This is a genomic window from Paenarthrobacter sp. A20 (assembly GCF_024168825.1).
In the GTDB taxonomy this organism is placed as follows: Bacteria; Actinomycetota; Actinomycetes; order Actinomycetales; family Micrococcaceae; genus Arthrobacter.
Genome location: NZ_JALJWH010000001.1, coordinates 4,234,929 through 4,292,599 on the forward strand (window position 1 = coordinate 4,234,929; position 57,671 = coordinate 4,292,599).

Annotated in this window: 45 protein-coding genes (2 of these 45 cut by a window edge); 13 read left to right on the forward strand and 32 right to left on the reverse strand. The window is 61.1% G+C overall.

Annotated features, from left to right (window positions below; translation table 11 throughout):
- The 3 genes from J3D46_RS19680 to J3D46_RS19690 all read right to left on the reverse strand — a co-directional run.
- Nucleotides 1–1,037, reverse strand: partial view of a hypothetical protein gene (locus J3D46_RS19680; protein ID WP_231338219.1) — the 5' portion only. 310 nt of this gene lie to the left of the window's left edge; 1,037 of the gene's 1,347 nt are visible here — the first part of the coding sequence; its start codon is at nt 1,035–1,037; the stop codon falls past the left edge of the window.
- 213 nt (nt 1,038–1,250) lie between these two features.
- Nucleotides 1,251–1,787, reverse strand: a complete 537-nt coding sequence (locus J3D46_RS19685; RefSeq protein WP_231338211.1) for a hypothetical protein — start codon at nt 1,785–1,787, stop codon at nt 1,251–1,253.
- 86 nt (nt 1,788–1,873) lie between these two features.
- Nucleotides 1,874–2,650, reverse strand: coding sequence for a hypothetical protein (locus tag J3D46_RS19690; protein ID WP_231338201.1), 777 nt, complete (start codon nt 2,648–2,650; stop codon nt 1,874–1,876).
- Between the two features lie 227 nt (nt 2,651–2,877).
- On the opposite strand from J3D46_RS19690, the gene J3D46_RS19695 reads away from it, so the two are divergent.
- Nucleotides 2,878–6,321: a chitobiase/beta-hexosaminidase C-terminal domain-containing protein gene (locus J3D46_RS19695; RefSeq protein WP_231338181.1), complete on the forward strand. Its 3,444-nt coding sequence runs from the start codon at nt 2,878–2,880 to the stop codon at nt 6,319–6,321.
- Nucleotides 6,322–6,389: 68 nt separating this feature from the next.
- On the opposite strand, the gene J3D46_RS19700 is transcribed toward J3D46_RS19695, so the two are convergent.
- The 10 genes from J3D46_RS19700 to J3D46_RS19745 all read right to left on the reverse strand — a co-directional run bounded on the left by J3D46_RS19700 (nt 6,390) and on the right by J3D46_RS19745 (nt 17,667).
- Nucleotides 6,390–7,346 (reverse strand): glycosyltransferase family 2 protein, encoded by a 957-nt coding sequence (locus tag J3D46_RS19700; RefSeq protein ID WP_089595595.1) that lies wholly within the window; start codon nt 7,344–7,346, stop codon nt 6,390–6,392.
- Between the two features lie 3 nt (nt 7,347–7,349).
- Entirely contained in the window at nt 7,350–7,835 is a 486-nt protein-coding gene (locus J3D46_RS19705) for a GtrA family protein (RefSeq protein WP_231338155.1), read from the reverse strand.
- 2 nt (nt 7,836–7,837) lie between these two features.
- On the reverse strand, nt 7,838–9,946 hold the full coding sequence (locus tag J3D46_RS19710; RefSeq protein ID WP_231338128.1) for a DUF6541 family protein: 2,109 nt from the start codon (nt 9,944–9,946) through the stop codon (nt 7,838–7,840).
- Nucleotides 9,947–10,018: 72 nt separating this feature from the next.
- On the reverse strand, nt 10,019–10,750 hold the full coding sequence (locus J3D46_RS19715) for an ABC transporter ATP-binding protein (protein WP_231338098.1): 732 nt from the start codon (nt 10,748–10,750) through the stop codon (nt 10,019–10,021).
- The gene (locus tag J3D46_RS19720; protein ID WP_231338022.1) at nt 10,751–11,608 is read right to left on the reverse strand and encodes an ABC transporter permease; all 858 of its coding nucleotides are present in this window, start codon (nt 11,606–11,608) and stop codon (nt 10,751–10,753) included. It lies immediately after the preceding gene.
- A gap of 2 nt (nt 11,609–11,610) precedes the next feature.
- On the reverse strand, nt 11,611–13,608 hold the full coding sequence (locus J3D46_RS19725; RefSeq protein WP_231338020.1) for a glycosyltransferase: 1,998 nt from the start codon (nt 13,606–13,608) through the stop codon (nt 11,611–11,613).
- Nucleotides 13,605–14,789: a UDP-galactopyranose mutase gene (gene glf, locus J3D46_RS19730; RefSeq protein ID WP_231338018.1), complete on the reverse strand. Its 1,185-nt coding sequence runs from the start codon at nt 14,787–14,789 to the stop codon at nt 13,605–13,607. The genes J3D46_RS19725 and glf overlap by 4 nt, the downstream gene beginning before the upstream one ends.
- 186 nt (nt 14,790–14,975) lie before the next feature.
- Nucleotides 14,976–15,962, reverse strand: coding sequence for a Gfo/Idh/MocA family protein (locus J3D46_RS19735; RefSeq protein WP_231338016.1), 987 nt, complete (start codon nt 15,960–15,962; stop codon nt 14,976–14,978).
- Nucleotides 15,962–17,053, reverse strand: a complete 1,092-nt coding sequence (locus J3D46_RS19740; protein ID WP_231338014.1) for a DegT/DnrJ/EryC1/StrS aminotransferase family protein — start codon at nt 17,051–17,053, stop codon at nt 15,962–15,964. Before J3D46_RS19740 ends, J3D46_RS19735 begins: the two co-directional genes overlap by 1 nt.
- Nucleotides 17,050–17,667 carry an acyltransferase gene (locus J3D46_RS19745; protein ID WP_374110844.1) on the reverse strand — a complete coding sequence of 206 codons (618 nt, stop codon included), beginning with the start codon at nt 17,665–17,667 and terminating at the stop codon, nt 17,050–17,052. The genes J3D46_RS19740 and J3D46_RS19745 overlap by 4 nt, the downstream gene beginning before the upstream one ends.
- A gap of 195 nt (nt 17,668–17,862) precedes the next feature.
- Between J3D46_RS19745 and J3D46_RS19750 the strand changes: the two genes are divergently transcribed.
- Nucleotides 17,863–22,005 carry an FtsK/SpoIIIE domain-containing protein gene (locus J3D46_RS19750; RefSeq protein ID WP_253468562.1) on the forward strand — a complete coding sequence of 1,381 codons (4,143 nt, stop codon included), beginning with the start codon at nt 17,863–17,865 and terminating at the stop codon, nt 22,003–22,005.
- Nucleotides 22,006–22,023: 18 nt separating this feature from the next.
- Here the strand turns inward: J3D46_RS19750 and J3D46_RS19755 are convergent, their stop codons facing one another.
- Nucleotides 22,024–22,398, reverse strand: a complete 375-nt coding sequence (locus J3D46_RS19755; RefSeq protein ID WP_231338011.1) for a hypothetical protein — start codon at nt 22,396–22,398, stop codon at nt 22,024–22,026.
- A 364-nt stretch (nt 22,399–22,762) separates the two neighbouring features.
- Here J3D46_RS19755 and J3D46_RS19760 point away from each other — a divergent pair, with 364 nt between their 5' ends.
- A complete protein-coding gene (locus tag J3D46_RS19760; protein WP_003804966.1) occupies nt 22,763–23,011 on the forward strand; it encodes a WhiB family transcriptional regulator in 249 nt (82 codons plus the stop codon).
- A gap of 126 nt (nt 23,012–23,137) precedes the next feature.
- Here J3D46_RS19760 and J3D46_RS19765 read toward each other — a convergent pair whose 3' ends face one another.
- Genes J3D46_RS19765 through J3D46_RS19780 form a run of 4 tightly spaced genes read right to left on the reverse strand, consistent with a single transcriptional unit; the run spans nt 23,138 to nt 31,504 of the window.
- Nucleotides 23,138–24,607 carry a sensor histidine kinase gene (locus tag J3D46_RS19765; RefSeq protein WP_231338009.1) on the reverse strand — a complete coding sequence of 490 codons (1,470 nt, stop codon included), beginning with the start codon at nt 24,605–24,607 and terminating at the stop codon, nt 23,138–23,140.
- Between the two features lie 31 nt (nt 24,608–24,638).
- On the reverse strand, nt 24,639–29,495 hold the full coding sequence (locus J3D46_RS19770; RefSeq protein WP_253468565.1) for an NAD-glutamate dehydrogenase: 4,857 nt from the start codon (nt 29,493–29,495) through the stop codon (nt 24,639–24,641).
- Nucleotides 29,496–29,552: 57 nt separating this feature from the next.
- Nucleotides 29,553–30,863, reverse strand: coding sequence for a P-loop NTPase (locus J3D46_RS19775; RefSeq protein ID WP_231338006.1), 1,311 nt, complete (start codon nt 30,861–30,863; stop codon nt 29,553–29,555).
- A complete protein-coding gene (locus tag J3D46_RS19780) occupies nt 30,860–31,504 on the reverse strand; it encodes an SAF domain-containing protein (protein ID WP_231338004.1) in 645 nt (214 codons plus the stop codon). The genes J3D46_RS19775 and J3D46_RS19780 overlap by 4 nt, the downstream gene beginning before the upstream one ends.
- A gap of 155 nt (nt 31,505–31,659) precedes the next feature.
- Between J3D46_RS19780 and J3D46_RS19785 the strand changes: the two genes are divergently transcribed.
- Nucleotides 31,660–31,881, forward strand: a complete 222-nt coding sequence (locus J3D46_RS19785; RefSeq protein ID WP_231338003.1) for a helix-turn-helix domain-containing protein — start codon at nt 31,660–31,662, stop codon at nt 31,879–31,881.
- On the opposite strand, the gene J3D46_RS19790 is transcribed toward J3D46_RS19785, so the two are convergent.
- Entirely contained in the window at nt 31,878–32,465 is a 588-nt protein-coding gene (locus tag J3D46_RS19790) for a hypothetical protein (RefSeq protein ID WP_231338002.1), read from the reverse strand. The two genes, J3D46_RS19785 and J3D46_RS19790, sit on opposite strands and share 4 nt — an antisense overlap.
- A gap of 148 nt (nt 32,466–32,613) precedes the next feature.
- On the opposite strand from J3D46_RS19790, the gene J3D46_RS19795 reads away from it, so the two are divergent.
- Together J3D46_RS19795 and J3D46_RS19800 are read left to right on the forward strand one after the other, a co-directional pair.
- Nucleotides 32,614–33,387, forward strand: a complete 774-nt coding sequence (locus tag J3D46_RS19795) for a LysM peptidoglycan-binding domain-containing protein (RefSeq protein WP_253468567.1) — start codon at nt 32,614–32,616, stop codon at nt 33,385–33,387.
- A gap of 158 nt (nt 33,388–33,545) precedes the next feature.
- Complete coding sequence (locus tag J3D46_RS19800) at nt 33,546–33,968, forward strand: Rv3235 family protein (protein ID WP_231338000.1); 423 nt, start codon at nt 33,546–33,548, stop codon at nt 33,966–33,968.
- 110 nt (nt 33,969–34,078) lie between these two features.
- On the opposite strand, the gene secA is transcribed toward J3D46_RS19800, so the two are convergent.
- The 7 genes from secA to mtrA form a co-directional block, all read right to left on the reverse strand.
- Nucleotides 34,079–36,820 carry a preprotein translocase subunit SecA gene (gene secA / locus J3D46_RS19805; RefSeq protein WP_231337999.1) on the reverse strand — a complete coding sequence of 914 codons (2,742 nt, stop codon included), beginning with the start codon at nt 36,818–36,820 and terminating at the stop codon, nt 34,079–34,081.
- Between the two features lie 42 nt (nt 36,821–36,862).
- Nucleotides 36,863–38,152 (reverse strand): winged helix-turn-helix domain-containing protein, encoded by a 1,290-nt coding sequence (locus J3D46_RS19810; RefSeq protein WP_231337998.1) that lies wholly within the window; start codon nt 38,150–38,152, stop codon nt 36,863–36,865.
- Nucleotides 38,153–38,181: 29 nt separating this feature from the next.
- On the reverse strand, nt 38,182–38,910 hold the full coding sequence (gene hpf, locus J3D46_RS19815) for a ribosome hibernation-promoting factor, HPF/YfiA family (RefSeq protein ID WP_231337997.1): 729 nt from the start codon (nt 38,908–38,910) through the stop codon (nt 38,182–38,184).
- Nucleotides 38,911–39,053: 143 nt separating this feature from the next.
- Entirely contained in the window at nt 39,054–40,058 is a 1,005-nt protein-coding gene (locus J3D46_RS19820; RefSeq protein WP_231337996.1) for a ComF family protein, read from the reverse strand.
- An 85-nt stretch (nt 40,059–40,143) separates the two neighbouring features.
- Complete coding sequence (locus J3D46_RS19825) at nt 40,144–41,856, reverse strand: LpqB family beta-propeller domain-containing protein (protein ID WP_253468568.1); 1,713 nt, start codon at nt 41,854–41,856, stop codon at nt 40,144–40,146.
- Nucleotides 41,853–43,820 carry an MtrAB system histidine kinase MtrB gene (gene mtrB / locus J3D46_RS19830; protein WP_231337994.1) on the reverse strand — a complete coding sequence of 656 codons (1,968 nt, stop codon included), beginning with the start codon at nt 43,818–43,820 and terminating at the stop codon, nt 41,853–41,855. Before mtrB ends, J3D46_RS19825 begins: the two co-directional genes overlap by 4 nt.
- Entirely contained in the window at nt 43,792–44,466 is a 675-nt protein-coding gene (gene mtrA / locus J3D46_RS19835; RefSeq protein WP_014922244.1) for an MtrAB system response regulator MtrA, read from the reverse strand. The genes mtrB and mtrA overlap by 29 nt, the downstream gene beginning before the upstream one ends.
- 223 nt (nt 44,467–44,689) lie before the next feature.
- Here mtrA and J3D46_RS19840 point away from each other — a divergent pair, with 223 nt between their 5' ends.
- From J3D46_RS19840 to J3D46_RS19865, 6 genes are read left to right on the forward strand one after another with little or no spacing between them, the layout of a single operon-like run.
- A complete protein-coding gene (locus J3D46_RS19840) occupies nt 44,690–45,961 on the forward strand; it encodes a hypothetical protein (RefSeq protein ID WP_231337993.1) in 1,272 nt (423 codons plus the stop codon).
- A 50-nt stretch (nt 45,962–46,011) separates the two neighbouring features.
- A complete protein-coding gene (locus tag J3D46_RS19845) occupies nt 46,012–46,650 on the forward strand; it encodes a DUF4129 domain-containing protein (protein WP_231337992.1) in 639 nt (212 codons plus the stop codon).
- On the forward strand, nt 46,647–47,849 hold the full coding sequence (locus J3D46_RS19850; protein ID WP_231337991.1) for a DUF4350 domain-containing protein: 1,203 nt from the start codon (nt 46,647–46,649) through the stop codon (nt 47,847–47,849). The genes J3D46_RS19845 and J3D46_RS19850 overlap by 4 nt, the downstream gene beginning before the upstream one ends.
- Entirely contained in the window at nt 47,846–48,949 is a 1,104-nt protein-coding gene (locus tag J3D46_RS19855; RefSeq protein WP_231337990.1) for a MoxR family ATPase, read from the forward strand. The genes J3D46_RS19850 and J3D46_RS19855 overlap by 4 nt, the downstream gene beginning before the upstream one ends.
- 32 nt (nt 48,950–48,981) lie before the next feature.
- Nucleotides 48,982–50,274: a DUF58 domain-containing protein gene (locus tag J3D46_RS19860; protein WP_231337989.1), complete on the forward strand. Its 1,293-nt coding sequence runs from the start codon at nt 48,982–48,984 to the stop codon at nt 50,272–50,274.
- Between the two features lie 25 nt (nt 50,275–50,299).
- Nucleotides 50,300–51,025 carry a DUF4166 domain-containing protein gene (locus J3D46_RS19865; protein WP_231337988.1) on the forward strand — a complete coding sequence of 242 codons (726 nt, stop codon included), beginning with the start codon at nt 50,300–50,302 and terminating at the stop codon, nt 51,023–51,025.
- Between the two features lie 45 nt (nt 51,026–51,070).
- Here the strand turns inward: J3D46_RS19865 and J3D46_RS19870 are convergent, their stop codons facing one another.
- A complete protein-coding gene (locus J3D46_RS19870; protein WP_253468570.1) occupies nt 51,071–52,105 on the reverse strand; it encodes a hypothetical protein in 1,035 nt (344 codons plus the stop codon).
- Nucleotides 52,106–52,108: 3 nt separating this feature from the next.
- On the reverse strand, nt 52,109–52,498 hold the full coding sequence (locus J3D46_RS19875) for a chorismate mutase (protein WP_231337986.1): 390 nt from the start codon (nt 52,496–52,498) through the stop codon (nt 52,109–52,111).
- Between the two features lie 149 nt (nt 52,499–52,647).
- Here J3D46_RS19875 and J3D46_RS19880 point away from each other — a divergent pair, with 149 nt between their 5' ends.
- Nucleotides 52,648–53,304 carry an NADPH-dependent F420 reductase gene (locus tag J3D46_RS19880; protein WP_253468572.1) on the forward strand — a complete coding sequence of 219 codons (657 nt, stop codon included), beginning with the start codon at nt 52,648–52,650 and terminating at the stop codon, nt 53,302–53,304.
- 72 nt (nt 53,305–53,376) lie between these two features.
- Here J3D46_RS19880 and J3D46_RS19885 read toward each other — a convergent pair whose 3' ends face one another.
- The 4 genes from J3D46_RS19885 to J3D46_RS19900 all read right to left on the reverse strand — a co-directional run.
- Nucleotides 53,377–55,083 carry an ABC transporter ATP-binding protein gene (locus tag J3D46_RS19885; RefSeq protein WP_231337982.1) on the reverse strand — a complete coding sequence of 569 codons (1,707 nt, stop codon included), beginning with the start codon at nt 55,081–55,083 and terminating at the stop codon, nt 53,377–53,379.
- Nucleotides 55,080–56,093, reverse strand: coding sequence for an ABC transporter permease (locus J3D46_RS19890; protein ID WP_231337981.1), 1,014 nt, complete (start codon nt 56,091–56,093; stop codon nt 55,080–55,082). Before J3D46_RS19890 ends, J3D46_RS19885 begins: the two co-directional genes overlap by 4 nt.
- Before the next feature lie 2 nt (nt 56,094–56,095).
- Complete coding sequence (locus J3D46_RS19895; protein ID WP_253468574.1) at nt 56,096–57,187, reverse strand: ABC transporter permease; 1,092 nt, start codon at nt 57,185–57,187, stop codon at nt 56,096–56,098.
- Nucleotides 57,188–57,316: 129 nt separating this feature from the next.
- A protein-coding gene (locus tag J3D46_RS19900) for an ABC transporter substrate-binding protein (protein ID WP_231337979.1) crosses the window boundary here: on the reverse strand, nt 57,317–57,671 show its 3' portion. It continues 1,274 nt past the right edge of the window; 355 of the gene's 1,629 nt are visible here — the last part of the coding sequence; the start codon falls outside the window, past its right edge; it ends in the stop codon at nt 57,317–57,319.

Below are 57,671 nucleotides of genomic sequence, written 5' to 3' on the forward strand. Positions count from 1 at the left end.
GGGCTGCCATTGAATTTCCACACCTGGAACGGGGACGGTACAGCCGTTTCAAAACTGTTGCTGTCAATGCGTCCGATCATTACCTGCGCGTGCCGTTGGTACCACTGGGGCTGGCCGTTGGGATTGGCCAGCCTGGCAACGTAGGAAGCACGCACCGCGGCCAGATTTCCGGCTGTCGGAGTGATATCCAACGGCAGTTGGACTTCCTGGTAGCGCGTCACCATGGGACCGCTGAGGGCACGCCCCGCAGATTGCATGTTCGAATGGACCGTGGCACCAAGGGCGTCTCCATGCTGGTCCCGGAGTTCCCAGCTGCGGACTCCCCCGGGGTCTTGATCTCCAGCCGGACCCTGCACGAACATCGCGAAACAATTCGGATTCCGGTTTTCGATGTAATTGCAGGCGCCTGCAGCAAAATCTCCATCAAAGAGCGTGCGCAGACCTGCACTGATGGGATGGCACCCATAGCTAAATATCACGGCAGCCGGCGTACCATTGCCTCGCCTGGCGACGAGAATTGGGACTGCCGTTTCCGTGTATGGCAGTCCCACGCGGTTGGCGGAGAAATTCTGGGTTGAAACTTTGTAGTCGAAAGTCACTGCCGTTTCATCCGCGTCCAAGGCTTCCCGGGCGAGGTCAACGATGGTGTCTTCAAGATCGGCACTGTAAGAACGCACCAAGCCCAAATCCGCCAGCCCGTAAGCCATGAAGGGATGGAGAGTGTCAATCAAGGCGGGCCCATTGTGCGTATGCGTCGCCTGGATCAGGATGTCGCTGCTCGACCAATCCGCGAGCTCGATGATCCTGTCCCGGATCCGCTGGTGCATGGATCGCGGCAATGCCAGGACATCCAGGCTGATGATGATGTGGGGATGGGCGTCTTCCCAGATGAGGATGGCCCGAGCGTACAAGGGCTCGAACGGTGAACTGCTGGTGGCCTCGCGTCCGCCGTCGGTAGAACCATATCCAGCCATATACGGATTGGTGCTCAGCGACGGCGTTATGTCAGCGCTTGCAGTTCCTACTCTAAACGCCATAAAAGATCACTCCTTGATTGTGCGCAACGGGTGATCTTCGTTTGCCCCCAAACAAAGTCAGTTTCCCAAATACGCTGAACAGCCAATACGTGAGACCACCTTCATTAGACCATGTGATCCCGCAGATTTGTGTGGTTGGTAGCGATGAATATCGCCCTGAAATGCGCCGCCCCGGCTTGAAAAATCAGGGCGGAATCTGCGCCTTCTCCGTGTCTAGCCAGGCACTGCAGTCTTGAGCCACCTGGTCAGCAGCGCAGCCTGCGGAGCCAACGGGGCCAACGTCAGTGCGCCCTTCACTACGGGTATCCCGTAGGCCGCGAGTGAGGCTGCCAGTGTCCTGTGATCGGTACGCGTGCACGCCCTGATGATGAGCAGGCACAGAGCCGACGCTTGGCCGGGAGCCGCACCGGCGGCCACGGCCGCGTTGACGGCAGCCGTTTCTTCGGGAGTCAGGATGTGCGGTCCACTTCCGACGTAGGCCACCTGGCAGTCCGTGACGTGCATGTACCGCGTGGATGCCCAGACTTCCTCGAGGCTCGAAAATTTGCCAATCAGGCTGCCGTCTGCCGCAGTACATGTGAATTGGTACCGGATGAGAGGCTCCGGACGCTCAATGGGGACTTTGTCATCATTTGCGATAACAGGCGCCAAATCGAGTGCGGCTGGTTGGGAAGTATCTACTTTGGTTCCTGAACAACCGGCCAAGGCAAGAGTTGCCACACCGAGTTGAAGAACACTGCGCCTGCGCATGTCCACCGAGGGATCCCCACTTCATTCGGATGCTCCCCAGCTCCGCATGCATTGGTTATTCGCCCCAAGCCGTTTCCGGCTGCGTCTTAGTACATCTTCCCCCAAATTCCGCATTTGTCACTAGTAAAGTTTTGGCCGGCCTCAAGCTCGACGTTTTTGCCGGCCTCAGGGACTCCTCCGCTGGCGACGACGGAACCGTCCTGCGCAGCGACGGACCACGTACATTCGCTGGCCAAAGCGCCGGGCTTGACGAGCTGGACTCCGCCGGCTTCCACGGTTTCGCCCACTACATGGCTGCCGTCGCCAACCCTCGTACCTTGAGCCCAGCCAGCGATGATTTTCCCCTGCGGCGCGTCCGGACAAAATGCAGCCGCAGCGAGCAACGTCCCGTGACTTGCCTCCTCGAATCCGCCGGGGCCTGTTTCATCGCTGATGCGCGTGCACAACCGGAGGACATCCTGCATGGCTGCCAGACCATCCTCGGCTACTGCACCCTGCGGCGCGGCCGTGGAAATAGCTTCAGCTTCGCGGGGCGTTGGAACGAATGGTTCTTCACCTGCGTAGGTGACTTCGCAGGAGTCCATACGGGTGTAGTTATTGGCAGCCCAGACCTCCGCGAGGCTCGACAACTGGACTTCCGGCGATGCGTCAAGGCTGGTGCAACGGTAGGAGAAACGACCCGGGTCGTCGTCGCCTGCTGACGGACCGGGGTCGCCAGTTTCGCGGCTTCCGGGAGCGGACGACGACTGGCTGGGCCCTGCGGTAGCAGTGTCACTACTGGGTGCCGGCGTACTGTTCCCAGGAGTTGGCTGTGATGAAGGGGCCGTGCAGGCGACCAACAGCATCACCATCGGCATTGCCATCAGCAACATTCTGCGCATTGTGACCTCCACCTCAATCGTGCGGTGCGGCGGTTGTGTGGTCAAGACGGACTGCTTGACGCCCCTGAATCCGAGGCCATTCAGGAATGCACTAGTGACAAATGTGAAAATTGGTGGAAGATGTACGTAGACGCAGCCGGAAACGGCGTGGGGCGAATAACCAATGCATGCGGAGCTGGGGAGCATCCGAATGAAGTGGGGATCCCTCGGTGGACACGCGCAATCGCAGTGTTCTTCAGCTTGGTTTGGCATGTCTTGCCTTCGCCGGTCGCTCAAGAACCTCTCATAAGACTCCCCGCCGCATTGCACTCAGCAAGGCGGGCGAAGGACGGCAACGCCACAAACTGACGGCAGTTCTGGCCACTGCCAGCCTTGCGACGGCGGCACTCACCGGCGTCCTGACAGCGGGCCCGGCCTTCGCGGACCAAGCACGCCAGACAGTGGCCACAGGTCTGACCAAAGCCGCAGGAACATTGGTGGACCCGGACGGACGCCTGTGGGTTTCCGACGCTCGGGCAGGGTTCTGCCGCGTGACGGAGGCTTCGGGCGCAACCGCGGGGGGCCTCGAAACGGACACCTGCCTCGGTGGAACCCTGACTGGTCACGACAACGGCCCGGCCTTGGCCGGAACGCCCGCCATGATCGATCCGTCCCCTGCCAACCACGGCGATGGTGACGAAGTGGCCTTCATTCCGGATGCCGCCGTCGGAAGTTCCGACGTCGTACGGGCCCTGTGGAATCCTGACAATGGCGTATTCGAGTACAACGGCGCGCTAACCATCTTCGACGGCGACCTGAGGCCAAATGCCGTCAGCGACGGCCCCGACGGCAACATCTACCTGTCGTTTGCCAACGCCCGGTCAATCGTCAAAATCGTGGATCCCACGGCCCTCCATCCGAGCATCGAATCCATCGCTTCGGTCAACTCCAGCTCCCTCAGCCTGGCTGCCACGCACCGCAACAGTGCGGGCAACGTAGTGGTGTATGTCGCAGAAACCACAGGGTTGACGGTGTTTACGGCACCCGAAGACGGTGTACTGACCAACTTCGTCCCAGCGCCGCTCTATAACGTCGGCAAGCCGACAGCCATCTACTACGACTGGCAGTCGCCCCTCGTCCTCTACACAGGAACCGGGGTCGGAACCACCACAGCCGATGCCGGGAAGGACACCATCTCCCGCATCGACCTGAGTACGGACACCGTGGACAACCAGTGGGCCCTGGGCTTCAGCAAGGTCGGCGGCCTGACCATGCGGGACGGCAAACTCCTGGTCATGGAAGACCCGGGACAATTGGATCCTGCCAAGCCCGCTGAGCGCGGAAGGATGCTCACCCTGGGTGGCGTTGTACCTTCCATCGTCAGCGGTCCGACGGCGGCAAATGGAACCCAAGCGGCCAACCCGGCGTTCACCAACGACTCCACGCCAACGTTCACTGTTGCTTCAACGCCGCCGGGCGGCGCCCTTGAGTGCAGCCTCCAGTTGAGCACGGCGACGCCGGTCTGGCAGGTATGCTCCGGCGGCACCTTCACGCCGTCAACGGCTTTGGCCAGCGGCGCTTACACGTTCTCGGTGAGGGCAGCTCCATCAGGCCTTCCCGTATCGCGGACTTTCACAGTCGACCTGGCCGCACCCAGCGCACCGGTGATCACCTCACCCGCGGCGGGGGCAACCGTCAACGGCGCGCCGGTCCTCGGCGTCACCTCCGATCCCGATTCGACGTTGTCCTGCTCAGTCGATTCCACGACAACGTTCACCGCCTGCGCCAACGGGCACGTTTTCAATCTCACTACCGCGGGGCAACACGTCCTGCGGGTCCGAGCCACGGACATGGCCGGCAACGTCAGCACACTTGCGTCGGTAACCGTAACCGCCGACCTGACCGCGCCCCAGGTATCCATCAGTTCACCCGCGGAAGGCGCAACTGTCGGCATCTCGCCATCCTTCACCTTCACCTCCACCTCCACGGACATTGCAGGATTCAGGTGCAAGCTCGGCTCCAACGCCTACACGGCCTGCACATCTCCCAAGGCCTACACGAACGTTCCAAGTGGTCCTGTGACCTTCACGGTGGAAGCCAGGGACAACGCAGGCAACACTTCCACGGCTGCAAGGAACGTGACTGTCTTCGCTCCTGACACAGCCCCTCCCGTCGTATCCGTGGATCCGGCCGGAGGAACGTACGGTGCCGGCAAGACCATTGCCTTGTCAGTCAATGAAGCGGCCACCATCTACGTCACAACCAATGGCACGACGCCGACTACATCGAGTCCGGTTTATTCGGGCCCGATCCCCTTGACGTCGATGACCCTGAAGTACTTCGCGCGGGACACCGCAGGAAATTCATCGGCAGTGGTCACGCAGACGTACGTGCTGGACAACACGGCTCCGACCCTGACCGTCACTCCCGGGGCAGGGGGCTATGCCTCAGGACAACTGGTCACGATGTCTTCCAGTGAACCGGGAAGCATCTTCTACACAACAGACGGGACAAACCCCGCAACTACCGTTTCGGGAACCACCAAGGCCTACACTGCGGCGTTTGCGTTGACTGCCACCACCACCGTAAAGGCCTTGGCCGTGGATGCTTCCGGAAACGTCTCGGCCGTCACCACGCGCGCCTACACGGTTCTGGATACCACTCCTCCGGTGGTAACTGTGACACCACCCGCTGGCAGCTACCCCGCCAATCAGCAGATCACCCTCACCGCCAACGAAGCTGGATCCAGCATCTACTTCACCACCAACGGAACGAACCCCACCGCCACAGCGGCCAACAAGTACTCCTCAGCGATCACGCTGACGGCAGCCATGACGCTGAAGTATTTCGCGGTGGACACCTCCAACAACAGTTCGGGCATCGTCAGCCAGGCCTACACCGTGACAGCCCCACCGGCGAATACCTGGAAGGACTACACCGGTGATGCAAAGAACGACGTCGTGGCACGCGACAACGGCGGCACGCTGTGGCTGTATCCGGGCAACGGATCCGGGGGTTGGTTGACCCAACGCTCCCTGGGAACCGGCTGGAACTCGCTGAATGCCATCGTTCCCACGAAGGACTTCAACGGGGACGGACGCAGCGACGTCCTGGCCCGGGATGCGAATGGTGTTCTCTGGCTTTACCCGGGCAATGGATCCGGTGGCCTCCAGGCACGCGTCCAGGCGGGGACCGGCTGGGCCGGAATGACGCTCATCCTGGCGCCAGGCGACTTCAGCGGTGACGGCAAGGCCGATGTCCTCGCAAGAAACTCGGCAGGCGTCCTGTGGCTCTACCGCGGCAATGGCACAGGCGGCTTCACCTCAAGCGCCCAAGTTGGTACGGGTTGGAATGCCATGAATGCGATCCTGAGTACCGGCGACTTCAACGGCGACAGCAAGACCGATGTCCTGGCCAGGGACACCTCAGGAATCCTCTGGCTGTATCCAGGCAACGGCACGGGTGGTTGGCTTAGCCGGGTCCAGGTTGGGAGCGGCTGGAGCGGGATGACGGCCATCCTCGGACCGGGCGACTTCAACGGTGACGGCAAGAACGATGTCCTCGCCCGTGACGCCGGTGGCAACTTGTTCCTGTACCCCGGCAACGGAACATCCGGATGGCTCTCCCGAAGCCAGGTCGGCTGGGGTTGGGGAGGATTCACGTCCCTTCCATAGGAACATGAAAAAGGGAGGGTCCGGACGCTCGGCGTCCGGACCCTCCCCGTTTTAACTTTCAGGAGATCCTAAGTGCGTTCCTTCATGGGATGCATGGTGGGCCTGTTCGGACTCGCCTGGATATCCAACTGCAGGGATACCAGGAGCATCTGCACGCCCAGGACAAAAGGCACCACAGCCAACATCACCGACCCGGCCGTCGGAGATCCCACGCTTGCCGCGAGGACCCAGATTCCAGCCACAAGGCCCATGACGATGAGGGCAATGCCGGCGATCAGCAAGAGGGCAACAGCGGAGAAGGACCACACCATGTACTTCCACCACACACGGCGCCAGAAGCCGCCAAAGAGCATGGCAAGGAGTTCGGGAATGACCTTCCGCAATTTGATGCTGGAGACTTCGTTGCCATAGACCGCAGGAATCGGCACATCCACGATCGGAACATCAAGAATATTGAGGTGGATCAGGAGGTCGTTTTCGAAGCTGTAGCGCGCTGCCACTTTGTTCATTGGAAGGCGGCGGAGGACCTCGGTGCGGATGGCGGTGTAGCCGTTCTGCGGATCGAAGATGTGCCAGTAGCCGGAGGCAAGCTTGGTCATGAAGGACAACACGATGTTGCCGAAAATGCGGTAGCCGGGCATTCCTGCAAACGACTCTCCCGAGAAGAACCGGTTGGCCTTGGCGAAGCCATAGCCATCTACCACGGGATCAAGAAGTTGGGGAAGGTAGTCGGGATCCATCTGGGCATCGCCTGCCATGACCACGTTGATGTCGGCACCCAGTTCCATGGCTGCTTTGTGGGCCGTCAGGACGGCACCTCCCACGCCCTGGTTGACTTCGTGCCGAATCAAGGTGACGCGACCGTCGTCGGCGCGGCGTGCGGCTCCCGACGTGTCGTCCGGGCTGCAGTCATCAACAATGACGATGTCATCAACAAAATCAGGCATCGTCTCGATGACCTGGGCGATGTGGTTTTCTTCTTTGTAGGCCGGTACTACCGCGGCAATTCGAACGCCTCGATACATCGATTATCCTTCGCTGCTGTTTGGTGTGAGTTTCTGTGTTGGCGTGTCGGTGCCCGACTGGCCATCTAACTGTTCGCTGCCGCTGTTCGATTGCTTCTTCTGAGGAAAGACCCAGTGCTTGTAAATGAAGTAGTTCCACCCCATGGTCACGATCGTCGCAACCACTTTACCCACTACGTAGCCGGCACCAATGAACTCGAAAAGCTCAACAATGCCCATCACAGCCAGCGTATTGAAAACCAGGAGGCCTGAATACCGAAGCACTCCCCCGAGGGCCGTTCCGCCACCGTTGAAGGCAAAATGGCGCTGCAGGAAGTAGTTGAAGAAGAAGCTGCCCCAGAAGCCTGCACCGGTGGCCAGCCACAGCGGCCAGCCAAAGACCTGGAAGCACAGGGCCAGGAGACCAAGGTCCAGCAGGAAGCTCAAGCCTCCGATGAGCAGGAACTTGAACAAGCTGGATGCCAGGAACTTGGAGATAAATGCCTTCATGATCAGCAGATCCTTCCTAGCGGTGCAATGCCGTCCGGATTCCGGTTTTCAAGAATCCCTGATACGCCGTCAAGCTGCAGACGGTCCTTCGCCGAGGCATCGAATGCCTCCTTGCCACCAGGCAACTGGGACCAGTCGATCTTGTACAGGGCGGCGTTTCCTTCACGCACCACGAGCTGGAGGTATGGAATGGAATCAGGCTGCGTGAGCCCCGCCTTGGGCTCATCCCATGCCCTGATCCTGCCGTCGGCAATGTAGACCCATTCGATGCCCAATTCAGCGGCCGCGTCGCGTACCTGCGGATCCGTTGCAAGTTCAGGGAGCTTTTGGAGGACGAGCAACTGACGGTTTGTCGGAAGAATCTCGAAATGGCGGATCATCGGCATGCGGTTGCCCAGTGCGTACATCCATACCGAACCATCGCATGAGTCGTTCAGCACGGTGGCGTCCGCCGGCACGTACTGGTCGATCTTGCTGAGAAGCCCAACTTCTGATGCACTCAGCGTTGCGCCATCAACCTTGGTATTGATGTTGATCCGCTCGGCGTTCTGCTTGAAGTAGGGGATGGCGGCAATACCACTCACCAGGAGCACGGCCGCAGCTGCCGCAGCAGTCACTACATGGCTGGGCCTGTGGCCGGCGTGAGATCCATCCGGGGCGGATTTCCCCGACCTGCTGCGTATCTTTGCGACCAACCACGCGATGGCTTCGGCCAACTGCGCCACTCCCAAGCCTGCGAGCGGTACAAGGAGCATTACGAGGATGCCGAAGATACGCCACTGGTCGTCGTAGAACGGAGCCGTCAACGTCATGAATCTAGGGTTGTCGGTACCCATTGTGTAGACCGACAGGAATGCGAAGGCCAACACAGGACCGAAATACCACCACATGCGGATCCTGAGGATCATGGCCAAACAGCCCAGTGCCACGAGGGCGGTCAGGATCGGCATAGCCATCGAACCATGGTTCAGGAAAATGATGTTTTGGATGGCTCCGTTGCGATCGGTGTCCGCTGCCCACACCTGCTTGGAAACGCGCTCGGATTCCTTCAGCATCTGGGCGATGATCGGCCAGCCGAGGACCACCGCGAGGACACCTGAGACGGCGAGGTATACCGTAATGCCGAGAATCCTGCCCTTTCGGCGGATCAACGCCGAAAGCAACCAGAAGAGAAGTACGGGAAGTACAACGAAGGCCAGCGAGGGATGGACGGCGATAAGTCCTACTGCCCCGAACGCGATGCCGGGGACCCAGAACTTCTGCCGTTCCACCGCTCCCTTCACTGCCAGCAGAGCGAATGGACCTACCAGCAGCATGCCGGCAAAGAACGGAATCAGCGGGCCACGCCACAGGAGGTCATAAGGGTAGACCGTAAACCAGCCGGCAACGGCCGCAGCCGCAGCCACGGCGATCGGGCGGCGAGTGACCAGCATCGTCAGTGCCATGGTGCTCAACGGCAGTTGAACTGCCATCATCACCAGGACAAAGACGTTAAGGAACACGGGGATGCTGACACCGCTCATCGGCCAGAACAGCGACAGCACGGCGTGGAAGGCAATCGGGTAGCTCCGGATGGGAGCTTCAGGAATATTGGTGTCGTAGTAGGCGAAGTTGCCCGCGATACTCGGATCCCACTCGTGGTTCACCGAGATCAACCGGATCATGTTGGCGTGCCACGGGATATCCCAGTCCTGATTGATCCCCTGGAGGCCTTCAGTTCCAACAATCCATGAGACAGCGGCTACCGCACCGCCTGCGATCAGTCCTGCAAGGAGTATCCACCAGGAGCCTGCAAACCGATGCTTGCCAAATATCGCCGGTTTGGCCGCGGACCCGAACTTATCCGGGAAATAGCGGCGCAATGTGATGCGCAGGGCGAACAGGAGTGCAGAGAGAACCAGCAGGACAGCCGTCACTGGAAGCAGCTGCCAGCTGAGTCCCAGCGCATTTCCCATCACGCCGATCACGGTCAATACGCCCATTCCGAGCAATGGTGCCACGACGGGCAGCAGAACCCGGCGAACGCCCAAGGCTTCCCCCAAGATCCAGCCCGGGCCCCACCACAACACAACGATCAGGAGTACACACAACAGCAGCGGGCCGATACCCATTCCTACGATCGCCTTTCTTAGATGCTTCCACTAGCCATCCGTTGACAGACGACTCTTTGCAATTGACTGCGGTTAGTTGCGTTCCCGCAGCCACGCCACAGCTTGGTCCGCCGGACCCTCGAACTGGACCGTGCCGGAGGACAACACCACTCCCCTGTCGCAAATCCGCGAAATCATGTCAAGGTCGTGGCTGACAACCACCAGGGTGCGGCCTTCGTCGGAGAGTTGCTTGATTTTGGCAAGGCACTTCCTCTGGAAGGGCTCGTCACCCACCGCCAGGATCTCGTCCACGAGGAAAATATCGGGTTGGGTATGGACGGCCACCGCAAAAGCAAGCCGGAGGAACATTCCCGAAGAGTAGAACTTCACCTCAGTATCAATGAACTGTTCGATCTCGGAGAAGGCAACGATGTCGTCGAACTTGTCCTGGATCTCCTGCTCAGTCATCCCAAGGATGGCTGCGTTGAGGTAGACGTTTTCACGCCCGGACAGATCCGGGTGGAACCCGGCTCCCACCTCGATCAAACCTGCAACCCTGCCCTTGGTACGCACGGTGCCTTCGTCGGGCAGGATGACACCCGAGATCAGCTTCAGCAAGGTGGACTTGCCGGAGCCGTTGAAGCCCAGCAATGCCACTGTCTCCCCCGGCTGGATCTCAAAGCTCACGTCATGGAGCGCATCGAACTTCTTGGTGAGGTCCCCTTTTCGCCCTTTGGCGAGCCAAACGAGGGTTTCCTTCATGGAGTGCGAGTGACGGAGGTTGAATGTTTTCTTCAGGCCCTTGACGATTACTGCGGCGCCCATTTAGACCTCCTGCGCAAAGTGGCCCTCGAGCCGTCGGAAGACGATCTGGCCAATAACAAGGAACAGTGCTGCCATGCCGAGGCCTATGAAGCCCGTCACCAAGAGATGCGGGGGCAATTCGACGGGCTGGTCGACCGTCGGATACCAGAAGGCCCAATGGAATAGCTCCACGGCAACGGTGATGGGGTTGAGCTGGTAGATCGTGAGAACCCAGGGCGCTGCCAACCGGCGGATCATCGTCCAGTCATAGAGGACCGGCGAAGTCCACGTCACGATCATCATCAACATATCGACGATGTTCTCGGCGTCCCGGAAGAACACATTGACGGCACCGGCCAACAGGCCGAGGCCGGTTGCCGTGACGGCCACAATGACAAAGCCAAGAAGGGCGCCAAATAACTGCATGACATCCGGATGCCACCCACTCAGCAGGGCCGCGGCCAGCAGAACAATCAATTGCGGAAGGAAGTGGACCGCAGCGACCCAGACGGAGGCTACGGGGAACAGTTCACGCGGAAGATAGATCTTTTTGACCAGTGCCGCGTTCGACACGATCGACCTTGTGGCATTCGAAAATGCTTCGGAGAAGAAGTTGATGACAATGACGCCGGAGAACATGTACAGGGCGTAGTTGGGAATTTGGTCCCCGACGCGCAGAACGATGCCCAAGGCGAAAAACAACACGACGTACTGGACGAGCGGCTTGACGTACGACCATGCCAGACCCAGTACCGAACCGCGGTAGCGGACACGAAGTTCTTTGCGGACAATCAGTTTGAGGAGGTACCGCCGCCGGTACACGTCCAGCAGTCCGGCGCCCACCCCCGGAACAGCATAAGTATCAGTGGAGTTCGACATCGCTACTTGCTGGGCTCCGACGCTTCAAAAGTTTCCCGCCAGGATTCCATGGAAGTGATCTCTGGAAGGGCTTCGCGATACTGGGCCCGCAAGGTCTCCCAGTTGGAGAAGAGCTGGGCGTGCAGTTTTGCCGATTCCACCACGAGCTGGCGGGCCAGCTTGGGGTCACGCAAGTGCCACGACGCTCCCGTTCCATCCGCATTGGAGACGACCGCACTGTCCAGGTGCGCAAGGCTCCACCATTTGCCGTCCTGGTGCGCCACCTGTGCCTCGGGGTTCTCCTTGGCGGAGTCACGCACGGGGGCTAGCGTTTGCTTCAGGACAGTCTTTACGGCCCACGGCAGCAAGCCCAAAGCTCCGGGCTGCTTGTAGGACTGCGGCTTCTTGGGGGGACGCTTCCGGAAGACCTCCGGGAAGGCCCCGGGATCCGTCTTGACCTGTGAGTCCTGGAATTCTTCGCGCATTGCACGGAGTTTAGGCATCGTGGTGGGCAACTGTTGGTGCAGGTTGCCCGGACCCTCAAGGACATCCCGCAGGGCCATGATCCGCGCCTGCTCCGGGTAGTACTGCATGGACACCAAGTGCTTGACGTCCGTGTTCAGGCTTTCGCGCAGGATGCGTCCGCCCTTGGGGAACGGCGAGTGCAGGAGAGTCGCGATAAGCCTGTTGCGCTCGTGGTAGTAGGCCTGCCAGTCAACAGAGTCGTCCTTGTCGGCCCAGGAGACGTGCCAGACTGCCGCCCCGGGAAGAGTGACCGTCGGGAACCCGGCTGCACGGGCGCGCAGTGAATACTCTGCGTCATCCCACTTGATGAAGACGGGCAGGGAAAGGCCGATGGTTTCCACCACGGTCTTGGGGATGAGGCACATCCACCAACCGTTATAGTCGGCATCCCAACGCCTGTGCAGCTGAGGGGTGGACCGCAACCCTGCAGCAGAGAAGTCGTGGTTGCCAAGGCCTTCGACCGGTCCCCACAGGAAGCGGTAGAAGTTGACGACTTCCGAGTAGGCGTGGAGGACAGACTTGTTGTACATGTCAAACATATGTCCGCCGACGATGGTTGGCTTGCGGCAGAGATCAGCGAACGCCACTGCACGCATGACGCCCTCTGTCTCAAGCTCAATATCGTCATCCAACAGCATGACGTAATCGCTCTTGTCGGAAACGACCATCTCGTACATGTTGCGGGCGAAGCCGCCCGAGCCGCCCAGATTACCCTGGTTGATAACGCGCAGCTGGTCACCCATCGACTCAGCGACTGCATCAAACCCGGCCTCGTCGGCAACCTTTTTGTTGCCTTGGTCGACGATGATCAACTCCGCGAGGATCTCCCTCAGCCCAGCGTCAGCGTCAATCGACTTGATGGTTTCGAGGCAGTAGTCCGCGCGGTTGAATGTCGTTACCCCGAGCGTGACCCGTCCTTGTGAGCGGCCTTCGTCCGGAACTGCCCAGTGTGCGCCCTTGAGGGTCATGCCATCGCCGCCGGCGATCAGATCGAACCAGTACCAGCCGCCGTCGCCAAACGGCGCAAGGGTCAACTCGAAGTCGTTACTGGCTGCGCCTTCGACGAGGATGGAATCCACACGCTGTGAGGCGCCACGGGCGTTGGAGCGGTAAACAATGACCGTCCCCTCGCCTTCGGTGTCAAGGTGCAGGACTGTCTTCGTGGCGACGGTCCATTTCCGCCAATAGCTTGCCGGGAAAGCGTTGAAGTACGATCCAAAGGAAAGTCGTTCTCCACGACGAACCTGCACGGAACCCCGGTCCAGGATGTCTTCCGGATGGAGTTTCCGCGCCATGCCAACTGCCTGGACTACGGTGCTGCTTTCGCCATCTTCCTTCTTCACCTTGCTGGTGTCAGGGTCGACGTACAGCGGAAGGGTGTCAAGGTCACGGTTTGCAGGGAACACCACACGCTGAACGATGCGGAGGTTTTCTTTAGCCGGTGCGTCCGTGGTTGTCATCGCCGTCTTCTGACTTTCGTTTGTAGTAGCCGTCATGCGTCCACTCCCCCGCTTTCAAGCTTGGCGCCGCCAGTGAAGTGCGGCTTGATCTTGTTGTCGTACATGGACAAGGCGGAGCCAATGGCCATGTGCATGTCGAGGTACTTGTACGTGCCCAGGCGACCGCCGAACAGGACAGACTTCTCGTCGCGTGCGAGGTCGCGATAGGCCAGCAGCTTCTGGCGGTCATCAGAGGTATTGACCGGGTAGTACGGCTCGTCGCCTTTTTCGGCAAAGCGCGAGAACTCCCGCATGATGACCGTCGCGTCCTTGGTGTAGTCCCGCTCGGGGTGGAAGTGGCGGAATTCATGGATTCGCGTGTAGGCCGCGTCTTCGTCCGGGTAGTTCATGACGGAACAACCCTGGAAGTCCTCAATGGGGAGGACTTCTTCTTCAAGGTCGATGGTTCGCCACGACAGGTCACCCTCGGCATAGTCGAAGTAACGATCCACCGGGCCTGTGTAGATGACTGGCACCTGACCGAGGACTGATGACCTGCCGAACTCGCCGTCGTCGAAGAAATCCGTGTTCAGGACGACTTCAATGTTCGGGTGATCGGCCATACGCTCAATCCAGGCGGTGTAGCCGTCAACCGGGAGCCCTTCGTAGGTGTCATTGAAGTACCGGTTGTCATAGTTGTAACGCACGGGAAGCCGCGAAATAATTTCAGCCGGCAGGTCCTTGGGATCCGTCTGCCACTGCTTGCCCGTGTAGTGCTTGATGAAGGCTTCGTACAAGGGGCGGCCAATCAGCTGGATGCCCTTGTCATTGAGGTTCTGCGGATCAGTTCCAGCCAACTCGCCGGCCTGTTCGGCAATAAGTGCCTTCGCCTCCGTTGGGCTCATGGCCGAGCGGAAGAACTGGTTGATGGTGCCCAGGTTGATGGGCATGGGGTAAACCTCGCCCTTATGGCTGGTGTAAACCTTGTGCTGGTAGCTGGTGAACTTGGTGAAGCGGTTCACATAATCCCAGACGCGTTCATTCGACGTGTGGAAGAGGTGCGCGCCGTAGCGGTGTACCTCGATTCCTGTCTGGGCCTCATTCTCGCTGTAGGCGTTTCCTCCAATATGGTGGCGGCGATCAAGCACCGCGACCTTCAGCCCCAACTCGGTAGCGGCGCGTTCTGCAATGGTCAGGCCAAAGAAACCCGAGCCGACGACGACGAGATCAGCGTTCACAAACTCTCCTGTGTATTGGCGTGCGGGCACAGAAATGCCCACGTCTACTGGTCAAGGCTACCCGACATGACGAGGGTTCCCCGTATCCGGGGCGGCACACGGTGGTGATGGGCGGCGTCGGGAAACGGCAAAGGGAGACTGGCCGGCGGCCAGCCTCCCCTCGGTGCCTTGCTTTATGTGGATGGCTCAGAGAGCGATGACTGAGCCGGATTTTGCCGAAGCCAAAACGGCCTCCGCAACCCGCAGAGTCTCAAGCCCCTCTGCCATCGTGACGATGTTCAGTGACTTTCCGAGAACTGCATCACGGAAGGCCTCATGCTCCATTTTGAGGGGTTCGCGCTTCGCCAGCGCGAAGCGGGTCGAGGATCCCTCGGAAACGCCCCGGAAGGCTGCAACCGAATCCCAGTCCGTCTGGAACGTCCCGTTCTCCACGAACGTAAGGTCGGCGGAAATGGTATCGGCGATGAACGCCCCGCGTTCGCCAAGAACCACCGTAGTGCGTTCCTTCATGGGCGATAGCCAGTTGACGATGTGGTTTGTCACGACCCCACTCTTGAGATGGCCAATAGCCGTAACCATGTCTTCGTGCTCGCGTCCGCTGCGGGAGGTGGTGTGGGCCACGACGTTGATGAAATTGCTCTGGGCCAGCCACGCCGTGAGGTCGATGTCATGGGTTGCCAGGTCCTTGACCACGCCTACGTCTGCGATGCGGGCCGGGAACGGTCCTTGCCTTCTCGTGCTGATTTGGTAGACCTCACCCAGGTCGCCGTTCTCCAAACGGTCCCGGAGGCTCTGCAGAGAAGGGTTGAACCGTTCAATGTGCCCGACAGCACCGATAAGTCCTTTGGATTCAAAGGCTTCGGCAATGCGACGGCCGGACTCGGAGTCGTTCGCGATCGGCTTTTCAACGAGGCAGTGCACACCGGCCTCGGCCAGCTGAAGTGCCACTTCTTCGTGCAGGATGGTAGGCACGGCCGCTACGGCCATGTCTATTCCCTGCGCAATGAGCTCCTCGACCGTGTTGAACACTGTCAGGCCGTCGGCAACGTTGTGGGGGTCCCCGAAAGAATCGGCGACGGCGACCAGGTCAACGCCCTCCAGTTCACGGATGACGCGGGCGTGGTGGCGACCCATCATGCCCAGTCCAATAAGGCCGGCGCGCAGATTCGCCACTAGCTGCCTGCCTTGGCAACGGCGTTGACAGCGGCAACAATCCGGTCAAGGTCGTCCTGGCTGAGGGACGGGTGCACCGGGAGCGACAGCACGCTTGCTGCTGCTTCTTCAGTGACGGGGAGGTCATCCGAGGTCTGGAAAGGCGCAAGCCGGTGGTTGGGGATGGGGTAGTAAACGCCGCACCCAACGTTGTACTCCTCGCGGAGGGCCTTCGCAAACCCGTCACGGTCCTCGGCAATGCGAATCGTGTACTGGTGGTAAACGTGCTCGTAGCCTTCGGCGACCTTGGGGGTCACGACACCTTCGATGTTTGCATCAAAGAATGCTGCGTTTTCCTGACGGGTCTTCGTCCAACCATTGACTTTGGTGAGCTGAACGCGGCCGATGGCAGCGTGGATGTTTGTCATGCGGCAGTTGAAACCGACCAGTTCATTTTCGTACTGGCGTTCCATGCCTTGGTTGCGGAGCAGCCTCAGTCGACGTTCAACATCCGCCAGACCAGTGCTGACCATGCCGCCTTCGCCTGACGTCATGTTCTTCGTGGGGTAAAGGCTGAACATAGCGAAGTCGCCGAATGTACCCACCTTGCGCCCGTTGACGGCTGCACCATGAGCTTGGGCCGCGTCTTCGAAAACCTTGACACCGTGCTTAGCGGCGAGTGCACCGATGGCGTCAACATTAAACGGGTGCCCATAAAGGTGTACGGGCATGATGGCAGCGGTGCGATCCGTGATTTTCGCCTCGACCGAAGCCGGGTCCAGCGTGTAGTGGTCCGGGTCCACATCGGCGAAAACAGGAGTGGCACCAGTCAGCGCTACCGAGTTTGCGGTCGCAGCAAACGTGAATGACGGGACGATGACCTCGTCCCCAGCCCCAATGCCCGCTGCCAAAAGGCCCAGGTGCAAACCGGAAGTGCCGGAGTTAACGGCAACGGCTGCCCTGCCATCGAGGAGGACCTGCGAAAACTCCTGCTCAAAGGACGCCACCTCCGAGCCCTGGGCGAGTTGGCCCGAGGCCAGCACGGCATCGACGGCCCTGCGCTCTTCATCGCCGATGATGGGTTTGGCCGGGGGAATGAATTCGGGGCTCATGCCTCTACCTCTCGAAGGGTCTCGTTCTGTTCAACATACGTTGCGCCGGTTTCCGGACATACCCAGTTCTCACCGCTGCGCTGCAGCGGGAAACCAGCTTTGCCGACCCAACCGTGGCGCTTGGCCGGAACTCCGACCATCAGGGCAAAATCAGGGACATCCTTGGCCACGACGGCTCCGGCGGCAACTGTGGCCCACCGACCAATGGTTACTGGAGCGACGCAGACGGCACGGGCACCGATTGATGCACCTTCACGAATAGTGACGCCTACCGGCTCCCAATCGTGAGCGCTCTTCAAGCTGCCATCCGGGCTGACCGCACGGGGGTAGGTGTCGTTTGTCAGCACTACGGCCGGGCCGATGAAAACTCCGGCTTCAAGTACCGCGGGCTCGTAGACAAGTGCATAGTTCTGGACCTTGCAGTTGTCCCCCATCTTGACCCCAGTGCCGATATAGGCACCCCGTCCTACGATGCAATTGACGCCCAATTCGGCCTGCTCGCGGACTTGGGCCAGATGCCAAATCTTTGATCCATCACCAATTACCGCCTTGTCTGAAACATCGGCGCTCTCCGCAACCACTATCACCGGTGAAGGTCCTTCCTCATTGAGCACACGCGACAACGAGATTCATCTTAGCCGAGACACCATGCCCCAGCGTCAAGCTCACCAGCGTAGTGGCCCAGCCCGGGTTGTCCACATACGCCGCACCGGGTGCTGCGGTCCCGGCTCCAAGCCCATAACGTCGGCCGTAGTGTTCAGGCCAGCGAGGGTCAAGACCACCCATTGATGAGGCGGGAGAGGGAAGCAATGACATTGGAGTGCACATTGGTACGCGGCCCCGTTGCCGCGGAGCCCCCCACTCCGGAGGAACTAACCATCGCGGTTCCTGCCGGCACGTCCGGCGCCCATCTTGAATCCATTCTCATGCGCGAACGTGGAACTGGCAGGTTATTCGTCAAGGGACAGGATCTATCCACCCTTACGGTTGGCATACCGCCCCTGGTGTCAGGCGTTGTCATAGTGGATGGCACCGTGCAGAAGCGCGACTTTGGACCGGAGTGCATGTCTTTGATACTTCTTACCCACTCCGGCCCCAGCGCAGGTAAGGTCTTCCGGATTCAACGCGGCCGGTTCCGATTAGGCAGGGGTCCGGTCGATCTCTCGGTACCAGATCCGGGCATGTCCCGGGAGCACGCCGTCCTGGAGGTATCCAGCACCTCCCTCACTTTAACGGACGTCGAGGCTGCCAACCCGGTCCTCGTGGATGAACAGCCCATCCGCCACATGTCAGTTACCTCCGAATCAACGATCCGGTGCGGCAACTCCACGTTCACAGTCTCCGCCGAAAGCGGTCCACTTCTGGATATTTCAACCAATGCCGGCCGCTCCGTGGAAGAGGCCCTGGAGGTATCGCATGCGGGAAAATCCGGAAACCGTGCGGCCGTGATCCTGACGGCGGGGCTGCCCTTGATTGCCGGGATCGGACTGGCTGTTGCCACGGGGATGTGGATGTACTTGGGTTTCACAGCCATCTCGGCAGTAAGCCTCCTTGTCCCATTCCTCACTGGCCGCAAAAGCCGACGGGAGTGCAGACTCGCTGTAGCGCGCGCGGCGCGGGAAGATGCTGACCGGCGCCGTCGGTGCTCGCCGTCTGCCGCAGAGCTGGTGCTTGCTGCGCATGGTAGGTCCGGGGCCTTAGGCAGGCCGATTGCTGAAACAGCCCAGGAGCCGGCTGTTTCAGCAGCACTGCTGGGTTCATCATCACAATCAGGAGGTGAGCCGTCAGGGGTATGGATCCGGCTCGGCACAGCGGAAGAGTCGGCGAACATCCGATTGGCTCCCGATGATCCCCTGTTCAGTCCGCCAACAATCGGCTTTGTGCCAGTGACGTTGGATCCACGGCATGCTGAGGTAACTCTGCGGGGGCCGAACAGTCACGTGGACGCCGTGCTCCGTTTCATGGTGATGCAGCTTGCCGCATACCCCTGCGCGGCAGAGTCCGCTGTCATTTTTCTTGGACGCCTCGGGAGGCTGCCCATGAGCGCCAGATTCCTGCCTGAAGTGATTCTTACGACCAATCCTGAGGCCGCTCTCGCTGCCCTTGACCACCTGAAAAACAGCCCGGACGGCCGGCTGATCGTGCTGGACCATCCGGGCTGTCAAGACGACGTCCTTACCGCCGTCGTCAATTCAGCTCGTCTGGCAGGGTGGCAAGTAGTGCGTTGCGGGACATCGGCCGAACGGGCTGGACCCCTCGTCGAAATTTCGCAGTCCGGGACAACGGGCTATTTGGAGTTTGGCGGCGAGCGCCGGACTTTCGTTCCGGATCTGGTCCCTGAGGGAGTCTTCGACGCATTCTGCCGAAATCTGGCGTCGATACCCCGCCCTGACAGTGCCGGCATCGGCCGTAATGTTCCTCTCCGATGCTCCCTGACCGATCTGCTTCCACTCGGACCACGAAGGATCCTCCTTCGTTGGGAACAGACCGCAATGCTGGACGGACTTTCGGCTGTGCTGGGCCAGGGCCCGGGAGGGTGGGTTGGATTTGATTTAAAACTCGACGGTCCCCACCTGCTGGTTGCCGGGACCACCGGATCCGGAAAGTCGGAACTTCTCAGGACGCTCGTCGCTTCAATAGCGCTGAGCTATTCTCCCGCCCATACAACGTTCCTGTTTTTTGATTTCAAAGGCGGTTCAGGGCTGCGGCCACTTTCCGGACTGCCACACTGTGTCGGCCTCCTGACGGACCTCGGCAGGCACCATCTGGATCGTGCGTTGGCTTCCCTTCGCGGAGAGGTCAGGCATCGCGAGGAACTGTTCGCAGCGGCAGGTGTCACGGATCTAACCCAATATCGCCACGCCGCTTCGGACGAGTTTCCTCCCATCCCGCATCTTGTGTTGGTGATCGACGAATTCCGCATGCTGATAGACCAGGCCCCCGGCGCTCTTAGTGAACTCATGAGAGTCGCTGCCATCGGCCGCTCCCTTGGCATTCATCTGGTGATGGCCACGCAAAGGCCACAAGGAGCCCTGACCGCAGATATCCGGGCAAACGTCACCTCAAGTATCGCCCTTCGAGTGCAATCGGAGACTGAGTCCGTGGACATCATCAATTCCAAGGCCGCTGCCTCGATACGTGCGGACACGCCGGGGCGGGCATACCTGGCACGGGCTTCGGGCAGGCCGGAAGAATTCCAGACTGCGTCCCTGGCCATTTCCAGCGATTCCACGGCACCCGAGGGGCGGGGGGAAATCTCGCGGGATCTTGTCCGTTCGGCCGGGGATGCCCTGCACCGCCGCTCCGAGGCGCAATCGGTGTCAAACCGCCAAAGTGGCCTTTCCGATGCTGGTGTCCAACAGCTCACGGCTGCCGTCCTGGATGCATGGGGTCGGGTGGGCAGCCCCCTCCCGAGACATCCTGTAGCTGTGCCACTGCCCTCGCTGATCCGATGGCATGAGGAGCTTCCAGGCTCGGATGAATCCCCACAACCAGCCACACTTTGGGCAGTAGGGCCGTTGGCCTTGATTGACAGACCGGCCCGCCAAATCGTGGAGCCTCTGCTGTGGCTGCCGGCCGAGCACGGCCATCTGGCAATGATCGGCAGTCCCTCAGGGGGAATGCACAACTGCTTCAGAGCCGTCTCTGCCATGTTGGCAATACACGGGCCTCAACCACACATGTACATCCTGGATGGGGCCGGGATACTGGGCGACTTCGATGGCTGGGAAGGAGTCGGCGCCAAGGCGGGGCTGCACGAGTTGCCTCTCGCGGTCAGTGTCCTGAGGCGCCTGTCAGAGGAAATGGACCATCGGCGAAGAGCCAATGAAGCCACCCGGACCAAACCACTGGCGTTAATGATCACGGGGTGGTGCTCGTGGGCAACCGCGTTCCGGTCCGGACCTTCAGCGTGGGCAGAGGGTGTCCTGCAGGATATCGTGAGGGACGGCTGCCCCTTGGGCATCACAGTGTTGATTTGTGGCGACCGGGAACTGGTCAGCTCACGCTTTTTTGCGGCGATACAGAGTCGTGCCTATTTCCCTCTCGGGTCCACGGAAGAATCGAGGTTCCACTGGCCGCGCCTTCCGGACGTGGAACCACTTCCGGGCCGCGCCATAACCACGGGCAGCTTCGTCGGAGGAGAGCTCACCGTCACACATTTTCGTGAAGCTCCGGACATAGGAAGTTGGCCGTTCGCGAACATCACGTCATCGGAACCTCCGTTCCGCCTAAGGCCCCTCCCGGGTCGCCTCAGCGAACACGAATTCCGCGACCGGCTGGAGACGTTCGAGGCTCAGCGGATGCGTGCAGGTCAGGGTTCCGCATCGTGGTCCGATCAACGTGGCGCCACAAGCGGGCCGGGCCATCCTGAAGGCAGCTCGGGGGCGCAACTCTGGGTCGGCGTTGGAGGTGACGAAGCCATCCCTCTGTCGTTGCCCCTCCGTTTACACGCTGTCACCGTTATCCTCGGAAGCCCTCTCTCCGGGAAGAGCTCAACGCTGGCCTCCCTCCACAACCTAAATCCCTCTGTTCCATGGGTCTTCCCAACCGTTGGAACTTCCCCTGCCCCGTTTTGGGCGTCAGTCGCACGAAAGGCAGCCGAAGGAGGCCTGAACCCCAACAGCATTCTGCTGGTAGACGACGCTGACTCTTTGGACAAGCAAGGCCGCCAGGCTCTCGCCAGCTTGGTGGAAGGCGTCCGCGGCGTCGTCCTGACGGCCACTCCAGGGCCTGCACTGGTCCAGCAACTGCCACTTGTCCGGGAAGTGCAAACCTGGCGCACGGGTTTGGTCCTGGCACCGCGAACACCCCACGATGGCGAACTCCTTGGTGTCCGTCTTGAAGTCGACCGGACAGCCCACGCTGGTCGCGGCTATCTCGTGAACGGAGCTGATGTGCAACCGTTTCAAGGAGTGCTGGGAACGGGCTTTCCGCCCCAGGTGCAAGCATGATTCGCCAGCGCAGTTGCCTTAGAGGACCCCGGGCGTACCGCCTGTGCGTGATGCGTAAGCAATAACGTCCTTGTGGAAGAGGAAGACGATCGCCGCAATTGCAGGGACGACCATCGCGAGGCCCTGCAGTACCAGCCCGGCGGTCATAGTGGGGAACCCAATGGTTAGGACAAACAGCTGGGCCACCAGCGCCGCCGCCCGCGTCCATCGATATCCGCGGAACAGGAAATGGCCCACTGCGAACAACCACGCCGAGAAAGCCAGGAGGAGCCCCAGAGTAAAGACAGCTCCCCAAAAAGTCAGCACCGGCGCCCCGGTGAGGAGTTCGAACGCGTACCACGCGGCGGCACCTAGGAGAGCGAGGGCTTCCAACAGGACTACGGCGGAAATCACGAGGACGCCCCGGGGTCGGTGACTGCCGCCCGGGCCGCTGGTTTTGTGGTGCGCCTGCACATCTGAATCGTCCCTAGGCTCCGGTCCGGAGGCGGGTTGGGCGGGGTTTACGGGAGGTCTTGACACACTGGCACACTACCGGACATAGTCGTCTAGCAGTGAGGGCACTGGCGGCTGATGTGATGCATCGCTCACGGATTCCGGGCATTTCGACCACTAACACCCCTTGTTTACAAGGCGTTAACATGAAACGCTTGACTCAGACGACCAAGGGGGCCCATGCGGGCCCCTTTCCTTTGGAGCCTCTCGTGAATGTTTTCACAAAAGGCCTATCTAGTTCTCACGAATGGAGTGACTGATCAGCATGGATTGGCGTAATCGCGCAGCCTGCCTCGACAAGGACCCGGAGCTCTTCTTCCCAGTCGGCAACACCGGACCCGCACTTCTGCAGATCGAGGAAGCCAAAAGCGTCTGCCGCCGCTGCCCCGTCGTGGACACCTGCTTGCAGTGGGCTTTGGAGTCCGGACAAGACGCCGGTGTTTGGGGCGGCATGAGTGAAGACGAACGTCGGGCCCTCAAGCGTCGCGCCGCCCGCGCACGCCGCGCTTCCTAGACCTCAGGATCAAGGAAGGCCGCGGACCATTTCGGTCCGCGGCCTTTCTCTTTAAGCCAAGCGTCAGCTTTTAAGCCAAGCTTCAGTGGTGCGCTCTCCCGGGTAGTTGAGGGACCATCCGAAGTCCTACGCGCGCGCCAGGTTCAAGACGATTTCGACGGCGGTGCCCCCTCCGTCGCGTGGGCTCCACTGGATGGATCCACCGAGCTCGCTTGTCACCAACGTGCGGACGATCTGCAAGCCCAGGCCCTCCGTGTACTGTCCGTCCGGCAGCCCCACGCCGTCGTCGGCGATTGTCACGGTCAGAAATTCGTCGTTGCCGTCGCCATCTGCCCGATCTGCCAACAGCCACACCGTACCCGTACGGCCCTCAAGGCCATGCTCCACGGCGTTGGTAACAAGTTCGTTGATCACCAACGCCAGAGGGGTGGCAAAATCACTGGGCAACTCGCCGAACATCCCCGAGCGCTCGGTTCGCACCTGTTGGGACGGTGACGCGACTTCGGCAGACAGCCGGAACTGACGCCCAATCAGTTCGTCAAAATCGACACTCTGCGTTAGCCCCTGGGAAAGGGTCTCGTGCACCAGCGCGATGGTGGCCACGCGTCGCATCGCTTGTTCCAGACCCTGCTTAGCTTCGTCGCTGACCATGCGCCGCGATTGCATGCGCAGCAGGGCCGCCACAGTTTGAAGATTGTTCTTTACCCTGTGATGGATTTCCCGGATGGTGGCGTCCTTGGTGACGAGCTCCATTTCCCTTCGCCTCAATTCCGAGACGTCACGGCACAAGACAAGGGCACCGAATCGATGCTGCTCATCTCGCAAAGGAATGGCCCGCAGGGAAAGACTGACGCCCCTTGATTCAATCTCGCTGCGCCAAGGCATTCGGCCGGTGACGACCAACGGCAGTGTCTCGTCCACCATGCGGCGGTCCTTGAGGAGGCCAGCTGTCACTTCCGCCAGAGACCGGCCCTCGAGTGACTCAACTTCACCGAGTCGGCGGAAGGCAGAGACGCCATTCGGGCTGGCATACTGGACGATGCCTTCGGCATCGAGCCTGATAAGGCCGTCCCCTACACGCGGCGCTCCTCGCCGAGAACCCGTCGGAGAAGCGAAATCGGGCCACAGCCCGAGGGTTCCCATCCGCAAGAGGTCATACGCGCACTGGCGGTACGTCAGTTCCAGCCTTGAAGGCATGCGGGAGCTGGACAGGTCCATGTGGGACGTGACAACCGCGAGTGTCCTGCCGTTGCGCACCATGGGGACAGCTTCAACCCGAAGCGCCATCTCGCTGCTCCAGCTTGTCTCGCTGGAACGTTCGATGGAACGGCTGTTCCATGCCTTGTCCACCAAGGGGCGGAGGTCAGATCGGATGCCCTCCCCCACGAAGTCCGCGTGGAACACCGTATGGGATGTCGACGGACGAACGTGGGCGAGGGCGATGTACCCAAACTCCGGATGCGGGAACCACAGCGCGAGGTCCGCGAAAGCCAAGTCAGCGACCATCTGCCAGTCACCGACGAGGAGGTGCAGCCATTCGGCATCGCCAGGCCCGAAATCAGCGTGTTCCCTGATGGGGTCTGTAAAGATTGCCACTGCACCTCCATTTGCGACGCCGGGTGTTGCCCTAGCGTCGAACGATTGACCTCAAGAGCCTTAATGCTACCGACAGTGAAGCCATGTCGTCGGCTTCGAGAGCGTTGACCTCATCAAACATGGTCTTGGCACGCCCGAGTTGCTCGGCATTCTGGCCTTCCCAAGCCCTCAGCCGGTCTTCAGCCACGGTGCCGGACTCCGTCGACTCAAGGACCGACGTCGTCATATCCGCCACTGTCGAGTACAAGTCATCCCGAAGTGCTGCCCGAGCCAGCGCCTGCCAACGGTCATCCCGCGGCAATGAACTTATTCGTTCCAGCAGCGAGTCCACGTGGAAGCGGTTGAACACGGTGTAATAGACATGCGCAACATCCTCGACGCTGTCGCCGCCGCCTTGGGCAATCCTGGAGATGTCCAAAAGTGCGTAACTCTCGAAGAGCTCCACCCACCGGTGGGCAAGATGCTCAGGCAGCTCCCAGCCGCGGGCTTTCTCCAGCCAACTAGTAATGCGGACCTTGTCCTCGCCCCGAAGGTAGTCCAGGAGTTTGGCCCTCAAAGGCACCATCATCGGCTTGAATGATTCGACAACCTTGGAAATCGGCTGTGACGCCATCCCTTGTCCCAGCACCCATCGCACTGCCCGGTCGAGCAGTCGACGGATATCCAGGTGGACTTCACTCCAGTGTTCCGTCGGGAAAGATGCAGGGAGTGCGTTCAGCTCCGCCACCATGGGATCGAGGTCATAGATTTCACGCAGCGCCACGAATGCCTTGGCGACTGCTACCTCGTTCGCCGACGTCTCTTCGATCGCCCGGAAAGCAAACGTGATGCCGCCCAGGTTGATGATGTCATTGGCCACTACAGTTGCGATGATCTCGCGCCGCAGGGGGTGGGTGTCCAGCTCGGCGTCGAATTTCTCCCGCAATTGCTGGGGGAAGTAGTTGCGGATGGTGTCCGCAAACCAAGGATCGTCGGCAAGGTTGCTGTCCCGCAACGCAGCGCCGAGCTCGATCTTGGCGTAGGCGGCCAGGACCGCCAGTTCGGGCGACGTCAAACCCTGGCCCTGCTCCAACCTCGCACGAAGGGTATCCGTGGTGGGCAACGCTTCAAGATCACGCTTGAGGTCGGCAGACTTCTCCAGCCAGTCCATCAGGCGCTCGTAACTCGGGCTCCAGTCGGCAACCCGTGTCCGATCGTTCAGGAGCAGGATGTTTTGGTCGATATTGTCCTGCAGGACGAGGCGTCCCACTTCGTCCGTCATGGCCGCCAGGAAAGACGCGCGCTCTGCAGCATCCAGCTTTCCGGCCGCGACCATGCGATCAACGAAGATCTTGATGTTGACCTCGTGGTCGGAGCAGTCCACTCCGGCAGAGTTGTCGATCGCGTCTGTATTAAGGATGACCCCCTGCAAGGCCGCTTCGATACGTCCGCGCTGCGTCAAACCGAGGTTTCCGCCTTCGCCCACGACCTTGACCCGAAGGTCGCGGCCGTCCACACGAATGGCATCATTTGCTTTGTCGCCAACGGCCGCATGTGTTTCCGTGCTGGCCTTGACGTACGTGCCAATGCCGCCGTTGTAGAGAAGGTCTGCCGGAGCCAACAAAATCGCACGAAGAAGTTCGGGCGGACTCAGCTGCGTCGTGCCATCGGGCAAGCCCAGGGCCTTGCGGACTTGGTCGGAAACCGGGATGGTCTTGGCATGGCGCGGGTAAACGCCGCCACCTTCGCTGATGAGCGACCTGTCATAGTCGTCCCAGGACGACCGAGGCAATTCGAACAGTCTCTGCCGTTCCGCAAAGGACGTCGCGGCATCAGGTGCAGGATCAAGGAAGATGTGCCGGTGGTCGAAAGCCGCCAGAAGCCGGATGTGACGGGAAAGCAGCATCCCGTTACCGAAGACGTCACCGGACATGTCGCCAACACCAACTACGGTGAATTCTTCGGTCTGGGTGTCCAGGTCGAGCTCGCTGAAGTGCCTCTTGACTGACTCCCACGCACCACGTGCAGTGATACCCATGGCCTTGTGGTCGTAGCCGACGGATCCGCCGGAGGCAAAGGCATCGCCCAGCCAGAAGCCATAATCGGCAGCCAGCCCGTTGGCGGTGTCAGAGAACGTCGCCGTTCCTTTATCCGCTGCCACCACCAAATAGGAGTCGTCGCCGTCGTGTCGAACGACGTCCGACGGCGGTACAAGCCTCTCGCCATCAGCCGAAGTTACGAGGTTGTCGGTGATGTCGAGCAGACCCCGGATGAAGGTCTTGTAGCTCTCAATTCCTTCAGCCATCCAGGCTGCACGGTCGGTTGCCGGGTTGGGAAGTTTCTTGGCAAAGAACCCACCCTTGGCGCCAGTAGGCACGATGACTGCGTTCTTGACAGTCTGCGCCTTCACGAGGCCGAGGATCTCGGTCCGGAAATCTTCCCTGCGGTCCGACCAGCGAAGGCCGCCGCGGGCCACCTTTCCGAACCTCAGGTGAACGCCCTCTACCCGGGGAGAGTAGACCCAGATCTCGAACATGGGACGTGGGAAGGGCAGCCCGTCAATCGACGTAGGGTCCAGCTTGAAGCTGAGGTATTCCTTGTTCTGGAAATAGTTGGTCCGCAGGGTGGACTCAATCAGGTTCACGAAAGTGCGCAGTACACGGTCCGCATCCAAGGTGGCAACCTGCTCAATGGACTCCGAGAGGGCTGCCCGGGCGGCGGCTTGGCGTTCAGGCCGGAGATCCTCCGCTACCGCAGGATCGAAGCGGGCGGAGAAGAGGGCGTTAAGCCCCCGGGCGACATCGGGGTTGCCCAGAAGCGTGTCGGCTATGAAACCGAACGAGTTGGTGTTGCCCATTTGGCGCATGTACTTGGCGTACGCGCGGAGAACCACCACCTGCCGCCAGTGCATGCCTTCACGCAGCACCAGACGGTCAAAGTTATCCGATTCCACGGCCCCCGTGACGGCAGCTCCAAAGGAATCGGCGAGAAGGTCGCCGGTGGCGATGGGATCGACACCGGCGGGATACTTCAGCCCGAGGTCGTAAAGGAAGAAGTCGCGGTGGTCGGACGTTTCTATTTCGAAAGGCCGTTCGTCCAATACCTCAAGGCCAAGATTATGGAAGTACGGAAGGATCTGGCTCAAGCTCTTGGGCTCCATGAGGTAGAGCTTGACGCGGGCGTCCTCCTCCAAGGCTTCGCCGGCACCGTCGGGAAGGTACACGTGAACACCCGGCTTGACCTGCTTGGTTGCTTCCCCGGCACGCTCGGCCTGCGCTCCGTATTTCTCGAAGCGTTCGATGTCCTCCAGCGCATCCTCAACCTCGTAGTCGACGCGGTAGCCTGCCGGGAATGCCTCGGCCCACAGCGCAGACAGGACATCGGCATTCTCCGCGGGGCGGTGTTCGCGGAGGACCTCGGCAACACCTTCGCTCCAGGATCGGGATGCCCTCATCAGCCGGTGTTCGAGCTCCGCCACGTTGACTTCAGCGAGTTCAGCTGTACGTGGCAGCCTGATCCGGAAGAAGACACGAGCCAAGGCAGACTCGGTTATTCGAGCCTCGTAATCGATGCTCTCAGCTTGGAAGGTTTCCCGTAGTTCTTGCTCGATCCGAAGGCGAACGCTGGTGGTGTAGCGGTCGCGGGGCAGATATACGACTGCGGACATGAAGCGGCCATAGATGTCAGGGCGGAGGAAGAGCTTGGTCCGGCGGCGTTCCTGCAGGCGCTGAATGCCGGTAGCTGTGGCAGCCAGGTCCGCTATTTCGATCTGGAACAGTTCATCACGCGGGTACGTCTCCAGAATGCCGAGGAGGTCCTTGCCGGAATGAGAGTCAATCGGGAACCCTGCGTTCCGCAGTACGGCGTCGACCTTGTCGCGAACGATGGGGATGTTCCGGACAGATCCTGTATACGCACTCGTTGCGAATAGCCCGATGAAGCGCCGCTCCCCATTAACGTTGCCCAAAGCGTCAAAGCTCTTGACTCCGATGTAGTCGAGATACGCGGGCCGGTGAACTGTGGACCGGGAGTTCGCTTTGGTGATCACCAGTGCGCGCTTTTCCCGGGCACGCTTACGACCGGCATCGGTCAGATGCTGGACCTGGCGTGTGGTGTCGCCCGCGCGGAGAAGCCCAAGACCGCTGTCGTCACGCAGTTGAAGGACGTCCTCACCTTCTTCGTCAACGAGATCGTATTCGCGGTATCCCAAGAACGTGAAGTTACCGTTATCCAGCCACCGCAAGAGATCCTGGGCCTGCCGGAGTTCGGCGACTTGTTCAGGGTGGGATACGCTCCCAAGTGCTTCAGCCAGTTCAAGTGCTTTGCTACGCATCTTTGGCCAGTCCTCGACCGCCGCCTTGACATCACCGAGGACACGTTGCAGTCCTGCGATCAATTCTGCACGGGCTTCGTCGCTGACCCGGTCGATTTCCACAGCGATCCACGACTCCATATGGGAGGCGTTGTCGCCGTCACCGAGAAGATGGGCAATGCTGGGTAAGGCAGCGGTATCGCCGCTGGATATTCCGACGTTGGACGGAACTCTGGAAATATTGCGCAGTTCCCCGGACACCCGATCACGGGTGACCACGAACAAGGGGTGCATTACCAACCTGATGGCGCAGTTCTGGCGAACGAGTTCTGCGTTAACAGAGTCGACAAGGAACGGCATATCGTCCGTGACGATGTAGACGACGCTTCGGTCAGCCTCACTGGCGATCTCGACGACGGCGTTGCCCGGCAAACGGGACTGCGCGACACTTCTGTGATTGGTAGCCCGCGATATCAGAAGCTCAGGAGAGTATGCGCGGGAGTCCTCCTCTGCGAGGTGCTCATAGTAGTCACCAAAGAACCCCTCCCGGACAACTGCTGCATCGGACCGATCCTCTACGCTGGATCCTGACGACATCGACAAACGCCTCCATCACATGTTGATTGCTGCGACTCTGCAGCCCACATGGTGAGCCTAGCGCTTTAGGAAGCGGGAGGCTCTGGTAGTTAGTACAGAAGATTTTGGATTTTGCTGGGCAGGCGCACAGACCAAATTGGCAATGGCGACACGAAGCGCCGATTCTGGTGCAACTTCGAGTAGAACCGATCCGGAAAGCAATGCGGCGTCGCAGGCCACCGGATCAGCCGGCAGGTAGGCATCGATTCCCGTTCCCGGGCCGTAGCGGTCCCAGGCGTCCTCCAATTGCTGTTTTGGCGAATGGCCCACGGTGGAGCGCCTGACCTTGTTCAGCACGATACGTGGGGATGCTTGCGGAACTGCTGCTTCAAGTTCGGCCAGTCCACGAACCAAGCGTGGCACCCCGACCGCATCCGCTGCCCCCACGGCGAACACGACATCTGCTGTTTCCAGGCTGCGGAGGGTTGCAGCGTTTCTCCTCGGTGCCATGGTGTCAAAGCTCAGCTCTTCATCCGATTCGAGGCAGAACCCTGTGTCCACGACCACAACATCCGCCAAGTGCCTGGCTCGTTCGAGTACCAGTGAGAGTGCCGCCGACCTGAGCTCGGTCCAACGGTCAGCGCGTGTAGTACCCGTAAGTACGCGGAATGAGCCACCCTTGGTGAAGACGGGGATAGCCGTCGTCTTAAGGGAGCTGACGTCAAGCATGCCCTGATCTGCGAGCCTGCACGCTTGGGCCAGGCCGGCGGACTCGTCCAAGAGTCCCAGAACCGCAGAGACGCTGGCACCGTAGCTGTCAGCGTCCACAAGAAGGACAGATTGACCATTCAATGCCAATTCCGCTGCGATATTGACCGCGACGAGGGTTCGGCCTGGCGAACCTACAGGCCCCCAGACGGCAATGACCTGGCCTGCGCCCCTTGACACTTCGTCCGCAATTTCGGTTGCCGGCAGTAAGACCAAGTCCTCCCCGGCATCTGCGAATCCCACGTCATGCCCCGACCCCAGACGGCCGCGGGTGTGCTCGCGGGCAACAGCCTCGGAGATTCTGGCTGCGAGTGCTGAAGGTTCTATTCCGGAAGCTGCTGCGACAACACCGATTGACCGCAAACGGTGGGTTTCGGCTGGATCGTCCGTCAAGGCTACGATGGAAACTCCAACCGCCCCAAGCCGATCGACCAAAGTTGTCGTCAGTTCCTCGGAGCCCTCAGCCACGACAGCAGCCATCGCAAGGCCGCTTTGGCAGGCAGCCATCAGCTCAGCCAGCTCAGAACAACGACGAACCACCGTCACCGGGCCATGAAGTCGTTCCAGCCCTCCGACTACGGCCTCTCGCGCACTGCCGACAGTAACAATGGGAATACTCATTGGCCTGAGCCTGCTGGGTTCCAGACTACGGAAATATTAGCTTTGTTCGCCTGGGCACCCAACAGTTTGGGTATCTGCTCATCAGTCACCAAGACCTGAACCACGGTGGTCTTCGAGGCGCCCAAGGTATCGGATCCCGAGGCCACATTGGCAATTTCTGCACCTGGCAGCAACAGCTGCGGCTTGTCATACGCATTGTTCGAACCCGGCATGGAAACCCATACGTCCACGCGCGCACCAGGCGTTGCTTGCTCGGGGAGTTCTTCATCCATTGAAATGGCGACTGGCTTCCTGTTCAAGGCGTCGGCCTTGCCCAGGCTCTGCTGGGGAATAAGCTGATTCTTCTCCACCCGCTGCAGAGCGACTTTGCCCGCTGCAAGGCCCTCCTCCACTGTCACGTAACTTGACTCGATGTCATCAAGCCGGACTTTGACGATAGACAAGTCCGCTGCCGTCACCGCCTGGCCCACGGAGATATCTTCCCGGGCCGCATAGACCTGCGTGGTCCTGTCAGCTGTGCCGACCAAGGCTATGACGCCCGCGATGGACGCCAACACCAGTAACACACCAATAAGAAGGCGGGGGTCCTTCCACGATGGCTTCTTCAGTCTCTGGCCGGCAACGATGGCTGCTGAACCCATTTCCCTGCTCCCCCGTCATGAGTAATGGCATGGACTACTGACCCGCCACACCATTCTTTACCGACGACTTCTCATGCACCAAAGCCAATGAGGGCAAATGGCCTGAAACTGTGGATAAGTGCACCAAACGGGGGCATCAGTGGCAAAATGGATCCATGCCCCGATTCCTGACTCTGGCGGACGTCGCCGAACAACTCCAAATCAACTCCCCACAGGCGTATGCCCTTGTCCGAAGCGGAGAATTGAAAGCCATCCAGGTAGGGGGCCGGGGGCAATGGCGTATCGAGGAAACGATGCTTGAGCAGTACATCCAGGAACGTTATGCAGAAGCCAGCCGCATGATCGAAGAGGCTAAGACCAAGTCACCCCAGACCTAGTAGTTGCCGCGGGGCAGATCCTGGCCGCCGGCCGATGACAGTGCTGCCAGCGAGCTGAAAGGGATGGTCAACACTGCCCTCACGTTGCCGACCCGACGCACCTCGCCGTCGGGGACAACCGCGAGATCGAAATGATCGCGACCGACCCTGTCGATGACGCCTTGTACTTTGTAGCCATCCCCCGTCCGAGCACTAAGGTAAACAATCAGTTCGGCACGGTCCCTGGCCAACGCCCTCAAGGCAGCGGAAATCCCCAGCGAACGCTGCATCGGGGACAGAGGCTTTCGGACCGATCTGCCCAGTCCCTCGTATGAGAGCACTGAAGCGCAGGGAACCAGCCATTCCCGAGATCCGTCCACCAGCCCCAACCACTCGCCGCCTACATGTCGCAGGCTTCCGCGGATGATGCTGCCATCAGCCAGGACAATTTTGATCCCGGAACCGGCGACGGCTCGAAGGCGGTCCCCCAGCTCAATCGCAGCAAGTTCGACCCTGGCCCGCTCCGATATCTCGGATTCCCTTTCCAGGGCGCGCTCTGCTGAAAATTGTGCTTCCAAGTCATCGAAGAGAGAGTCCCATCTCATGTGGTCAGACTAGGCTGCAACATGTAGGTACGGCGAATCCCGTTAAAGGCTCGTCAATCCGATTGGACAAGCACTAACAAATGTGCTCAAAATAGTCCAAGCGGTTCAAATGACATCAAAATCGATCAAACGGAGCCTGGGGGCCTGAATGGCACGAGCATTGCGCAATGACACTGCCCTGGCCGTATCGATTCTTGGACTAGGGCTGCTCCTTAGCTATGTGGGCCGCGTGCTCGTGAGTCAGTGGCAGTCCGCGGAGCGCCACGGGCACAGCATGTCGTTTGAACACCTCCTCGGTTTTGTTTCGAGCGCCGTCGGTGCGGGGATAGTAATGTGGTGGATCCTTTCCCTTCTGATCGCCTTCCTCACCTCGCTCTTGCACCGTGGCGGACAGCAGAGAAGAGCTGACTTCATCTCCAAGTTCAGCCCCGGATTCATGGTGCGACTGGCAGTGGCAGTGCTGAGCTTGAATCTGTTTGGTGCATCAGTGGCGCACGCCAGTATGGAAACGTCCGATCCGGGCTGGAAACCGCAAGCCGGTAAATCCGTGCAGGCTGCACCCGCAGTGTGGACGCCGATGTCCTTGGTCGGCTCCGCCCCTGTCCCACAAACGGCCGGCGTCGGAGAAACGGGAACCCCGGTCGATGATCCACGCTGGCAGCCCGGGCCCCTAGTGACTGATCCAGGGCTGCTGAGCCGTCAGTCCTCCCGGCAGGTTGCCACTGCCCACGAAACCGGCGTGGTAGTTGAAGCAGGAGATACCCTCTGGTCGATCGCCGCTTCGAGGCTGGGCCCTTTTGCCACGGACGTCGACATCGCCTTGGCATGGCCCAAATGGTACGCCGCCAACAGGACCGTCATAGGCGGTGACCCCTCCGTGGTGCTTCCGGGCCAAGTGCTGCGGCCACCCTTACCCGGCTAGCATCCAGGGTCTCCGCCGCCCTTTCAAATCTTGGACGACACCCGCTCAGGGGCCAGGTCCGCGCGTCAAAGTTAATTCCAGCGTCATCCCAGCAGAAGCCATTCGAGCAGGGCGTCCCCACGCCCGGGCTCAAGTAGTGAATGCCAGAGGGTATGACCATGACCGTTGCAACTGCAAGCCACCCGGCAGGGCGCCGGAGCGCCAAACGTCCTATCGCCGCGAAGGGCTCTAAGGCCCCTGATATCGATGTACGGCTGGTTGCGCGCAGCATCGCCCAGGCAGCGTTGGAGGTTCTGGCCGGCACCCGCCCGGTCAGCCAGCTTTCCAGGTCCTTGGATCCGGAATGCTACCTTTCCCTCCAGCATCGGGCCGCCCTCACGCGCAAGCACGCCGCCAGAATCCGGGCCAATTTGCGGCCACACCGGAGCCCCATGGTCCGTTCCGTCAGGGTTTGTTCCATCTCCGCAATTATTTGCGAAGCAAGCATCGTTGTTGCAGAAGAACAAAGATGCCGGGCCATCGCCATGAGGTTGGAGCGCTTCGACGGCATCTGGCGGGTCACCGCTCTGGAAATCGGTTAGCACCACCGCGCCCGGCCACCATGACCACGTACGAAAAGGGTGGACCCCGGACAATGAGTCCGAGGTCCACCCTTTTACATACCGCGCTTGTCCCGCCCCAGCGGAATGGCTCAGCGACGCTTCTTTTTTGCCGTCTTGCGCTGATCCTGGCTTGCTGCCTTGGCAGGGTTACCCGATCGACCTGAGGCACGGCCCTCGATGCGCGTTTGAGTGGCCCCATCCTCGCCGGGAGCAGTGTACTGCAGCTGTGCCGGCTTCTCTGGCGCCTGCAGGCCGGCCGCCCGGATTTGTGGCTCATGATGTTCGGTGTGCGCTCCAGCGGCAGTGTCGTCAGCCACTACAACATCCTCGGCGGGTGTTACCTCTACCTCAAGGTTGTAGAGGAACCCAATACTTTCTTCGCGAATGGCTTCCATCATGCTCTGGAACATGACAAAGCCTTCGCGCTGGTATTCCACCAAAGGATCGCGCTGGGCCATGGCCCGGAGACCGATTCCCTCCTTGAGATAGTCCATCTCGTAAAGGTGTTCCTGCCATTTGCGCCCCAGCACCGAAAGCACCACCCTGCGTTCAAGCTCACGCATGCTCTCAGACCCGATGGCCTCTTCGCGTGCCTGGTAAACGAGCCGGGCATCTGAGAGGATCTCATCCCTCAGGAAGTCGGCCGTGACCCTGGACCTGCCGCCCGCTTCCTCAATGATTTCCTCAGCGGTAACGGTTGCCGGGTAGAGCGTCTTCAGATTGGCCCAAAGCTGGTTGAAGTCCCAATCGTCCCCAGTTCCCTCGGCAGTGGCGGCATCAATGAGGGCGTTGATGGTGTCTTCCAGGAAGAACTGGACCTTCTCGTGGAGGTCGTCACCCTCGAGGATTCGACGACGGTCCCCATAGATGGCTTCACGCTGGCGGTTGAGGACGTCATCGTACTTGAGGACGTTCTTACGCTGTTCGGCGTTGCGCCCTTCCACCTGCCCTTGGGCGGATGCGATGGCTCTCGAAACAAGCTTGGATTCGAGCGCAACGTCATCCGGAACGGAGCTGTTCATGAGCCTTTCTGCCGCGCCAGAGTTGAACAACCTCATGAGGTCGTCCGTCAGCGAAAGGTAGAAGCGGGACTCACCAGGGTCGCCCTGGCGTCCTGAACGGCCACGCAGCTGGTTGTCGATCCGGCGCGATTCGTGGCGCTCGGTACCCAGCACGTAAAGTCCACCAAGGTCGAGAACTTCTTCATGTTCGTCCTTGACCGCTTGCTTCGCTGCCGAAAGCGCCTCTGGCCATGCTGCCTCGTACTCTTCCGAGTTCTCTTCAGGGTCAAGCCCGCGCTTTGCAAGCTCTGCGATGGCAGTAAATTCGGCATTGCCGCCCAACATGATGTCAGTGCCGCGGCCCGCCATGTTCGTGGCGACGGTAACAGCCCCTTTTCGTCCGGCCTGGGCCACGATGGAGGCTTCGCGCGCGTGGTTCTTGGCGTTCAGGACTTCGTGCCTGATGCCTTCCTTGGCCAGCAGCTTGGAGAGGTACTCGCTCTTCTCGACACTGGTGGTGCCGACCAGCACCGGCTGTCCGTTCTCGTGCCTTTCGGCAATGTCCTGCACGACGGCGTCGAACTTCACGACTTCGTTCTTATAGACAAGGTCGGACTGGTCAATGCGCTGCATGTCGCGGTTGGTGGGGATGGGAACGACACCCAGCTTGTAGGTGCTCATGAACTCCGCGGCCTCTGTCTCGGCCGTGCCGGTCATGCCGGCAAGCTTCGAGTACATGCGGAAGTAGTTCTGCAAGGTCACTGTGGCGAGAGTCTGGTTCTCGGCCTTGATCTCGACGTTTTCCTTGGCCTCGATGGCTTGGTGCATGCCTTCGTTGTAGCGACGTCCAGCCAGGATACGCCCGGTGTGTTCGTCAACAATCAGGACCTCGCCGTCGAGGATGACGTAGTCCTTATCCCTCTTGAACAGTTCCTTGGCCTTAATGGCGTTGTTGAGGAAGCCGATCAAAGGCGTGTTGGCCGATTCGTAAAGGTTTTGGATTCCGAGGTAATCCTCCACCTTTTCAATACCGGCTTCGAGCACGCCTACGGTTCGCTTCTTTTCGTCAACCTCGTAGTCGACCTCCGGCTGCAGCCGGAGCACGACCTTGGCGAATTCGCTGTACCACCGGTTGGTGTCGCCCTGCGCCGGCCCGGAAATGATGAGCGGAGTACGTGCTTCATCAATCAGGATGGAGTCGACCTCATCCACGATCGCGAAATTGTGGCCACGCTGGACCAGTTCGCTTGCATCCCACGCCATGTTGTCGCGCAGGTAGTCGAAGCCGAACTCGTTGTTGGTTCCATAGGTGATGTCTGCGGCGTATTGCTGCCGGCGCACTGCGGGGTCCTGGTTGGAAAGGATGCAGCCGCTGGTGAGGCCCAGGAACCTGTAGACGCGGCCCATGAGTTCTGACTGGTACTCAGCGAGGTAGTCGTTGACCGTGACGACGTGGACGCCTTTGCCCGCGAGGGCGTTGAGGTAGGCCGGCGCCGTGGCCACGAGGGTCTTGCCTTCACCGGTTTTCATTTCTGCGATGTTGCCCAGATGAAGTGCGGCACCACCCATAAGCTGTACGTCGAAGTGCCTCATGCCCAAAGTCCGGGAGGAAGCTTCACGAACAGCAGCGAACGCTTCCGGGAGGAGGGCTTCCAGAGTTTCGCCATCTTGGTGGCGGGAACGCAGATGGTCCGTTTCCTCGCGTAGTTCGGCATCCGTGAAGGACTTGAAGGAGTCTTCCAGGGCATTGATGGAATCGGCATAGTTCCGCAGTTGCTTGAGTGTCTTTTTGTCACCCGTGCGGAGAAGTTTTTCGATTAGTGATGCCACGTGAAATTGCTCCCAGTCTCATGCTGCCGAATTCTGGCTGTTTCAGTCTACGGGAGAGACCAGCGCCACGTTGCCGGGTTCCCCTGTGAGCGGACTGCCCGGTTGCCCGTGCTCTTTCGTGCGATCACGGCGGCGTGCCACGGCCTCGGCGAGCACGCCGGCGAGATCTCCAACGGGCCACACCACCACTTCCTGCAACCCAAGCCAGGAGGCCATGAGGTCAAGTTCGGCAGCAAGTTCGACGGCGGTATCCGCCGGTGCACCAACCTCACCGAATGCCGAGCGTACCAAGAGCTGGCCGGACGCCCGATCCGCTTTCAGGTCCACGCGCGCGACGATCCCGTCGCGAAGCAGGAACGGCAAGACGTAGTAGCCGAATCGGCGCTTGGCGGCAGGGGTGTAGATCTCAATCCTGTAATGGAAGCCAAACAGTTCTTCAAGCCGCCGGCGCTCAAAAACCAGGGAATCGAATGGACTCAGCAGCGCCCGCCCTTTGGCTATGCGTGGTGTTCCGGCGCTGACATGCTGATAGATTTCCCTGTCCCAACCACTGACTGACACTCGTTGAAGGCGACCAGCCCTGACCAGCCGCTGAACCGAATCAGCTCCCGCCTTGAGGGGCGTCCGGAAGTAGTCGGAAAAGCAGCGCACAGTACCAATGCCGTGGGCTTGGGCGGCTGCATCCATCAACCGGTCAAGTGACTCCTCAGGGTCGCCTCCGGACAAGGCCAAGTTTGGTACGACCCTTGATGTCAGGGTGTACTTTCGCTCGAATTGAGGGGTCCGGGAAGCAGCCGACACTCTTCCCTCTTCAAACAGATGTTCCAAGACCCGCTTGACGATGTTCCAATTCCACCCCCAGTTGTCACGTTCGGCTGCCTGGGCATGTCCGAGTTCTGCGGTGAGTTCGGACGCGGTCATGGGACGTCCTGCCGTGAGGGCTGCGAGGATGCGATCCTCCATCTCCTGACGGACACCAGGATCCAGGTGGTGGGCTCCCACCCACGCCCGCTTTTGCCACACCAACAGGTCCTGAAAGTGCTCCGGGCGGATAAAGCTGGCCTCGTGTGCCCAGTACTCCATCATCCTTCGCGGCTTCCGGCCAGCCATGGTTTGGAGGATGAGGGGGTCGTAGTTGCCCAGCCGGGAAAAGAACGGAAGGTAGTGGCTTCGGGCCACGACGTTTACGGAATCGATCTGGACAAGCTGGAGTTGGGCAAAGGTCCGGCCCACCGCCCGTGCAGTCACGGGGCCGGTGGGCCGGACCTTTGCCAATCCTTGAGCTGCCAATGCGATCCGCCGTGCCTGTGACAGGCTCAGCGAAGCGGTCATGGAAGTCCCTTCATTCAGGAAATATTGCCTTACTTGGCTGTCGAAGCCTGGTCGTCAGAGCGGTAGGCGTGAATCTTCTCTTCCACGGCCTCCTCGCCAGGCTCGCACGTGGAGTCGAGGGTGATCACACCGTACGTCCAACCACTGCGCCGGTACACGACAGACGGCGCGTTGGTTTCCTTGTCCAGGAAAAGGTAGAAGTTGTGCCCAACGAGTTCCATGCTGTCCACTGCATCATCCAGGGTCAGTGACGCGGCGGGGAACACCTTCCGGCGGATCAGGACGGGTGAATCGCCAGCCGGAATGTCGTTCTCGATGTCGTAGGGCGAACGCTCTTCTGCCTGCGGCACAGACTCTTGGTGATTGCTGGCTTCAACGTAGAGCGGTTCGCTCGCACTGGCGGGCTCAAGTGTTGCTGTGGCTTCCCGCACTGCCTTAGGCGTGTGGCGGCCGTGGTGCACCTTTTTCCGGTCCTTCGCACGGCGAAGCCTCTCAAGAAGCTTGTTGTACGCGAGATCGAAGGCAGCGAATTTGTCAGCGGCTGTGGCCTCGGCACGGATGACGGGGCCGCGGCCCAGGACTGTCACTTCGACGGTGAGCTGGCCCGGCGTCTGCCGGGGATTGGTTTCCTTGGAAACCTTGGCGTCGACTCGCTGGACCTTATCCCCCAGCGATTCAATCTTTGAGATTTTCTCGCCGGCGTATTCGCGAAAGCGGTCAGAAACTGTGAGATTTCGTCCGCTGATCATGAACTCCATGGTGCCCTCCAAATAACTCAGGTGACACGACAACGACGCTGTTGGGGGCTAGTCTGACGGACAGTCGAGCCCCTTTCCGAGCCGCTATCGACAGGTACATCTGTTCTTGGTACCCACAACCGACGTTAGTTCATCGCCACGCGTTATTCATCCTTTAGCCACTTATTTTTTGATTGAGTCTTAAGGGCTTCACGTGGATAGTCTGCGGTGCTGTTTGAAGCGTAGGCTGGTGGCCTCGTGGCCGCGAGCACGACGGCGCCACACACCACTCCGCCAGCAGCCCTGACGGCCCGCGCTGCCTCAGCGAGAGTGGCCCCGGTGGTGAGGACATCGTCCACAAGAATGCACCTCATGCCTCTGATCGTGTCCAAACGCCGTCTGCGTACCCTCATGGACCCCCGGACCTTGCTGGCCCGCGCACCCCTCCCCAAGCCCTTTTGGCCGGCTTCGCGGCTTGTCCCGTCCTTATCCGAAACGATCTGGAACATCCGGGCAGTGAGCCCCCGCAAGGAATCTCTGCTGACTGCGTGGACCGGTATTGCCGGCCTCTTCTCAAGTGCGTCAATGATGGGGCATTGCGGCAGGACGCGGCGCATCCGCAGACATCGAAGCAGGAGGTGCAGGGGGCTGAATCCGCGTTTGCGGTATGCCCGGCCGCTCGTGGGAACAGGGACGAGGCAATAGCCTGGCTGTCCTCCAATGGCGGTCTCCACCGCCTTGCCGAGGCAAGGAGCCAAAACACCTGCCAGACGCCACTGGCCAAAGTGCTTGAATGACAGCAGGCATCGTGCCAGTTCATCCCGGTACGGGCCCGCTGCGACCACTTCGAGTTTTGCCGTGCCATCGACGTCAACCAATGCGGGCGATTCCTGCTCCGCACGGAAAGGCTGCCTGCACAGTTGACGGACACGCTTCGCGCAGCCGCCGCACAACACGGTGTCCTCCACTCCGCAGCAAACGCATTCAACCGGAACCAACAGAGCCATCAGGTCAGCCATGGCTCCCCGCAGTGCGGATATCAGCCGGTCAAAGCGACGCTGTTCCCCACCACGTCGGTGCGCCCTGACAGGATCTGCGGCGTGGAGGTCGGGGTCCCCGCTCACGACCCGCCACCCACGGTGCCCGTTCCTGATGCCTGGGGAAGTCATCCTGCAAGCCTGCCCAGTTGCCGGCTCGGCCGGAAGTCGCTGTGAGCCCTATGTGGACAATCGACCCGGCACTTCTGGTGGCAGGTCAGCCCGGGAAGGCTGGCTCCGTAGGCCCCTTCAGCTGGAGCTCCCAGCCATTTCCGACACGTTGGAAAACGCCCGCCTCCGATTGGCCATAAATCTGCTCGGAGCCGTTTCCGGCGCTGAGGCTGGTCAGCCCGTCCCAAGGTGCCAGCTGTTGAGGCTCGCCCGTTGCCAAAGACAAGAGCTCGGGAACCACGGTTGCGGTGGCCGAACTGGACATCACTGCCACCGTCGAGCCGTTGACCCAGACACCTTGGTCAGCCGTGGCAGTGCTCAGCAGGGTGACAGGAGTGGTGAGGTCCTTGGGAACGCCGTCGGGATTCCGGACGATTCCGGTGATCTGCACCGTGGACTTTCCATTCGCCTCGGAAATAACCAGTGCCCGGGTCCCTTCCCTGGAGACCCTGAAGTCCTTGACGGTCCTTCCGGACAACCAGGAGGGAGTCAAGGTGACGTTGGGTATGGCCATGCCGGGTGCAACACCGGTGGGCTTGAATGCCACGACCTCGGCGGCCCCGTTGGCACCCGGTCCTGCCGTCCATACCCAGTCGTGCGGACTGAAAGAGGGGCCGGTCAGGGTGCTCCGGGTGGTCAATTGACGTGCGGGTTGCCCGGGTTCGATCGCGTACAGAGTTGTCTTATCACCGTTAAGGAATGCGGCCGTTTGGGACACCGGAGACTCCGCCGGCGAGTGGGGCCCCAATCCAGCTACCGATTGTATGTCCGGCAGCGGAGTGATCCGGTTGTTCTCATAGCGCACCAGGTCACCGTTGTTCACCGCGATTTGGCGGGCGGGAACACTCTTGTCCAGTACTGGGGGCAGTACGGTGCCGTTGTCTTCAACCCGCACAAGGTCCTGGTCCGCACGCAACTGGACGTTGATGACGTCGGGCTGGTCCCGGAAGGTCAAAGCCAACTGGTTTTGCATCCTCTGGCGGTCTTCCGCAGAGGCCTCGAACAGTTCCTTGGCAGACAGGTCCACCTGCGCAGAGCCTGATACGACCGGCACGGATTCCCGTGCAAGCTTCATCCCGGACGGGAACGCACTGACAACTGCACCTCGAAGGTAGGGAGCCGGACCAGCCAGGAGTGCGCTTGTCATGGATTTGACGGTGTTCTTCTTGATGAACCACCTGTAGTCAGGAACAGCGTAGGTAAACGTGGGGTCGTAGAAGTAGATGGGATTTGCCCCATAAATGACCTTGAATGTTTCCTCCGGGATAGCCGTGCCATCCGGCACCTTGGAAATCCGCCACTCCCCTTCCACCTGTTCAAGTGTCAGCGGGATGGTCTCCTTGGTCCCCGGCGGAAATTGGGTAGCAACGCCGTCAGCATCCACCGAATAGGCGAGGTCGAGTTCGTAAAGGTACTCATTCTCAGCGGCGGACTTGACCACCTGCGCCTCACGGAAAACTATGGCGCGCTTGTCAGGCTTCCATGTAACCGACTGCGCTTGGGTCAGATACTGGCGCGCCACAGGATAGTCGTCCTCGTAGCCGCTGCCGGCCATGTAAAAGTCCTCAATGACAGTCTCGGGACTTGAACCGGCGCGTGGGGCCGCAGGAAAGAACACGGGCGCATTGGGATTGCCTGCACCCTCGTCCTTGCTCTTGCCAACTGGACCGGAACGGGGAATCTGCGCACAGGAGGCGAGCAAAACCATCAGCACCGCCAGGACGGCCACAACCGCCTTGGAGTTCCGGAGATGCATCATGCTCCCTCCTCGGCGCCATCGTCGGCCACCATGGGCCGGCCGGTTCCAGCCTCGGACTTTTGCGGAGGACTTCCTAATTCTGTCCCAAGTATGAGCATTTGGCGCTCGGTCCCGGCCCCGGGAAACTTAATATCTGTGGGTTCAAGCTGCAGCGGCGATTTCACGATGGTGCCTCCTTGCCTGAGTGGCAATGTCAGCCGGAAATTGGAGCCGGCCCCCTTGCGGCCCCAGGCCTGAAGCCAGCCATTGTGCAACTTGGTGTCCTCAGCCGCGATGGAGAGTCCCAGGCCGCTGCCCCCCGTGGTTCGCGCCCGCGCGGGGTCCGCCCGCCAGAAACGGTCGAAGACCCGTGCAGCTTCTGCTTGACTCATCCCAATGCCATGGTCCCGCACTGACACAGCTACGGCATCGTGGTTGGCGGCAACTGATATGTGGATTGGCTTGCCCTCGCCATGTTCCAGGGCGTTGAGCAGCAAGTTGCGGAGAATCCGGTCGATTCTCCTGGAGTCCATTTCCACCACAATGCTCTTTTGCCTGGCATTGAGCCTGACATCGGACCCATATTCCACCGCCACGGGTGCCGCACCCTCAGTGACGTGGGAGATCACTTGGAAGATGTCCTGAGGTTCTGCGTCCAGGACGGCAGCGCCGGCGTCGAAGCGCGAAATCTCCAACAGGTCCGAAAGCAACGACTGGAAGCGTTCCACCTGGTGGTAGAGCAGCTCGGCTGATCTTTTGTTCATGGGGTCGAAGTCCTCACGGGCTTCGAAGAGGACCTCGGCCGCCATGCGGACGGTGGTAAGCGGGGTACGCAGTTCGTGGGACACATCTGAGACAAAGCGCTGCTGCATTTGCGACAAAGTTGCCAACTGGGTGATCTGTTCCTGCAGGCTGGCAGCCATATGGTTGAAGGAGGCACCGAGCCTGGCGACCTCGTCTTCCCCTTTGACCACCATGCGTTCCTGGAGCTGGCCTGCCGCGAGCTTTTCCGAGACTACGGCGGCATGGCTGACAGGACTGACCACATTGCGCGTCACGTACCACGCGATGGCCCCGATCATGAGGACAAGGGCTGCGCCGCCTGCCCAGAGGACGTTCTGGATTTCGTCCAGTGTTTGTTGGGCCGTGTTGAGGTCGTAAATCAGGTAGAGCTCGTAGGACGTGCCATTGAACGTCACCAAGTTGCCGACGGCGATGCCGGGGCGGTCCTCATTGCCTACAGGGAATTGGGTGGAAGCCCAGAACTGCTGCTTTCCGCCTTCCTGGACAGCCTTGCGCAACTCCGGCGGTATGACCCTCACCGTCAGTTGGTCGGACGCGCGTGACTCGACCCAGCGGTTTCGCGGCTTTGTTTGCTCCGGTTTCGCTTCAAAGACGTATCTGCGCTGGATCACTGAACCCCGGCCCTCCACGGCAGTCAGTGTGTCGTAAACCAACGTGATGACACTGGACTGGTCGGTGACCTGCGCGCCGTCGAACGTGTCCTGGACCTGCTTGACGTTGTAGCGCGACTCGGACTCGGCCTGGGCCAGGCGTTCCTGGAAGAGGTTGTTCGCGATTTGGTTGGACAAGTACGCGCCGACAATCGCAAAGGACGTGACAGCGAGCAGCAACGTGGTGAGGACTGTTCGAAATTCCAGCGATCGCCGCCAACGCCGAAGCAAGGACCGCCAGAGGTATCGAAGTCCCGGCCTGATCTGGCGCACGCCGAAGGACACCAGCCGCGAAACCCGAAGAATCAGGATGAGTCCGCGTCGGGTCCAGATTCGTCCGCGCGACAGCAGCCACGACAGGTTCCGGGTCTTCGGTCCCGACCCCTCCTGGGACTGTTCGGGGTCGGTTGATGGTGCCGGCGTCAAAGGCTGGACACCGGCCGCTTCCGGACCCCTTGGTTCAAGGTCCTCGTCTGTCGCGCCGGCCTTGCCGACCGGAGACTCAGGAACCTGCTTTATATCCGACACCACGCACCGTCAAAACGACCTCGGGCGCCTCCGGATCACGCTCAATCTTGGACCGCAGGCGCTGGACGTGCACATTGACCAGGCGCGTATCCGCGGCATGGCGGTATCCCCAAACCTGTTCAAGGAGCAGCTCGCGGGTAAAGACCTGCCAAGGCTTGCGTGCCAGCGCGACCAGAAGATCGAACTCCAGGGGGGTCAGCGAAATCCGCTCACCGCCGCGCGTGACCAAGTGGCCCGCGACGTCGATGGTCACGTCCGCGATACGCAGCGTTTCGGGGGCCTTCTGGTCGCCCGGACGGAGCCGCGCACGAACCCGCGCCACGAGTTCAGCCGGCTTGAAAGGCTTGGGCACGTAATCGTCGGCACCCGATTCAAGACCCCGGACGACATCGGACGTATCAGACTTTGCAGTGAGCATGACAATGGGGACGTCCGACTCACCACGGATCTGCCGGCACACTTCAATGCCGTCAGAGCCCGGCAACATAAGATCCAACAGCACCAGGTCCGGCTTGGAAGAGCGGAAGACCTCCAATGCCTGGCCGCCATCTGCGCAGAACACCGGCTCGAAGCCATCATTGCGCAAGACGATGCCAATCATCTCTGCGAGCGCTTCGTCGTCGTCAACTACCAGAATGCGTGCCTTCATAGTTATATATTCCCTTATCACCAAGTCTTTGTCCCGTTGGGCACGGCGCACGGCATGGCGCCCCATGGGCAGTTCCACCGTACTGCACAACAGCGCCACTCCGCCTTTGCCGGCTGGCCGGGCGGCGGGCTATGAGGGACGACGACGGGACTATAGGCTGGGTGCCAAGGTCCGTATGGGGGACGTCGGATGTCGACGGGCCGGGTCTTATGGGGAGGATATCGTGTCACAGCCAGAGCACGGCCAAAATCCATCGCCGGGCAGTCAGCCCGCGCCGGGCAACCAGCCACAGTGGGGCGGCCAGCCACAGTGGGGCGGTCAGCCACAGTGGGGTGGTCCCCCGGCCTGGGCGGCACCGCAAAGCGGTGGTCACCAAGCCCAACCCACCCCTGGATGGCCGCCGGGCCCATCTTATGGACAACCCTTCTATGTTGCTCCTCCCAAACCTGGCGTTATCCCCCTGCGTCCGCTCCAGTTCGGAGAGATTCTGGACGGGTCCTTCCAGACGATTCGCCGCAACGCGGCATCGATGTTCGGTTCGGCCCTGATTGTGCAAGCCCTTGGGGCGGTGTTCGTCGGCATCGTCACGGTGGGGATGTTCCAACTGTCGATGTCTTTTGAATCCGTGACCTCCGAAGCGGAATTCAACGACGCCATGGGCCCCTTCCTCGCCATCATGGCAAGCACCCTGGGCGTCTCGGTGCTGATCGGTTTTCTGGGCTCGGTCCTTCAGGGCGTCCTGGTAGTGCCGGTAGCCCGCTCGGTCCTCAACCGACGGACCGGCTTCAAACAGATGTGGAAGCTCGCCGGCCGACGGATCTGGCCGCTGCTGGGCGTTGCGGCCTTACTGACTTTCGGCGGGATACTCGCAGTCGCGGCCATTGTGGGCGTTTCGGTCCTGTTGTTCACGGCCATGGGACCCGGCGCCTTGCTCGTTGTCCTGCCGTTGGGCCTCGGTTCGATAGTGGCCTTTGTCTGGGTCGGACTGAAGCTGATGCTGGCCCCTGCCGCCATTGTGGTTGAGCGGACCGGCGTCTACGACGGACTCCTCAGGTCCTGGCAACTGACAAGGAACAACTGGTGGCGCATCTTCGGGATCACCCTTGTTGTCGCCATCATGGTGGGCATCATCGCCCAGATAGTGCAGATCCCTGCTTCCTTGGCGGCGGCAGCCATTGGTGGTGTGGTTGCCCCCCACCCCGATGCCGAAACCGTTGCTTCCACGCTGGTGGTCACCACAGTGATTTCCTCGGCAATCGGCGCGCTGGTCGGGTCCGTCACTTTCGCCTTCCAGGCCTCCGTCTTCGCCTTGATCTATATGGACCTCCGCATGCGTCGGGATGGTTTGGACGTTGAGCTGATGCGGCTGATGGAAACCGGCGACGATCCGGAGGGCATACCGGGCGGTGCTTCGAGTCGGCTCGCAAGCACATTCCAGCCACCGAACGGCGGGCAGTTTCCGTCCGCTCCTCCCGGGCCGCGTCCACCGGCATGAGGGTTCCGCCGTGGGATGCGCCCGTCGCCCTGGCAGCCATGGAACCACCTGTGACGCCCGACCGCGACGAGGCGCGTCGTTGGGCCGCCGAAGAACTGTCCAAACCCCAGTACCCTGACGCCCAGCCCAGCTGGTTGGACCAACTGTGGCGTGATTTCCTGGACTGGCTGACGTCCTTGGAGGGGGACGGAGCGGGCTCCGGACCGGACTTTGCTGCTCCCTTGATAGTCGCGTTGGCCGTTGCGCTCATCATCGTTGCCGTCATTGTGGTCCGCCCCCGTCTGAACGCCCGGCGAAAGGCCGCCCACGCTGACATCTATGGGGACGACAACACCATGGATTCAGACGGCTACAGGAAACGCGCGGCAACCGCGGCCGACGACGGCGACTGGCCGGCCGCCGTCGTCGACCAATTCCGGGCGCTTGTCCGCTCAGCTGAAGAGCGTGACGTCATTGAAGTCCGAGCCGGAAGAACGGCCGATGAAGCGGCAAGGCAACTAGGGCAGGTCTTCGGTTTCGCACAGGCCCGGCTTGACGCGGCCGCCCGCCTCTTCGACGCTGTGCGCTACGGCGAACAGGGCGCCACTGCATCCGGCTACGAGGCCGTCCGCCAGCTGGATGGTGACCTTCTCGGGGTGAAGCCCGACTTCGCAGGGCAGGCGCACGCCGGATTTGCGGTGCCCCGATGACCACGCAGGTGAGGGATGAAGCCCGGCCGCGGGGCCATGCGGCCGACGTCGGACTTCCCCCGGGCCAGGGGTTCGCAACCTGGTTCCGGAAGCACTTGGCCTGGATTGGGATCGGCGGATTGTTGGCTGGCCTTGTTGCTTTTCTTGCCATCTCCAGCGTGTCCGCCTCGAAGGATCCACGGCCGCTGTCCGCACACAATCCAGCGCCCGATGGTGCCATGGCCGTGGCCGAAATACTGGGGCGCCAAGGCGTATCCGTCACGCCGACAAACACCTTTGAGGACACCATGGCGGCCTTGACCAACCAAAACGGCGCCACTGTCCTCGTCCATGATCCGCGGGGGTTCCTTGATCAAACCCAACTGGCAGACCTCATGGCCGGGGCTGATCGGGTAGTCCTGGTCAAGCCACGGCTCAAAACAATAACGGCGGTAAATCAAGGCTTCCGTCCCGGTGGCGTGGTTCCTGAAGCAACAAAGGTCATCGATCCCGGATGTGATCAGGACGACGCCAGGGCGGCAGGCAGGATCTCGGCACAAGGCTCCATCTATTCGGGGCCGGTAGTCTGCTATGCCTTGCCGGGCAATCAGTCAGGCCTCTATGCCGCGTCGGCGGACAGCCGGGTAATAGTCCTTGGCAGCACGGATCTGGTTGACAATCAACACCTCGCATTGGAAGGCAACGCCGCCGTTGCGCTCCGTACCCTTGGCGCCAACGCCAACCTCGTCTGGTACCTACCGGGAATCGAGGACCTCTCGGCGGCTGGCTCGGCCCCCACGCTGAACGAGTTGGCGCCGCGTTGGCTGGCTTTCGCCGGACCTTGGCTGGGACTCGTGGTGGTCCTGGCCATCGCTTGGCGTGGCCGACGCCTGGGCCCGCTGGTGTTCGAGCCACTTCCCGTGGTGGTCAAGGCCGCGGAAACTGCAGAAGGCAGGGCACGCCTTTACCAGGACTCGCGGGCTGTGGGGCTTGCCGCGGGCAATCTACGGGCAGGGGCATTGACCCGCTTGGCCAAGCACTTCAGCCTCGGCGCAGACGCAACCAAGGACGCCATTGTGGACGCCTGTGCCCAACACCTGGAGCGGCCTGCAGCGGACATACGGTCCGTCCTGATCGACTTTTTACCGGAAAACGAAGGACAACTGGTGCAGTGGGCACAACAGATCGAACGAATCGAACAGGAGGCGACCGCCCGATGAGCAGCCAGCCGAACAGCTACACGGACAGCAACAGCCAATACACGGGCGGTGCCCCGCAGCAGCAGGGCCTCCCGCAGCAGAGCGTGGCGCCAGGCAATGACGCCCTGGGAAGTGGTCACCGCACTGCAGCTGGGGAGCCGCGGACAACTGATGACCCTGCCCGCCAATCCCTGCTGAATGTCCGGGCCGAAGTGGCGAAGGCGGTTGTCGGGCAGGACCCTACGGTCACTGGCATGCTTATTGCGCTGCTTTGTGGCGGCCACGTGCTCCTGGAGGGCGTCCCCGGCGTAGCAAAAACCCTGCTGGTGAGGGCCTTGTCCACCGCGTTGAGCCTGGACACCAAGCGTGTTCAGTTCACCCCGGACCTCATGCCCGGCGACGTTACGGGCTCCCTCGTCTACGACTCCCATTCTTCCGAATTCACGTTCCGCGAAGGTCCCGTCTTCACCAACATCATGCTCGCGGACGAGATCAACCGTACGCCGCCGAAGACCCAGGCGTCCCTCTTGGAGGCCATGGAGGAGCGTCAAGTATCCGTGGATGGAGTTTCGCGCCGGCTTCCGAATCCGTTCATCGTGGCCGCCACCCAAAACCCGGTGGAGTACGAAGGTACTTATCCCTTGCCTGAAGCCCAGCTGGACCGGTTCCTCCTCAAGCTCACCATGCCGCTGCCTGGAAGGGCCGAGGAGATCGAGGTGATCCGGCGCCATGCCGCCGGTTTCGATCCGCGAAACCTCGCCGCTGCAGGTGTGCGGGCGGTGGCGGGCGCCCTCGAGCTTTCCGCTGCCCAGGCAGCAGTAGCGCATGTAGTTGTCGCTCCCGAGATCCTCGGTTACATCGTTGACGTTGTACGCGCCACGAGGTCCGCGCCTTCCTTCCAGCTGGGAGTCTCGCCCCGTGGTGCGACGGCACTGCTCAATACCTCCAAAGCATGGGCGTGGCTGTCCGGGAGGTCCTTCGTCACTCCGGACGACGTCAAGGCGTTGTCGTTGCCGTGCCTTCGGCACCGGGTTGCCCTCCGTCCGGAAGCACAGATGGATGGAATCCAGGTGGACGATGTCCTGGGCAGCATCCTCGCTTCGGTTCCGGTGCCGAGGTGAGCTCCGGCCGGATCCTGCCCGGGGCGGCCTGAATGGCCATCACGGGTCGTTTCGTGCTGCTTGCCCTGGCCGGATTAGTGCCGTTGGTGTTGTTTCCCGCAGGAAGCACGGTTCTGTTCACTGGCGTCGGGTTACTGATGATGCTGGTACTTGACGTGCTCCTGGCGGCGTCGCCTGCAAAGCTCGGACTGGACCGCCAACAGCCCGGAAACGTGACCCTGCAGGGCAGGGCGGACTCTGTTGTGACGCTCACCAACCCCACCCGTCGGAAATTGCGGGCCGAGGTAAGGGACGCGTGGCAGCCCTCTGCCGGTGCCGTGCATCCTGTCCAACCGTTGGTGGTCCCCCCGGGCGAGCGGCGTCGCATGAGAGTGGAGCTGGTTCCCAGCCGCCGCGGTGACCTGGAAAGCCCCCACGTCACCATTCGTTCCTTCGGACCACTCGGCATGGCGGCCAGGCAACGGACGCGCATCCTTCCCGGTCAGCTGAGGGTCCTGCCGCCTTTCCACTCGAAGCGCCATCTGCCCTCCAAGCTCCGCAAGCTCCGGGAGCTGGATGGCAGGGCAGCCGTGCAGATTCGCGGGGCCGGAACAGAATTCGATTCCCTCCGCGATTACGTCCGCGGTGATGACGTCCGGTCCATCGATTGGCGCGCCACAGCACGCCGGACATCAGTGGTTGTCCGGACGTGGCGCCCGGAACGCGACCGGCGGGTGGTCATTGTCCTGGATACCTCTCGTACAGCCGCCGCCAGGATCGTGGACGAGCCCCGCCTCGATACGGGAATCGAAGCGGCCTTACTGCTCTCGGTACTTGCCGAACGCGGTGGGGACCGGGTTGACTTCCTTGCTTACGACCGCCGGCTCCGGGCCCGGGTCGAATCGGCGTCCAAAGGCAACCTCCTGGGCCAACTTGTCCAGGCCATGGCTCCTTTGGAAGCGGAACTGATCGAACTGGACTGGCAGCAAATCCCGGCGCAAGTGCGGGCGGTCTCGGCGCACCGCTCGCTGGTGGTGCTGTTGACGGCGCTCGACGGCGGCGCCCCCGAAGAAGGGCTCCTCCCCACTGTGGCGCAATTGTCCCGCCAACACGTGGTGGTGGTTGCTTCGGTACGGGACCCCCTGCTGGCGGCCATGAAGGAAGAACGGACCACAGCAAGCCAAGTGTTTCGTGCCGCCGCCGCCGAACGGGCTTTGTTGGAAAGGGCAGCAGTGACAGCCCAGCTCCGGCAACTGGGGGCCGAGGTGGTCGATGCAGAGCCGCTGGAGGTTCCACCCCTGCTCGCCGACACGTATATCCGGCTCAAAGCCGCCGGAAGGCTCTAGTTCCCATTGTCCGGAAAGGACTGCCATGAACGCCCCGATCTACCAGCTCGCACTTGGCGATGACTTCACCAAGCTGACCCCGGAGCTCCAGGACTACTTCTCGCTGGCCGCCGGTTCCGGTTCCTACGGAATAGGGGAAGGCACCTTTGACGTGGTGGGTTGCCGGCAGAAGTGGCTGCGTCCCCTGCTCGCCCTCACGGGGAGCGAGCAAGCATTCTTCCCGGAGTACGGCGAGGGCATCCGGTTCCGCATCGAGAACCACGCACACATTGATCCTTTTGGACGCCCTGCCCTGACTGCCCGGCGTGAGATCTATTTTCCCTCCGGGACAAGGCTGTTCCACGATACAACGAGCGCGGTCATGCCGGACCACGGCCGGCAGAGCGGACCGGAGCGGGCCCATCTGGTGGACCACGTGGGACGGTATCGGCGGCTGGTGACGGATCTGGATGTCAGTGTCACCACCGAGGGCAGGCTCCGTGGTGTTTCCAAGGCGAGCAGGCTGTTCCTGGGCCCCCTTCGACTTCCTTTGCCGGCAGCGCTGGACGCGCGCGCCTATGCGGAGCAGTGGTGGGACAGTGCCGAGGGCAAACACCGGATCCAGGTCAAGGTGATCCAGCCACAGATCGGATTGGTCCTCGTGTATGCCGGACGCTTCGACTACCGGTTGGTGCCGTACCTGCCCGGAGCAGCACCGGGCACAGCCCTGCCGCGCTACGCAGAACCAGACCGTTGGGAAAAGAGGATCTAGCGCGGCCGCCTTCAGCCCTGCGTCACCGTCACCGCTGTGCCAACTTCACCCTTGTGCCAACTGGTCCAGCCCGTCGGCTGTCTGGGTCAGTTTCTTCAGCACATCCATGGCCGCTGAAGGCTTGAAGCCCGCGAGGCCCGAGGAGGGTGTGACGCGGATTCCGGCCAGGCCCGAGGCCGGCAGGCCAAGCTGACGCCACGGCTTCCAGATACTCTCAACAACGTCTGAAGTCCGGGGCAGCCGCCCTTGCGGGTCGCTGATGTGCAGCGCCCCGGCCCACACGCGTTTGCCGCTCTCCACAGCGCCCGCGAGCTGTTCCCACTGGCGGGTGGTCAGTGCCCTCAGGGGAACGGCGACGCCGTCGGCTCCTGCAGCAAGAATCCGTTCGATCGGCGCCTCTACCTCCGGAACGGAGACCACAGTCTCGACGACGCCTGCAGCCTTGAGTGCCTCGATCACCAGACGCCATGCCGCCGTGACTTCTTCGCCGGCCACGGACCGGAGCGTGCGGTAGCCACTCGCCGTCGGGATCGTCCCAGCCATAACCGAGGCGATATCCGGTTCGTCCACCTGGACCACGATGCCGGCGCCTGGAACTGCCGCCGAGATCCGACGGACATGATCGGCGACGCCGGCGGCCAGGGACTCCGCGATGTCCCGGCGGGCTCCGTAGTCCAGTAGCGCCCGTTCGCCGTTGTGCAGGTGGAGGTTCGCCGCGAGGCTCATGGGACCCAACAACTGGATCTTGAGTTCCGCCGCAGAAACGTCTTCGGCGCCCGCGACGTCGGCAAGGATATTGATGTCCGTCGACAAAGCCGAGCGTGCGCGCCGGGCGTCCTTTCCTGGCCTGTCAACCAGGCGCCACCCGTGCGGTTGGACGTCAAGGGCCAGGTCAACAAGCAGGGAGCCGGTCCGCCCAACCGGATCCGAGCCCACTCCGCGGTCCGGCAGCTCGGGCACGAACGGAAGGTGGGGATCCCCCAATTCGCCCCGGATTATCCGGATTGCCTCCGCAGGATCGCTGCCTGGCCAAGGGCCCAGTGCAGTGGCGCTGGCGCGCTGGTCATTCTCTGACGACATCAACTATGCCTGCAGGCGTGAAATCTGGTGATCCTCTGCGATGGCTTCGTGGTGGCGGATCACTTCGCTGATGATGAAGTTCAGGAATTTCTCCGCGAAGGCGGGATCAAGGTGTGCATCCTCGGCAAGCCGGCGCAGGCGGGCAATCTGGGCAGACTCGCGGCCCGGGTCTCCGGCAGGAAGCTTATGCGTGGCCTTGAGCACCCCTACCTTTTGGGTTGCTTTGAAACGCTCCGCGAGCAGGAATACGAGTGTTGCGTCGATGTTGTCGATGCTTGACCGAATGGACAGCAGCTCATCCATGACGGCACGGTCCACCTGGCCGGCCAAGGAACTCGCTGCCGGGTTGAAGGAATCGGCGTCATCGGAAAGGGCGTTGTTGTGCTCGGTCATGCATCCCAGTCTATGGTGCCGGGCGGCACCGCCGCGGGTGTTACCTTCGCACGTCGGACCCAACAGGCCAATGCGGCAAAGTCGGTTTCCCCGCGGCCGGGATCGGAGCACAATGGCAGCATCACTGCTGGTTTGGCAAAGGAGCTTCCATGAAAATCGCGGTTCTGGGCACGGGTATGGTGGGGCACGCCCTGGCGGGCAAGCTGGTGTCCTTGGGACATGAAGTAACCATGGGATCCCGGGAACCCGGCAATCCGAGGGGAGAGGAATGGGCCCGGCAGGCCGGCACACAGGCCCATGCCGGCTCCTTCGCCGATGCAGCAGGGCAATCCGAGCTGATTGTGAACGCCACGCCGGGCACTGTGAGCCTGGCAGCCCTCGCCGAGGCAGGCGAAGCCAACCTCAAGGGCAAGATCCTGCTGGACGTGTCCAATGCCCTGGACTCTTCGAGTGGCTTTCCCCCATCACTGGCCGTATGCAATACGGACAGCATCGCTGAGACCATCCAGCGGACATATCCGGACGTTCGGGTGGTCAAATCTCTGAATACGGTCAGCGCGCCGGTCATGGTGGAGCCGGCCAGGCTCCCCGGTCCCCATGACATTTTCATGGCTGGCAATGACCAAGGGGCCAAGTCCACTGTCTCCGGGTTGCTGCAGGAATTCGGCTGGGCACCTGAGCACATCAGGGACCTTGGCGGCCTCGACGCTGCCCGCGGATTGGAGATGTGGCTGCCGCTATGGCTCCGGATCTTCATGCAGCAGCCGCAGGGAAAAATGTTCAACATCGGTATCGTTTCCGAATAGCCCGAGCACCTCCAGCACAGGAAAGGCACGCCCCTCGCCATGGGGCGTGCCTTTCATTTACCAGGGCCGGGTCTAGCCGCCCAGCAGCGCGCGGTGGGCTTCCCGCCGTCGTGCCTGTTCGTCAGGGTCCGGTACCGGCAGGGACGCAATGAGCCGCTTGGTGTAGTCGTGCTGAGGCGAGCCCATCACATGGTTCCCGATCCCCTGCTCCACCAGTTGGCCCTTGTAGAGAACCCCCACCCAGTGGGACAACATGTCCACCACAGCGAGGTCGTGGCTGATGAACAGCGCCGCAAAACCGAACTGCTCCTGGATGTCCTTGAACAGGTCCAGGACCTTCGCCTGAACGGAAACGTCCAAGGCGGAGGTGGGTTCGTCGGCGATCAGGAGGCGTGGGTTCAGCGCCAGCGACCTCGCCAAGGAGGCGCGCTGCCGCTGCCCGCCGGACAGCTCGTGCGGGTAGCGTTGCGCGTACGACGCCGGCAGCTGGACTGACTCGAGCAGCTCACCTACCTTTTTCCTCGCCTCAGCCGCGCTCGGCTTGGTGTGGATCATGAGCGGTTCAGCGACGCACTCACCGATGGTGAGGTGCGGATTGAACGAGGCCGCCGGATCCTGGAAGACGAAGCCGATCTCCTTGCGGAGCGGACGGAAAGTACGCTCCTTGAAATCCAGCATTTCGTAGCCCAGCACCTTCAGGCTGCCGCCGGTTGTCCGGTTCAGCCCCGCAATGGCCCGTCCGATGGTCGACTTGCCCGAGCCGGACTCCCCCACCAGGCCAAAGACCTCGTTCTCCGAGACCGTGAAGCTGACGTTGTCCACGGCTTTGAACCCGTGCCTGCCGAACCTGCCCGGGTATTCGATGGTGAGGTTCTTCGCTTCCACCAGGATTTTGCCGTCCTGGTGGAGGCGCCCCCGGGCGCCTTCCGAAGCCGAATGGCGTCCCAGATGCGGCACGGCCGCCAGCAGCTTCTTGGTGTAGTCCTCTTGTGGATCAGCGAAGAGGACCCGGGAAGGAGCTTCCTCCACCACGTCGCCCTGGTACATGACCACTACCCTGTCCGCGAGATCGGCAACCACACCCATGTTGTGGGTGATGAGCACAATCGAGGTCCCATAGTTGTCCCTCAAATCACGCAGGAGCTGCAGGATTTCCGCTTGAACCGTGACATCCAACGCGGTGGTCGGCTCATCGGCCACGATCAGCCCCGGGTTCAGGGCCAGCGCCGCCGCGATGACCACGCGCTGTTTCTGGCCGCCGGAGAACTGGTGCGGGTAGTAGTTGACCCGGGTTTCAGGGTCGGGGATACCCACCTTGCGCAGTGCCTCGGTTGCCCGTTGCTTTGCCTCCTTGGCGGAGACGCGCTTGCCGTCGGTTGCGTGCGCCCGGATGCCTTCGGCAATTTGCCAGCCAACGGTAAAGACGGGATTCAAAGCCGTGGAAGGTTCCTGGAACACCATGGCCACATCGCGTCCGCGGATCTTGCGGAGCGTGGATTTGCTGACGCTGATCACGTTGTTGCCGTTGATCACCACCGCGCCCGAACTAATGGCTGTTTCCGGGAGCAGGCCAAGGATGGTCTTGGCGGTCACGGTCTTGCCGGATCCCGACTCGCCCACGATCGCAACGACTTCACCAGCCTTCACGTCAAGGCTTACGTCCTTGACGGCGTGCACATCGCCGCCATCGGTGGCGAAGGTGACCTGGAGACGGTCGATGGTGAGAACCGGCTGGCCACTGCCCGCCCGGTCCGACACATTTCCAAGGTTGGTGGTCATGGCTTACCTGCCTCTGCCGGGGTTGACGGCGTTGTTGGTGCTGCCGGAGTCCCTGGCGCGGGTGTTCTGCCCGCGCGCTTGCGTCCACGGATCCGGGGGTCGTTGAGGTCATTGATGCTTTCGCCCACCAATGTCAGGCCCAGGACTGTGAGCACGATCGCAATACCAGGGAAGACTCCCGTCCACCAGATACCGGATGAGGTGTCAGCCAAGGCCTTGTTGAGGTCGAACCCCCATTCAGCAGCGGAAGTGGGCTCGATGCCGAAGCCAAGGAAGCCCAGGCCGGCGAGCGTCAGGATTGCTTCCGAGGCGTTAAGGGTGAACATCAGCGGCAGGGTCCGGGTGGCATTCTTGAAAATGTGGCGTCCGATGATGCGCATGCTGGACGCGCCCAGGACCTTGGCCGACTCGACGAACGGCTCAGCCTTCAGCCGGATGGTCTCGGCGCGGATAACCCGGAAGTACTGCGGGACGAAGACCACGGTTATGGAGAACGCACAGGAGAAGATGCCGCCCCAGAAGCTGGACTGGCCACGGCTGATCACGATGGAGATGACAATGGCCAGGAGGAGGGTGGGGAACGCGTAGATGGCATCCGCGACAACCACCAGGATCCTGTCCAGCCAGCCGCCGAAATAGCCACTCAGCAGGCCGAGGGCCACACCGAGGAACAGGGACATCGCCACTGACACGATGATCACCGTCACGGCGGTCTGCGAGCCCCAAATGACACGCGACAAAACGTCGTAGCCTCCCACTGTTGTTCCCAGCAGGTGTTCACCGCTGGGGGCTTGTTGGGTGGGGAACGAACCCGACTCATCGCTGAGCTGGGAGTAACCGTACGGTGCCAGGAGTGGTGCGAAGATGCTGGTCAGGATGAAAAGCCCGCTGAGGACGACGCCGACGATGAGCATGCCGCGCTGGAGGCCTACGCTCTTCTTAAGGTGCGAAATCACGGGAAGCCGGGAGAACAACGGCTGCTTGGGTGCGGTCAATGCAGGAGTACTCATGGTCAGTACCTCACTCGGGGGTCGATGAGCGCGGCGATGATATCCACGATGAAGTTGGTGACTGCAACGATGATGGCCAGGAGCACCACGATTCCCTGGACGGCGACAAAGTCGCGGGCATTCAGGTATTGCACCAACTGGTAGCCCAGTCCCTTCCATTCAAAGGTGGTTTCGGTCAGGATGGCACCGCCGAGCATGAGGGCAATCTGCAACCCCATGACGGTGATGATGGGAATGAGAGCCGGCTTGTAAGCGTGTTTGGTCACCAGCCGGAACTCACTGACGCCCCTGGAGCGACCGGCCTCGATGTAGTCCTTTCCCAACGTGCCGATGACGTTGGTACGCACCAGCCGCAGGAAAACGCCAGCAGTCAGCAGGCCGAGTGCTATGGCGGGAAGGACGGCATGGGAAGCGATGTCCCCCAATGCCGTGAAGTTTCCGCTCCGTAGTGCGTCCAGCCAGTAGATACCGGATGGCGCCGCCAGGCCGCTCATGGTCAGTTCAGTCCGGGTGGAGGCGCGCCCCGCCACCGGGAACCATCCAAGCCACACGGAAAAGGTCAGCTTGAGCAGCAGGCCGGAGAAGAAGACCGGAGTGGCGTAGCAGAGGATTGCGAAGAACCTCAGCAGAGCATCCGGAGTCTTGTCGCGGTGCTGGGCTGCGATGAGCCCGAACGGGATGCCGACTGCCAGCGCCACGATCAGTGCGTTGATGGAAAGCTCAAGCGTGGCTGCACCAAAGGTGGTCAGCACCTCCACCACTGGTCGCCGATCGGTGATGGTGGTTCCGAAATTGCCGGTGATGAGCTGGCCAAGGTACTCGAAGTACTGGACCAGGACCGGCCGGTCGTACCCGGCGTCGTGGATGCGCTGGGCCAGGACATCCGGGGGGAGGCGTCCGCCTTGGGATGCGGTGATGGGGTCTCCGATGACCCGCATCAGGAAGAAGACCAGCGTTACGAGGATGAAGACGGTGGGAATGATCAGGAAGAACCTGATCACGATATATCTGCCCAGCCCTCCCCCGCCTTTGGACTTGCTCTTGGGAGCTACGATGCCGGGCTCAGCCTCGGGTACATCTATAAGTGTTGTCATTTGCTACCTGCATTTCCTGCCCGTGGATTACGCGGGGTTGTCTCATGCGTGCCGGCCATGTTGGTGGTCAGCAAAGGAGGCGGGACACCGGATCAGTGTCCCGCCTCCCTTCTCATCACAAAGGTGCGGCTACTTGGAAATTACTCCGAGACGGAACTTGAAGGACGGATCCAGGGTCTTGTCGACGCCGTTCACGCCACTTCCGACCACCGCCACCTGAGCACCCTGGAGCAGGGGCAGGGTGGAGATGTCCTTGGCCAGCGCGTTCTGGACTTCCTTGATGTCCGCTTCGCGCTTGGTCTTGTCTGCTTCGGTGAGCTGCTTGCCGATGAGCTCGTTCACCGTGGCGTTGTTGTAGTGGTTCTTCAGGAAGCCGCCCTCGGGGAAGAACGGAGTGAGGTAGTTATCGGCATCGCTGAAGTCGGGGAACCAACCAAACTGGAACAACGGGTACTCGTCGGCACGGCTGGCCTTGCTGTACGTG

Coding starts and splice junctions, on each gene's coding strand:
- J3D46_RS19725 (WP_231338020.1), bottom strand. CDS start 13,608: ATGACGGCTACTACAAACGAAAGTCAGAAGACGGCGATGACAACCACG.
- J3D46_RS19825 (WP_253468568.1), bottom strand. CDS start 41,856: ATGATGCATCTCCGGAACTCCAAGGCGGTTGTGGCCGTCCTGGCGGTG.
- J3D46_RS19700 (WP_089595595.1), bottom strand. CDS start 7,346: ATGTATCGAGGCGTTCGAATTGCCGCGGTAGTACCGGCCTACAAAGAA.
- J3D46_RS19790 (WP_231338002.1), bottom strand. CDS start 32,465: ATGAGATGGGACTCTCTCTTCGATGACTTGGAAGCACAATTTTCAGCA.
- J3D46_RS19860 (WP_231337989.1), top strand. CDS start 48,982: ATGGCCATCACGGGTCGTTTCGTGCTGCTTGCCCTGGCCGGATTAGTG.
- J3D46_RS19780 (WP_231338004.1), bottom strand. CDS start 31,504: ATGGGTTCAGCAGCCATCGTTGCCGGCCAGAGACTGAAGAAGCCATCG.
- J3D46_RS19855 (WP_231337990.1), top strand. CDS start 47,846: ATGAGCAGCCAGCCGAACAGCTACACGGACAGCAACAGCCAATACACG.
- J3D46_RS19865 (WP_231337988.1), top strand. CDS start 50,300: ATGAACGCCCCGATCTACCAGCTCGCACTTGGCGATGACTTCACCAAG.
- J3D46_RS19810 (WP_231337998.1), bottom strand. CDS start 38,152: ATGACCGCTTCGCTGAGCCTGTCACAGGCACGGCGGATCGCATTGGCA.
- J3D46_RS19885 (WP_231337982.1), bottom strand. CDS start 55,083: ATGACCACCAACCTTGGAAATGTGTCGGACCGGGCGGGCAGTGGCCAG.
- J3D46_RS19785 (WP_231338003.1), top strand. CDS start 31,660: ATGCCCCGATTCCTGACTCTGGCGGACGTCGCCGAACAACTCCAAATC.
- J3D46_RS19740 (WP_231338014.1), bottom strand. CDS start 17,053: ATGAGCCCCGAATTCATTCCCCCGGCCAAACCCATCATCGGCGATGAA.
- J3D46_RS19890 (WP_231337981.1), bottom strand. CDS start 56,093: ATGAGTACTCCTGCATTGACCGCACCCAAGCAGCCGTTGTTCTCCCGG.
- J3D46_RS19750 (WP_253468562.1), top strand. CDS start 17,863: ATGACATTGGAGTGCACATTGGTACGCGGCCCCGTTGCCGCGGAGCCC.
- J3D46_RS19775 (WP_231338006.1), bottom strand. CDS start 30,863: ATGAGTATTCCCATTGTTACTGTCGGCAGTGCGCGAGAGGCCGTAGTC.
- J3D46_RS19705 (WP_231338155.1), bottom strand. CDS start 7,835: ATGAAGGCATTTATCTCCAAGTTCCTGGCATCCAGCTTGTTCAAGTTC.
- J3D46_RS19690 (WP_231338201.1), bottom strand. CDS start 2,650: ATGGCAATGCCGATGGTGATGCTGTTGGTCGCCTGCACGGCCCCTTCA.
- J3D46_RS19850 (WP_231337991.1), top strand. CDS start 46,647: ATGACCACGCAGGTGAGGGATGAAGCCCGGCCGCGGGGCCATGCGGCC.
- J3D46_RS19820 (WP_231337996.1), bottom strand. CDS start 40,058: ATGACTTCCCCAGGCATCAGGAACGGGCACCGTGGGTGGCGGGTCGTG.
- J3D46_RS19875 (WP_231337986.1), bottom strand. CDS start 52,498: ATGACCGAGCACAACAACGCCCTTTCCGATGACGCCGATTCCTTCAAC.
- J3D46_RS19880 (WP_253468572.1), top strand. CDS start 52,648: ATGAAAATCGCGGTTCTGGGCACGGGTATGGTGGGGCACGCCCTGGCG.
- J3D46_RS19870 (WP_253468570.1), bottom strand. CDS start 52,105: ATGTCGTCAGAGAATGACCAGCGCGCCAGCGCCACTGCACTGGGCCCT.
- mtrA (WP_014922244.1), bottom strand. CDS start 44,466: ATGAAGGCACGCATTCTGGTAGTTGACGACGACGAAGCGCTCGCAGAG.
- J3D46_RS19895 (WP_253468574.1), bottom strand. CDS start 57,187: ATGACAACACTTATAGATGTACCCGAGGCTGAGCCCGGCATCGTAGCT.
- hpf (WP_231337997.1), bottom strand. CDS start 38,910: ATGGAGTTCATGATCAGCGGACGAAATCTCACAGTTTCTGACCGCTTT.
- J3D46_RS19760 (WP_003804966.1), top strand. CDS start 22,763: ATGGATTGGCGTAATCGCGCAGCCTGCCTCGACAAGGACCCGGAGCTC.
- J3D46_RS19800 (WP_231338000.1), top strand. CDS start 33,546: ATGACCGTTGCAACTGCAAGCCACCCGGCAGGGCGCCGGAGCGCCAAA.
- J3D46_RS19720 (WP_231338022.1), bottom strand. CDS start 11,608: ATGTCGAACTCCACTGATACTTATGCTGTTCCGGGGGTGGGCGCCGGA.
- J3D46_RS19715 (WP_231338098.1), bottom strand. CDS start 10,750: ATGGGCGCCGCAGTAATCGTCAAGGGCCTGAAGAAAACATTCAACCTC.
- J3D46_RS19770 (WP_253468565.1), bottom strand. CDS start 29,495: ATGTCGTCAGGATCCAGCGTAGAGGATCGGTCCGATGCAGCAGTTGTC.
- J3D46_RS19685 (WP_231338211.1), bottom strand. CDS start 1,787: ATGCGCAGGCGCAGTGTTCTTCAACTCGGTGTGGCAACTCTTGCCTTG.
- J3D46_RS19710 (WP_231338128.1), bottom strand. CDS start 9,946: ATGGGTATCGGCCCGCTGCTGTTGTGTGTACTCCTGATCGTTGTGTTG.
- J3D46_RS19795 (WP_253468567.1), top strand. CDS start 32,614: ATGGCACGAGCATTGCGCAATGACACTGCCCTGGCCGTATCGATTCTT.